This is a genomic window from Sphingopyxis sp. (assembly GCF_035998965.1).
Classification (GTDB): Bacteria; Pseudomonadota; Alphaproteobacteria; order Sphingomonadales; family Sphingomonadaceae; genus Sphingopyxis.
Genome location: NZ_DASYHE010000075.1, coordinates 1 through 48,426 on the forward strand (window position 1 = coordinate 1; position 48,426 = coordinate 48,426).

Sequence of the window (48,426 nt, forward strand, 5' to 3'; positions counted from 1 at the left end):
GTCGAGCGAAGTCGAGACACGCTTGGGAAGCGTTAGCCTTCGCCTGTCTCGACTTCGCTCGACACGAACGGGATTATATGTTTTGCTTCAGCGCTATCTTCCGCGGTTCGTCGTCAGCCGCCATTTCCCCTAACGCCCCACCTGCACCGCTTTCTCGCGCAAATCCGCCGCTGCCTGCCCATCGCCGCGCTTTGCTAGCAGGTCGGCGTAAATCCGCATAATCTCCGCATTCAGCGGTTGCAGCCGGTACGCCCGGTCGATCAGCGCCAGCGCGCGCACCTCGTCACCATTCGCCGCCCACGCGCGTGCCAATTCGCGCAGCACCACGACGTCGCGATTGCCGATCCGCGCGCGCACGCGCTCGAAATGCGCAATCGCCTCGTCCCAATGCGCCAGGTCCATCGCCAGATGTCCGGCCAGCCGGTCTGCCGCAATACTCGACGGCTGGCTGTCGCGAAGCGCCAGGATCGCCGCGCTAGACCCGGCGGTATCGCCCGCGCGGAACAGCGCATTGGCGAGCCGGAGCGTTGTGCGTTCACCCGCGTCCAGATCACGCGCGGTACGATACGCCTGCACGGCGACATCAAACCGCCCCGCCGCCAGCGCGGCATCACCCAGCAGGATATGCGCGTCGCCCACGCCGCGGTTCGCATCGCGCAGCCGGGTCGCCCGCGCCACCGCTTGCGCGCCATTGCCATTCGCAACATCCGCCGCAATCGCGGGGATCGCCACCGCCGGATTCAGCGGCTCGCTATCGGCGGCCCGACCCAGCAAACCATAGTCGTAATTGACCGCAAACGGCGCCGCCTCGCCGCGCGACAGCGACGCTGCGCGCGCCTGATAATCGGCGGCCTTGCCTTGCCGCCCCAATTCGCTCGCCGCCCGCGCCGCCAGCAACAACGACCAACTGTCGGCGTCGTCGCGGTCGACGATCGGCAGCAATGCCTCAATCGCGCCGTCGGGGTCGCCATCGGCCCAGTTCGCCGCCGCCAAAATGCGCCGCGCGGTAAAATTATAAGGCTGCTCGACCAGCAGCCGGTCGGCCCAGGTCGCCGCCACCGCCTCGCCGCCCAGCTCCAGCTCGACGATCGCGCTCAGCAGCATGAAGCCGGGCAAATCGTCGATCTCGCCGCGGGTGCGCTGGAGCAGGCTGCGCGCCAGCCGAAAATTGTCCGCGCGCGCCGCGAGCACCGCTTGCAGATAATAGATTCTGGGGTCGTCCGGCACGATCGTCGCTGCGTGGCGCAGCGCGGCCAGCATATCGCGGTAGCGCCCGAGGTCACCCAGCGTCGCGGCTTGGTCGATCAGCGCCTTGGCATTGTCGGGATCGGCGGCCAGCGCCTGATCATACCATGGGAGCGACGCCTTCAGCCCCGCTGCGGTGCGGATCAGGTTCGCCTTATATGCCAGCGCCGCACTGTTCGCCTTGTCGAGCTCGATCGCATAATCGACTGCATCGCGCGCACCCGCGGTATCGGCATTGGCATCGCGAAAGCGCGCGACATCGACCCACAGCGCGGAATTGCGCGGCAATTCGCGCACCGCGCGGTCATAGGCATCGCGCGCCGCGTCAAGGTCACCGTTCGACAGATGAACATCGCCCGCGACCCATGCCGCCTCACCGATCATCTCGGGAATAATCGGCCCGCCATCGATCGTTTCCAGTGCGCGCTGCCCCTCGCCCTGCATCGCAAAGGCGCGCGCCAGCAGCGGCCGCAGTGCCGCGTCATTGCCGCCCGCCGCGAGCGCGCCGTTCACCGCGGCTTCGGCGCCCACCCCGTCGCCCAGACTGATCGCGACGCGCGCCAGTTCGACGCGCTCGGCAATCGCCTGTGGGTTATCGGCAATCGCCTCCTGCAATGCGGCGCGGCGTTCCTCGAACGCTGCCCGCGGCGCATCGGAGCCAGCGTCGCCACACCCCGCTAGCGGCGCCGCCAGCAGCAGCGCGCCGATCCAGACCCGGCCAAAGCCCATTCAGGCCTGCATCCGATATTGCTTGAGCAGGTCGTACAGCGTCGGGCGGCTGATCCCGAGCAGCTTGGCGGCGGCCGAGATATTGCCCTCGCTCTGCGTCATCGCTCGCCGGATCGCGACGCGGTCGGCCGCCTCGCGCGCGCTGCGCAGGTTCAGCCATGCTTCCTCGCCATCCGCGGTGCCGTTCGCCAGATCAAGGTCGTCCTTCGTCACCAGCTTGCCATCGGCCATGATCACAGCGCGCTTGATCCGGTTTTCCAACTCGCGGACATTGCCCGGCCAGCGCCCTTCGTCGATCGCCTGCAACGCATCGGGCGCAAAGCCGCGCACCGCGGGGTTCATCTGCGGCGCATATTGATGCAGGAAATGGCGCGCCAGCAGCACGGCGTCGCCGGGACGCTCGGCGAGCGACGGAATTTTCACCACCATCTCGGCCAGCCGGTAATAAAGGTCGTCGCGAAAGCTCTGCTCGGCAATCATCGAGTCGAGATCGCGGTGCGTCGCGCACACGATGCGGGTATCGACCGCGATCGGCTTGCGCCCGCCGATCCGCTCGATCGTCCGTTCCTGCAAAAAGCGCAGCAATTTGACTTGCAGCGGCAGCGGAATGTCACCGACTTCGTCGAGGAAGAGCGTGCCGCCATGGGCCAGTTCGATCTTGCCTTCGGTCGTCTTGACCGCGCCGGTGAACGCCCCCTTTTCATGCCCGAACAATTCGCTTTCGAGCAGATTTTCGGGGATTGCGGCACAGTTGATCGCGACAAACGCCCCGTCGCGTCGCCCGCTCGCCTGGTGCAGTCCGCGCGCCAGCAATTCCTTGCCCGTGCCGCTCGCGCCCAGTAGCATCACGCTGACATCCAGGTTCGCGACGCGCTCGATCGTCCGCGCGACCTTTTGCATTTCGGGCGCGCCGGTGATCATCCCGCCGAGGACGCGGTTGTCGCTGCTCCCCTGCTGCGCCAGCCGCGCATTTTCGACCTCCAACTCGCGAACGTGAAAGGCGCGCCGGACGATCAGTCCAAGCTCGTCGATGTCGATCGGCTTCTGGTAAAAATCCCACGCACCGCTGGCGATCGCCGCCAGCGCGCTCGCGCGTTCGCCATGCCCCGACACCACGATCACCTTGGTATCGGGTTTTGCCTCCAGGATTGCCGACAGGGTACGAAACCCCTCGCGCGTCCCGTCGGGATCGGGTGGCAGTCCCAGATCGAGCGTCACCACCTCGGGCTCCTCGGCGCGCAGCAATTCGATCGCCGCATCATGGTCGCCTGCGATCAGAACCCGATAATCTTCATACGCCCATTTGAGCTGCGTCTGCAGCCCCGGGTCATCCTCGACCACCAGCAATTTGCGGATCTTGGCGCCGCTCTCATTCATTGCGATGCTACTTTCTTCATCGGGGTCTCGGCGTCGATCCCGGCGTCGGCCAGCGGCAACCAAAGGGTAAAGCTGCTGCCCTGACCGGGTTCGCTCTCGACGTCGATCGCGCCGCCCAGTGCCTGCGCGATGTTGAGCGCCTCGAATGCGCCCAGGCCAAAACCGCCGTCCTTGGTCGATACAAAGGGCTTGAACAGCTCGTCGCGAATGAAGGCGCGCGTCATGCCGCTGCCCTGATCGATCACATCGATCCGCGCGCGGCCATGTTCGGACACCGCCACCACCTGCACCGGCGAACCGGGTGCCGACGCATCGATCGCATTGGCGACCAGATGCTGGACGATCTGCCGCACGGACGCCGCATCGGCCCACGCCGCCAGACCCGCCTGACAGCCGACGAACAGCGCGCGGCGCGGCCGCGCTTCGGCGGCGATGTCGTTCAGGATCGGTTCGATCAGTACCCGCCCCGCCTCGGCCGCGGCGCCGCGGGCACGCGGCGCCAGCCGTACCAGCAGGTCGCTCAACCGCCCGGCCGAAATTTTCAGCGTTTCGACCATGTCGGCGCGAAACTCCGGCTTGTCGGCGTGGCGTTCGGCATTGCGGGCGAGCAGCCCGATCTGGCTCGCCAGATTTTTGATGTCATGCATGATGAAGGCAAAGCGGCGATTGAATTCGTCGAACCGCCGCGCCTCCGACAGGGCTTCCTGGCTCTGGGATTCGGCCAGATAGCTGGCCGCCTGCTGCCCCGCGATGCGCAGCACATCCAGGTCTTCCCAATCGAGCGCGCGCGACACCGGCGGGCGGTGCAGCACAACCACCGCGATCATCCGCTGGAAATGCAGGATGGGTACCACCACCCACGCACGGGCGTCGGCGATCAGCCAGTCGGGGATCGCCAGATCGTCGCCAGCCGCATGGCCGCCGCCCCCTGCGCCGCGGCGCTGCGTATCCAGATCGACGATGTGCCGCGTCTCCTGCAACATGAACGCCGACCGCAGCGACAGCGTCCGGTCATCGCCACCGACATCGACATCGACCGGCCAGTGCCATTGCTCGGCAACCGCAAATCGCCCCCCCGCCGTCGGCAGCATCAACAACGCGCCGGGGCTGCCGGTCAGTTCGGCCAGCGCCTTGGCGACGCGGCGATAAAGGTTGCGGTCCTCTTCGCCCTCATCCTCGTTGGCCCCCTGCCCCAGCGTGGCGGTGAAGCGCATCCATTCGGTGCGATAATCATAGCGATGCTCGAAAAAATGTTTCGTGATCATCACCGACAGCCACGCACGCACCCGCGCCGACACGATCAACAGCCCCCCGGCGCCCAGTGCGACGACCAGCGAGGCGGCCTGCGCCAGTTCGGCATAATCGCCGCCGATCACGCGCGCGATCGCGCCGGTCAGCCCGATGACGATCAAATAGGCGGCGCCGCCGATCAGGATCAGCGTCCGCGTCGCCGCGGTGCGCGACAGACGCATCCGCTCGCGCCCGATATCCATCGCGGCGACGACATAAGTCGGCAGAGTCAACAGCGCGACCGCGGGCAACAGCTGGATCAGCGTGGCCGCCCGTTTCCCGGTCAGCGCGCCGATCAACTGCACGTTCAGTTCATACGCCCACAGCATCGCAAATCCGCCCGCGACCGCCATCACCGGCATCCGCAGACCGGCGCCCGCGTGGCGCACCCCGCTATCGACGATCAGCAATCCGCCGACCGCAACGATCATCGCCGCAAGGATGAGCGTTGGCGCCATCCACGGCTCCGCTTCCGCCCCGGCATACCAGTGCGCGACGGCGCCCAGCACCAGTGCCAGCGCAGCGATGGTGATCAGCATCCGCAGGATCAGGCGCAGCGGCCGCGACATCGGCGCGGCGGGGGACCAGAAGGTGGCGCTCAGCCACCCCAGCATCGCCAGATCGCGAAGTGTTTGCACGACAAAGGCTTGCGAAGATCCCGGCCCGAATTGCGCAAGCGCCGCGCACCATAATGCCGTGGCCGCAGCCGCCAGCGTCAACAGCCGCGGCGCGGGCATCAGGACGGCCATCCGCGCTTTGGGCCGCGCCAGCAACCACAGCGCAACGACCGAAAAGCCGACCAGCGCTAGCACCGCAAAGGTTTCGGAAAGTCCGGTCAGCATGGTCAGCGCGCGCCGTCGGGCCACAGCACGACGCGCACCGTCTGCAACAGGATCAACAAGTCGAGGAAGGGCGAATAATTTTTCGCATAATAGAGGTCATATTCCAGCTTGACCCGCGCATCCTCGACCGACGCGCCATAGGGGTAATTGATCTGCGCCCAGCCGGTCAGTCCCGGCTTCACCATATGCCGCTCGGCATAAAAGGGCATCTTCTGCTCAAGTTCTTCGACAAAGCTTGGCCGTTCGGGGCGCGGGCCGACAAAGCTCATCTCGCCTTTCAGCACGCACCACAGCTGCGGCAACTCGTCGATCCGCAGCTTGCGGATGATCCGCCCGACCCGCGTGATCCGCGGATCGTTCTCGCTCGCCCACACCGCCTTGCCCGCGGCCTCGGCATCGGTCCGCATCGACCGGATCTTGTAGATGTCATAAGGCTCGCCAAACAGGCCGACGCGCGGCTGGCGATAAAAGACCGGCCCGCGGCTGTCGAGCACCACCGCAATCCCCGCAATCAGGATCAGCGGCAGCCCGACGATCAGCACGATCAGGCTGGCGACGATATCGAACAACCGTTTGCCCACCTTCGAAATCCGCTGTCCCGCCGAAAAGCCGTCCGAAAAAATCAACCCGCTGGGGTTCGTCGTCGCCAGGTCGACGCGCCCCGTCTCGCGCTCGATAAAGCTGGCGATATCATTGACATGCACCCCCGTCGTCTTGACCCGCAGCAAATCGTTCAGCGGCAGCGCATTGCGCCGCTCCTCCAGCGCCAGCACCACCTCGCCCGCGCGCAGCGCCACCACATGCTCGGACAGATTGGGAATGTCCTCGCGTGGCACCGCGCCGACGATCTTTTTCTCGGCACCGCTCATCGCGACAAAGCCGACGATCTCCAGCCCGCTGCCCGGCTCATCCGCCAGCGCCGCCAGCCGCGCCGCACGCGCGCCCGCGCCCAGCACCAGGATCCGGCGCCGAAACGCTTCCGCGCCCGCCGATTGCGTCAGCGCCAGGCGGATCAGGAACAGCGCCGAAATCGCCATCGCCATCGCATACAGACTGTTGGCGCGCCACAAGGTCGCGGTGGGCAACAGGAACCCGACCACCGACAGGAAAATCACTCCCAGCGAAATCGCCGCGAGCAACCGCGCGGTGGCGAACCGCATCGAGCGCAGCCCCTCATTGCCGTACATGCCGGTTGCCATCATCGCGAGCGAATTGGCCACGGCAAAAGTCGCCAGCGGGAGCCAGCGCTCACCCAGCGGCCCGGCGTCAAACTCCGCCTGATTGGCATAAAGATGCCATGCCGCCTCGGCCGAACCGAGCAGCGCCAGAAATTCGATGAGCGCCAGCCAAACGACGGCGTGCGGCACATAATGTTTGAACAGCCGGAACATGGTAAGACGGGCAACCCTTTCGCGTCAGCCGATACTACAAGCGAGGCGTGTACTGTCGGTTAATTTTACACTCACGATGCGCCGGGCAGTCCAAGGGGGGATGACCTGCCGCACCCAAGGCGATAGACCCGCGCGATGACCGATCTAATTCAACCCGTCATCCTGTGCGGTGGCGCCGGAACGCGCCTGTGGCCGGAATCGCGCGGGACAAGCGCCAAACAGTTCCTGCCGCTGACCGGCGCGCAAAGCCTGTTTCAACAGACCCTCGCGCGCACCCCCGCCGATGCCGGATTTGCGCCCCCCATCATCCTGTGCGGCGCCCCCCATGTCGCCGCGGTGGGGGACCAGATCGGCGCTTACCAGGCATCGCTGCTGGTTGAACCGATGGCGCGGAATACCGCCGCGGCGATCGCCCTCGCGGTCGCGCGCGCCGACGCCGACACGCTGCTGCTCGTGATGCCCAGCGACCATGTCATCGCCGATGGCGCCGCCTTCCACGCCGCGATCGCCAAAGGCGCACGGCTGGCGCAGCAGGACTGGATCGTTACCTTCGGCATCACTCCCGACGCGCCCGAAACCGGGTTCGGCTATATCGCCAGCGGCGCGGCGCTGGGTCAGGATGGTTTCGCGGTCGATCGTTTCATCGAAAAGCCGCCGCTCGCCGATGCACAGGCAATGCTCGCCGCGGGCGGCTACAGCTGGAACGGCGGCATTTTCCTGTTCCGCGCCGGGCGGATGCGCGATGCGATGCTCACCCACTGCCGCGCTATTTTCGAAGCCGCCGACCGCGCCGTCGCAGCCGCCATCATCGACGGCGACGCGCTCTATGCCGATGCCGTCCATTTCGCCGAGGCGCCATCGGATTCGATCGATTATGCGGTGATGGAAAAGGACGACCGCGTCGCCGTCGTCCCCGCCGCAATGGGCTGGTCGGACCTCGGCAGCTGGCAAGCGGTTCACACCCTCGCGGCCAAGGACGCCGCGGGCAACGCCGTCACCGGCGACGCCTTTCTCCACGATAGCCACGGCAATCTGATCCGCACCGGCGGCAAGCGCGTCTCGCTGATCGGCTTGAACGATGTTGCGGTGATCGTCGACGGCGACGACATCCTGATCATGCCGCTGAACCGCTCGCAGGACGTCCGCGTCGCCGCCAAAGCGCGCGAGTAGCGCTCCCGATTTTAGCGGGTCGCGTCCCCGGTATCCGCTGCCAGTACCCGCGCCACCGTCGCCGGCCAATCGTCGAAGCGCCAGAATTTCTGGCTCGCGCGGCCCAGGATCCGCAGCTCGCGCGTCATTGGCCCGATTTCGCAGTCGAACGGCGGACATTCGGCCAGCAGGTCGCAATCGAAAAACACCCGCACCGCGATTGCCTCGCCGCTTTCGCCCGCGCTCCCGATGACGATGCCCAGCATCCCGTTCGACAGCGTGACCAAGGTGCCGACCGGAAAAATGCCCAGGCTGTCGGCAAAGCGATCGAGCAACTGCTCATCGAAATGTCCTGTCCAGCCCTGCATCGCGGTCAACGCCTCGCACGGCGTCCACGCCGCCTTGTACGGCCGGTCGGACGTCACCGCGTCATAGACGTCGCAAATCGCCCCCATCCGCGCATAGAGCGACAGCTCGCCATCGCCCAGCCCATCGGGATAGCCCGACCCGTCCATCTTTTCATGGTGGCGCAGGCACACCTCGAGCGCCGCCGCCGGAATGTCCGATGATTGCGCCAGCAACGCATGCCCCGCCAGCGGATGGCCTTCGACCGATGTCCGCTCGCGCAGCGTCAGCTTGCCGGGCTTCAGAAGGACATCGTCGGCAATCGCGACCTTGCCGACATCGTGGAGCAACCCCGCGACCCCCAGCGCCTGCATCTCGGCCTCGTCCAGCTTCAGGTGACGGGCAAAATTGATCATCAGCGCACACACCGCGACCGAATGGAGATAGGTATATTCGTCCTTCTGCTTCAGCCGGACCAGATTGATCAGCGCCCGCGAATGGCGCGCGATCGAATCCCCGATCGCTTCGGCCAGCGGCGCGATTTTGCTGCCATCGACGGCGCGGCCCATGCGCGCCGATCCGAACAGGTCGATCACCGCGCGCCGCGACTTGTCGATCACCCGCGCCGCCCGGCGGCGTTCCTGCGCATAGGTGGCGGGACGCACCGGACGCGCGCGCGGAGGCGGTGCAAAAATCTTCGTGCGGCGCCGTTCGACCCCGCGATACGGCGGCGCCATGCCATCCGCCGCTTTGCGGCGATCATTGGCAAAGGCGGCGTCACCAACCCCTGCCGCCATCCGGCTGCGGCGGCGATCGACGATCACCGCCGTCACCTCGGACTGTCGGATGCGCGCCAGTTGCTCTGCCGTTTCCACCAGGAACCGGCTGCGCCAGAACGGATGATCGATCCAGCGCCCGTCGAACCCGTCGACGAACATGCCGATTTCGACCTGTTCGGGTTTGAGATGAAGCAACATGGGTCCGGTCCTGTTCGGGTGGCCGCGACAGCCCCGACATTGAATTAACGTCCGAAACGGATGAAGTTTTAGGTGAAGCACCCCGACGCCCCGCAAGCCATGCGAACTTTACCTGTCTTGGATGCAACTGCGCTGGGCGCAGCGGGTTGATAGCGTGTCGCCTTCCGCGGCGGAAGGAACGACCATGCCCAAAAAACCAGCCCCCTCGCCCGCCACCGACCACCAGCTGCACGACCATCAGCCCGGCGCCGGACAGCCCGCGTTCGCCACTGAACAAGGCAATGGCGGCGAGCTGCACCAAACCGCTTCGGACGGTGCCGACTCCGCCGCCTATCTCACCGACAACTTCGGCCATCGCATCGCCGACAACCAGAATTCGCTGCGCGCCGGCGAACGCGGCCCGACTCTGCTCGAGGATTTTGTCCTCCGCGAAAAAATCTTTCATTTCGACCATGAGCGGATCCCCGAGCGCATCGTCCACGCACGCGGCTCGGGCGCGCACGGCGTGTTCGAATGCACCAAGGCGATCCCCGGCCTGACCAAGGCGTCGATCTTTCAGACCGAAGGCGCAAGCTGCCCGGTATTCGTCCGCTTCTCGACCGTCGCGGGCGGCGCCGGATCGGTTGATACCCCGCGCGATGTCCGCGGCTTTGCGGTCAAGCTTTACACCGACAGCGGCAATTGGGATCTCGTCGGCAACAACATCCCGGTCTTCTTTATTCAGGATGCGATGAAATTCCCCGACCTCGTCCACAGCGTGAAGATGGAGGCCGACCGCGGCTATCCGCAGGCCGCCAGCGCCCACGACACCTTCTGGGACTTCATCGGCCTGATGCCAGAGGCGATGCATATGATCATGTGGGCGATGTCCGACCGCACGATCCCCCGCAGCCTGCGCATGATCGAGGGTTTCGGCGTCCACACCTTTCGCTTCGTCAATGAAAAGGGCGACGGAAAATTCGTCAAATTTCATTGGAAACCCGTACTCGGCATCCAGTCGACGACGTGGGACGAGGCGGTCAAGATCGCCGGGGCCGATCCCGATTTCCACCGCCGCGACCTGTTCGAGGCGATCGACGCCGGCGACTTCCCGGCGTGGGATCTCGGCGTCCAGGTCTTCGACGAAGCCTTTGCCGCCAAGCAGCCTTATGACGTGCTCGACGCCACCAAGCTGATCCCCGAAGACGATGTGCCGGTCGAGATCGTCGGCCGCATGACGCTCAACCGCAACGTCGACAATTTCTTCGCCGAAACCGAACAGGTCGCCTTCTTGCCGTCGAACATCATCCCCGGCATCGACTTCAGCAACGATCCGCTGTTGCAGGGACGGCTGTTCTCCTATCTCGACACGCAAAAGTCGCGGCTGGGGACGACCAATTTCCATCAGATCCCGGTCAACGCGCCCAAATGCCCGTTCCACAATTTCCAGCGCGACGGGATGATGCAGACACTCGTCCCGACCGGGCGCGCCAATTACGAGCCCAACAGCCTGGCCGAAGCGGGCGAGAACGGCGGGCCGCGGCCCAGCCCCGCAACGGGCTTCAGCACCTTCACCACCAATGACGAACGCAATGATCCGGCCCAGAAACTGCGCATCCGCGCCGAACTCTTCGCCGATCACTTCAGCCAGGCGCGGATGTTCTACCTGTCGCAGACCGAAAATGAGCAGGCGCATATCGCCTCGGCGCTGGTCTTCGAACTGTCGAAGGTCATGCTCGATCACGTCCGCGTCCGCGTCGTCGGTCAGCTGCGCAACATCGACGAAGACCTTGCCAAGCGCGTTGCCGACGGCCTCGCGATCGACCTGCCGGCCAAGGAAAAGGCGGCGCGCGCGCCGGTCGATCTCAAACCCTCCGACGCGCTGTCGATCCAGAAGAACGCCGATGACACGATGGAGGGCCGCAAGGTCGCGATCCTGTTTGCCGAAGGATCCGACAAGGCGGCGATCGACGCGCTGAGAGCCACGATCGAAAAGGCGGGCGGCACCGCTTTTCTCGTCGCGCCCAAGGTTGGCGGCATCAAGGTCAAGGGCGGCACGCTCAAGGCCGACGGCCAGCTTGCCGGATCCCCGTCGGTATTGTTCGACGCCGTCGCGTCGATCCTGACCGAGGAACAGGCAGTGCTGCTGTCGAAACAGGGTGCCGCGGTGCAATGGTTCATGGACGCCTTTGGCCATTGCAAGACGATCGCCCACGATGACGCCACCCAGATCCTGCTCGACAAGGCGGGCGTGGAAAAGGACAGCGGCGTCGTCGCGCTCGACGGTTTCGCCAAGGTCGGTACGCGCCGTCATTGGGCGCGAGAGGCCAAGGTGCGCGACCTGGCCTGACAGTAAATCGGGCGCGCAGGACGATTGGGAATATCGCACGCCCCGCGCGTGCGATATTCCCCGCGACCACGGGCATCGCGCCCGATCGAGTCTGGAGCCCAACATGACGTCGCAAACGCAGCGCGCCCCGCATTATTCGCCCTTCACGCGCGGCGCTGGCCTGATCTTCACATCGGGCCAGCTGCCGCTGCGACCGGGCCGCGACACGTCGCTGGCCAGCGCTTCGTTCAAGGAACAGGCGCAGCAGGCCCTCGCCAATTTGCAGTCGGTCCTGAGCGATGCCGGTGCCGATTTGGCGCAGGTGGTCAAGACGACGGTCTATCTCAGCGACATGGCCGACTGGCCCGAACTCGACGAAGTCTACGGCCAATTTTTCGGCGCCGCGCGTCCGGCACGGAGCGTGGTGCCGACGGGGCCGCTCCATTTTGGTTTCCGGATCGAAATCGAAGCGATTGCGCTGGCTTGATTTGGGAAGCGGCCTATCTGTCGCCACTCAAGGTTCGCTTCTATTTCGTCATCCCGGCGAAGGCCGGGATCTCACCCTATCGTAAGTGCGCACCGGCGAGATCCCGGCCTTCGCCGGGATGACGCGGAAAATCCTAACTTGAACCCTAAGCGGCGGCGCCGCCCTCAATCGCCCGCAAAATCAAACGCCGACACCCCGCGCTCGCCATCCCGGAACCGCAAAGGACGACCCAGCGGCGGCATCGACCGTTGCACACATCCGGTGCGCGTACAGCGGCGGCAGCCCAGCCCGATCGGAGTTGCGGGGCTGCGCATCAGGTCGATCCCCCGCGCCGCGATCAAGGGCGCCGCGACCTTGGCATCGACCCCGACGCACACCGCAAAGCGCGCCGGCGTGCCGCTGCCAGTCGCCCCCGGCGCGGCAACCGAACGCGATTGCGTGAACCAGCGCGAACCATCTTCCAGCTCGACCAGATCGGCGATCACTTCGCCGGGGCGCGCAAAGGCTTCGTGGACGCCCCACAGCGGACAGCGCGTGTCACCATCGACCAGCGGCGACTGGCTCGCCCCGGCATAGCGTTTGCTCCCCTGCCCCGCGCGGTCGATGCGCAGCATGAAGAAGGGCAACCCGCGCGCGCCGACGCGCTGCAGCGTCGTCAGCCGGTGCGCGACCTGCTCATAGCCCGCGCCGAAGCGCCGCTGGAGCAACAGCAGGTCGTATCCCGTCGCGTCGCACGCGCGCAGGAAGCGGCTGTACGGCATCATCAAGGCCGCGGCGAAATAATGCACCAGATGCCGCTCGAACAGCCGCGCCGCCGCGCTCTCGGCAAATTCCGCGCCCGCGACCAGCGCGTCGATCTCGCCCTTCGCCTCGATCTGCGCCAGCGTCGCCGCGGCCTGAAAGGTACGCGACGCGGGGCGCAACAATTCGCTCAGCATAAGTTGCCGCGCGTGCCAGTCGAGCCAGCGCAGCCGATCGGGCATCACATCACTCGGCAAGATCCGGATTCCCAGCTGGTGCCGGGTGCGCAAACGCTCGGAAATCGTACCATACAGGTCGCCGCCCGCCAGCCGCAGTTCGTCGGCCAGTTCCTCCGCCTTCGCATCCAGATCGGCGAAATGGTTGCGCCATTTCTCGATCGCGCGGCGCACCGCGGCAACTTCGGGCGCTTCTTCCTGTAAAGTTGCCGAGCCCTCGGGCGCGACGTCGAACAGCCGGGCAAAGGCCGCGGCGGTCGTCGGCGCGGTCGCGAGCCACTCCTCGACCTCCTGCGCGCCGATCCCCAGATCGGCAAAGCGTGCATCGGATAATCGGCGCCGCAATCCCGCTGCGCCGCCCGGCACCGCGTCAACGCCCAGCGTCGCCGCATCGAAGCCGAACCGCTCGGCCAACTTGACGATCACCGTGGCGCTCAGCGGCCGCTGGCCATGCTCGATCAGATTGAGGTAGCTTGGCGAAATATCCAGCGCCTCGGCCATCGCCGCCTGCGTCATCCCCGCCTCGCGCCGCACCTTGCGCACCGCCGGCCCAGCAAACACCCGTCGCTCCGCCATCGTTTGTAACTTTCTTTACTGATTTACATGCCGATTTACACCGATAGGCCATAATTCACAATTATTATTGACAAAGCTTTTCACTTTCCGCGGCACCTTCGCCAACATTCACCCATCACTCCGCACAAGGACAAAGACGATGGGTTATCAGGAAGACATGGCACAGGCAGGCCGCCTCATCCGCGACTACGACGGCACATGGGACGGCATCAGCGGCGAAAGCGTCGCCCGCATGCGCGCCCAGAACAAGTTTCGCACCGGCCTCGACGTCGCCCGCTACACCGCGCGCATCATGCGCGCCGACATGGCCGCCTATGACGCCGACCCCGCCAACTACACCCAGTCGCTCGGCTGCTGGCACGGCTTTATCGCGCAGCAGAAGATGATCTCGATCAAGAAGCATTTCGGCACCGTCAAGGGCCGCTACATCTATCTCTCGGGCTGGATGATCGCCGCGCTTCGCAGCGAATTCGGTCCGCTGCCCGACCAGTCGATGCACGAAAAGACCAGCGTCCCGGCGCTGATCGAGGAAATCTACACCTTCCTCCGCCAAGCTGACGCTCGCGAACTGGGGATGCTCTTCCGTGACCTCGACGCCGCACGCGCCGAGGGCGACGAGCTCAAGGCGAAGCAGATCCAGTCGGCGATCGACAATCATGAAACGCACGTCGTGCCGATCATCGCCGACATCGACGCGGGTTTCGGCAATGCCGAGGCGACCTATCTGCTCGCCAAGAAGATGATCGAGGCTGGCGCCTGCGCGCTCCAGATCGAAAATCAGGTCTCGGACGAAAAGCAGTGCGGCCACCAGGACGGCAAGGTCACCGTGCCGCACGAGGATTTCATCGCGAAGATCCGCGCCTGCCGCTACGCCTTCATGGAACTCGGCGTCGAGGACGGCATCATCGTCACCCGCACCGACAGCCTCGGCGCGGGCCTGACCAAGCAGATCGCATTCTCCAAGGAGCCGGGCGACCTTGGCGACCAGTATAACAGCTTCCTCGACTGCGAAGAGGTCGACGGCGCGGGCAACCCCGGCGACGTCCTGATCAACCGCGACGGCAAGCTGATGCGCCCCAAGCGCCTGCCCTCGAACCTCTATCAGTTCCGCCCCGGCACCGGCGAGGACCGCTGCGTCATGGACTGCATCGCTTCGCTCCAGAACGGCGCCGACCTGCTGTGGATCGAGACCGAAAAGCCGCACATCGAACAGATCGCCGGCATGGTCGACCGCATCCGCGAAGTCGTCCCGAATGCGAAGCTCGCCTATAACAATTCGCCGAGCTTCAACTGGACGCTGAACTTCCGCCAGCAGGTCTATGATGCGTGGGAGAAGGACGGGCAGGATGTCAGCGCCTATGACCGCGCCAAACTGATGAGCGTCGATTATGACGGCACCCCGCTGGGCGACGAAGCCGACAACCGCATCCGCACGTTCCAGCGTGATTCGGCGAAGCGGGCGGGCATCTTCCACCATCTGATCACCCTGCCGACCTATCACACGGCTGCACTGTCGACCGACAATCTCGCCAAGGAGTATTTCGGTGACGAAGCGATGCTGGGATACGTCAAGGGCGTCCAGCGCGCCGAAATCCGCCAAGGCATCGCCTGCGTCAAGCACCAGAATATGTCGGGCAGCGACATCGGTGACGACCATAAGGAGTATTTCGCCGGTGAAGCAGCGCTCAAGGCCGCTGGCAAAGACAATACGATGAACCAGTTTGCGGCATAAAGTCCGCGGCTAATCCAGCTTGGCGCGGGGTCAGCGACCCTGCCCCGCGCCTCCCGAGCTTTCCTGGGGAGGAAAGCCTGTCCGTCGGAAGCCGCAAGGCCTCCGGCGGACATTTTCCTTTGCACCGCTGCCGATCAGCCGCGATCGAAGAAATCGACCGCGCCGGTATCCAGATCATAATAAGCGCCGACAATCATCAATTGTCCCTGCTCGAGCGGATTGCCGATCAGCGGTTCTTTCGTCTCGCGCAACTGGCGCACCACATGGCGAACATTGATGTGGACCGCATGATCGACAAGATCATCGCCCTTAACACTGCTGCGCGCCTCGACCACCGCGGGCAGCATCGGCTGCACCATCCGGCTGAGCGCGGGAGGCAGTTGCTTGTTATCGGTCACCAGTTCGGTGGCGGCGGCGACTGCGCCGCAGCGCGAATGGCCCAGAACGACGATCAAGGGTACGCCGAGCGCCGCCACGGCATAAGCCAAGCTGCCATAGCCTGCATCGTCGACGTAATTGCCCGCCGTTCGCACGATGAACAATTCGCCCAACCCGGCGCCGAAAAGATGTTCGGGGCCGACGCGCGAATCGGCGCAACCGACGAGCGCCGCGAACGGCGCCTGCCCTTTCGCCAGCCGCAACCGCTCAGCGGTACCGATCGCGGCCGGATTACGGCGGTCGGTAACGAACCGGCGGTTGGCCTCCATCAGCCGCGCCAACGCCTGCGACGGGGTCAGATTGGTCTTGGTCGGGGCATCGGCGGCGGCGACCGCCGGGGTCGATGCTACCGCCGCGGTGGCCGCCGCCACCCCGGCGGCAACCATCAGCGAACGGCGGTCGGTTTCAATCCTGTCGATACGCATGAATTGTCTCCCTTGGAAAAATGATCGCAACGTAAATCAATGCGCGCTTGGCGCCGCGTCGATCGCATCGTCACCGCGCGTCTTGACCAGCGACCAGATAATGCCACCCGCGATCAACGCGACCGTCACGCCCAGGCTGATCAGCGGCGGGAATTTGTCGCCGCCCAGAATGAAGTCGGCGACGAAGATCTTTGACCCGATGAACACCAGAACGAGCGCGAGCGCATATTTGAGGTAATGGAAGCGGTGCACCATCGCCGACAGCGCGAAATACAGCGCGCGGAGGCCCAGGATCGCCATGATGTTCGACGTATAGACGATGAATGTGTCGGTGGTGATCGCAAAGATCGCGGGGACGCTGTCGACCGCGAACACCAGGTCGGCGAGGTTGATCACGACCAGCGCGAGGAACAGCGGTGTCGCCGCCAGCACCAGCTTGCCGGTCTTGCTGTCGGGCACGCGCACAAAGAATTTCTCGCCGTGCAACTCGTTCGTGATCGGGATGTGGCGCGACAGCCATTTGACCACCGGGTTGCCCGCGACGTCCATCGGCTTGTCGCCCGCGAACAGCATCTTGATGCCCGTGAACACCAGGAAGGCGGCGAACACATAGAGCAGCCATTCATATTCGGTGACCAGCGCCGCGCCGCCCGCGATCATGATGCCGCGCAGCACGATTACCGCGACAATGCCCCACAACAGCGCGCGATATTGGTAGCGCGGCGGGATCGCGAAGGTGGCGAAGATCAGCGAGATGACAAAGATATTGTCGATCGATAGCGCCTTCTCGATAAAGAAGCCAGTGTAATATTGCAGCCCCGCCTCGCCGCCCTTCGCGGCCCAGACCCAGGCGCCGAACGCCATCGCGATACCGATGTAGAGCGCCGAGAGCTTCAGGCTCTCACCGATCCCCATCTCCTTGTTTTCCTTGTTCAGAATGCCAAGGTCAAAGGCGGTGAGCGCCACGACCAGCGCGATAAACGCCAGCCAGAACCAGGCCGGGGTGCCCAGCCAGTCGGCAGACAGAAATTCCATGGTGATGATCCCTGGTGTACGCCAGAAGGCGCCGTCCCGGCGGGACGACGCTTCCGGTCTCGATTAAAAGGATTTAGCGTGCGAGCGCCGGACGCAGCGACAGCGCCGCCAGCCGCCGCTTGACCGCGAGCTTCAGCGTTTTCAGCCGCAGTAGCCGGAATGGATCGGCACCGCGCCGCCGCGCCTCGCGCCGCGCCGCCTCGTCCAGCTGGCGGTGCAGCAGGGTCAGCCGATAAAGATTGGGATTGAGCGTCATGAACTTGGGCCTCCTGATTGATAATCAAGCAGGTGACGCCGATGCCGGACCCGGGTTTAAGGGGGGAGGTAGGCCCAGAGCATCGGTGTCACCCGATGCGGTCCGACATCACGTGGCGGGAAACATCCCGCCGACGCCAGAGGGGCCCGGCCCGCACGATCTCGATTTAGGTGGAGCATGTGACGGTTTCAAGACCCGCCCATGGGCTCTAGAAAATTTTCCGAACGCTGCCGCAGACGGTCAATGCGGCGCCAATCCAATCTCTACACCCGTCTTGTCGTGAAGTGCGAATTTGTCGATGATGTCGGCGCTGGCACGATTGTATCCGACAACCTCCACCCCCCGCCCATCGCGCCGCAGCTTGGCGACGATTTTGTCGAGTGCTCCGACTCCCGAAATATCCCAGAAATGCGCTGCCGAAACGTCGATCAGAACATTGTTGGTCCGGTCCTCGGTTTGAAACGCGCGGGTGAAGCGATCTACTGAAGCGAAAAATATCTGGCCGGTGACGCGATAGGTCGCGGTCATTCCATCGGCCGACACCTCACGCTCAACGGCGAACATCCGCCGCACCTTGCCGGCAAAGAAAACCCCCGACAACAATACTCCGGCGAGGACGCCGAGCGACAGGTCATGCGTAGCCACCACCACGATCACCGTCGTCAACATGACGATCGACGATGTTGGCGGATGGCGGCGCAAATTGGGAATCGAATTCCAGCTGAATGTGCCGATCGACACCATGATCATCACCGCGACCAGCGCTGGCATCGGCACCTGCCCGACGAACGGACCAAGCGCCGCCAGCAGGAACAGCAGGAATGCCCCCGCGGTAAAGGTCGACAACCGACCGCGCCCACCCGAGGTTACGTTGATCACCGACTGCCCGATCATCGCGCAGCCGCCCATGCCGCCAAAGAAAGCCGCGACGATGTTCGCCCCGCCCTGCCCGGCACATTCGCGCTGCTTGTCGCTGTCGGTGTCGGTCATGTCATCGACGATCTGCGCGGTGAGCAGGCTTTCGAGCAGCCCGACCGCCGCCATGGTGAGCGAATATGGCAGGATGATCTGAAGCGTTTCCCACGTCAGCGGCACATTCGGCAACGCAAAGGTCGGCAGACCTTCGGGCAATTTGCCCATGTCGCCCACCATATTGACCGGCAGGTCGAAACCGATGCTGATCGCCGACAGGATCAGGATTGCAATCAGCGGCGAAGGCACCGCCTTGGTCAGGCGCGGCAACAGATAAATGATCGCCAGCCCGCCCGCGACCATCGTATAGGTTTGCCACCCGACGTTGGTCAGTTGCGGCAACTGCGCCATGAAGATCAGGATCGCCAGCGCGTTGACGAAGCCAGTGATGACCGACCGCGACACGAACTGCATCAAAAGGTCGAGCCGCAGCAGCCCCGCGACGATCTGGATCAGTCCCATCAGGATCGTCGCCGCGAACAGATATTCGACGCCATAATCGCGCACCAGCGGGATCACTAGCACGGCGACCGCGGCGGTCGCGGCAGAGATCATGCCGGTGCGCCCGCCGGTAAAGGCAACGACCATCGCAATTGCTACCGAGGCATACAGCCCGACGCGCGGGTCGACCCCGGCAATGATCGAAAAACCGATCGCTTCGGGAATGAGCGCCAGCGCGACGACGATCCCGGCCAGAATTTCGCGGCGCAGCGACGCGCCGTCGGTGAACCACTGCTGGCGATAGGAAGACAAAGAAACAGACATTGAAAATCCACAACAAGGCACATGGCGCCAGCTTGGACGCGAACAGGATTTCATGTGTGATGTCGTCCGGCGGATCGGCGGCCGGAATAGCCACCCGGATTTGCACCGGGTCCATGCGAGTGGCGCGGCGCCTAGCTTGATGTCCGATCTAAAGCAAGCCTTGCGAAAGCGCCGCCCAAAGCGGCACCCGCGAGGGGCGTCTCAATTGCCCCAGTTTCTGAGGTCGAAGCCCCCTTACTTCCCCATCAACTTCATCGTCATCGCCGTCAGCGCCTCGGTCGCCGTCGCGATCACTGCGGGGGCGTCGGGCGCCCAGAAGGGAGAGTGCAGGCTCGGTAGGGTCCGGCCTTCCTTTTTCGCTGCGTCATATTCGGCCTGCGGCACGCCGCCGACCCAGATGATCAGGCTCTTGATATCCTTGTCGTCGCGGGCAAAGCGGCCGAAATCTTCGCCGCCCATCACCGGCGGCACCTGCACGACGCGTTTCTCGCCGAAACTGGTTTTCAGAAACGCCGCCATCTCCTCGGTGAAATCAGGGGTGTTGAAGGTGGAGGGGGTGAACTCGTCCTTCTGCACGCTCACCACCGGCATCTTGTCCTCGGGCATCCCCGCCGCAATCGCCTCGCCCTTCGCGACGCGCGCGATGCCGTCGAGCAGGTGACCCCGCACTTCGTCGGTGTAGCTGCGCACCGTCAGTTGCAGCTTCGCCTCGTCCGAAATGATATTATGCTTCGCCCCCGCGTGGAAACTGCCGACGGTCACCACCGCACTGTCGAGCGGGCTGATCTCGCGCGAGACCAAGGTCTGCAACGTCGACACGATGCGGCTGGCCAGCACGATCGGATCCTTGGTCGTCTGCGGATAGGCGCCATGACCGCCGACGCCCTTGACCAAGATGTCGACGCTATCGACATTGGCCAGCGCATAGCCCGGCGTATAGCCGATGACCCCGGCGGGAAACTGCGCCGCGTCGTGGAACGCCAGCGCATATTGGGGTTTAGGAAAGCGGGTATAAAGCCCGTCCTCCAGCATCATCCGCGCGCCCGCGCCGCGTTCCTCGGCGGGCTGGCCAATCATGACCAGCGTCCCCGACCAGTTCGCCTTGTTCGCCGCCATCAACCGCGCGACGCCGACCCAGGCGGTCATATGCGTGTCGTGGCCGCACGCGTGCATGACGCCGGTCTCGACCCCCTCTGCGGTGGTCACGCGCACCTTCGACGCGCCGGGCAGCCCGGTCTGTTCGGTCACCGGCAGCCCGTCCATATCGGCGCGCACCAGCACGACTGGCCCGGGGCCGTTCTTCATCACCGCGACGATGCCGGTGCCGCCGACCTTTTCGGTCACCTCAAACCCCAGCTTGCGGGCCTCCGCCGCCAGGATGCCCGCCGAGCGGACTTCCATGAAGCTGAGTTCGGGGTTGGCGTGCAGATCGTCGTAGATTTTCATCAGCGAGGGCATCTGCTTCTGCACCTCGCCGCCCAGCTGCTGTGCCGCCGCGGGGGCTGCCCCCGAAACGATCAGCGCCAGCGCCGCGGCGCCTGTCCACAAATTCCGCATTGTCATTCCCCTGTACCAAGCACTCATGAGCCGAACCTAATCCGTTCGTGTCGAGCGGGACGTAAGCATTTTTTCAATCGAACGTCAGCCCGCCGGGACCAGTTCTATCACGTCGACCAAGGATTCATACGCCGGCGCTGGCAGCACCAGCCGCCAGCGATTGTCGCCGATCCGTTCGACCAGCCCCGCCATGTCGCGCATCCGGTCGCTGCCATAATTGACCGCCATCTTCTCGTCGCCCAGTTCCAGCGTGCCAAGGAAAATCTGGCGTTTCAGATTGTCCGGAAAGATCAATCCGACGGGTCGCTGCGACCCGGTCAGCTTGGTCAGGCTCGACAATCCCTGTTCGGTCGCCACGCGGCAGCGGAACCAGTCATAGGCGATATAGCTCAGCCCGCTGCGCCCCTTCGCGCCGATCTTGATCGTGCGGCAACGGTAATCGCCCGCGGGCATATAGGCGTTGGGCAGCGCCGCCATCGGTTGCAGCAGCACGCCTTCGCGGTCGATGGCGGCGCCATGACCCTTGGCGCGCGCGTCGGCCAGCGCCGCTTCCCAGCTGGCGTACCAGCCGCGAAGCCGTCCCTTGTCCTGCTCGGTCGCCGTCGCGCGCCAGCTGCCCGTCGCGGGCGGCTCGTCGGCCGCCGACGGCGGCAGTGCCGGCACCACCGGTACTGACTGGCACGCGCCAGCGGTCAGCCCCAGCAAAAGGGCGAAAATTACCTTGGCGCGACCCATCATTCTCCGTCTCTCCCCTGATCCGGTTGCGTTAACCTTAGGAGGGCAAAGGAGAATGCTCAAGGCTCGCGGCGCATTAGGCCGCAGTCCACCCGCCATCGACGCTCAGGTTGGCGCCGGTGATGTTCGCCGCCTCGTCGCGGGTCAGGAACGACGCCAGCGCCGCGACCTGTTCGACCGTCACGAACTGCTTGGTCGGCTGCCCCGCCAGCAGCACGTCGTTGATCACCTGCTCGCGCGTCATCCCGCGCGCCTTCATCGTGTCGGGAATCTGCCCCTCGACCAGCGGCGTCCACACGTAACCGGGGCTGATGCAATTGGCGGTGATCCCCGCGTCGGCCACTTCCAGTGCGACGGTCTTGGTCAGCCCGACCAGCCCGTGCTTAGCCGCGACATAGGCCGATTTGAACGGCGAGGCGACCAGCGAGTGCGCCGACGCGGTGCCGATGATCCGCCCCCACCCCTTTTTGCGCATTCCAGGTACCGCGTGGCGGATGGTGTGGAACGCCGACGTCAGGTTCAACGCCAGGATCAGATCCCATTTCTCGACCGGGAAATCCTCGATCGGCGACACGAACTGCGTCCCGGCATTGTTCACCAGGATGTCGACCCCGCCCATATCGGCATCGGCGCGCGCGAACATCGCGGCGATCGCATCGACGTTGGTCAGGTCGGCGCCGTCGTATAGCGCCTTGCCGCCGCTGAGTCCTTCGAGCGCGACGCGCTCGGCCTCGATCGCCGCGGCATCGCCGAAGCCGTTGATGATGACATTCGCGCCCTCGCTCGCCAGCGCCTTGGCGATGCCCAGCCCGATGCCCGACGTCGATCCGGTGACGAGCGCGGTTTTTCCTTGCAGACGCATGTTCAAAGTTCCTTTTGGTGGGAAAGTGTCAGGTGATATCGGGTTCGATTTTCGGCTTCAACATATTGGCTTGCAACGCAAAACTGCCCGAACGGCCCTCGGCGATACTTTCCGCGAGCAAATGCCCGTCCTTCATCGCCGCCTCGACCGCTTCGTGACCCAGCGCCCAATTGACCTCCATCGTCGAGCGCGAAAACTCGAAATCGCGTGCGCCCGTCTGCCATTTCGGCGGCTGATGGATCAGCTGCACGACATTGAGCGCCTTGCAATCAACCATCTTCTTGACCGCCTTGACCTCCGGCAAGTCGGCCGCGCTGGGCGGCAACTTTGCCAACATCCGGTCGATCAGCTGATGCTCCTTGCGCCGCCGCACCAGCCCGTCCGAAATCCGCCGTGTCCGGCTCGAATAGCGAATGTCCTTCTCGCGCGACCAGGCTTCCTCCATGTCGTGCGGCCGCTCGCCGCGTGCGGGGAACAGATCGACCTGGAATACCAGCATATCTTCTTTCGCGGCATCGACGACATGCTCAAGCGGGGTATTCGACACCAGCCCGCCATCCCAATACCATGTCCCGTCGATCTCGACCGGCGGCAGCCCCGGCGGCAACGCCCCCGATGCCAATATGTGCCGCGCGTCGAGCGTTTCCGATTTCGTGTCGAAATAGCGGAAATTCCCGGTCTCGACTGCCACCGCGCCAACCGACAGCCGCACATTGCCGTTGTTCACCCGGTCCCAGTCGACCAGCCGGTTTAGCGTCTCGACCAGCGGCTTAGTGTCGTAAAAGCTGACCGCCTCGGGCGTCTGCCGTTCGGCAAAGCTCGGCGGCGGGAAGCGCGGGGTAAAGAACCCGGGAACGCCGAACGCCATCACCTGCCCCGCCGCCACCATATGCGCCCATTCGCGCGCCCAGTCGTTGTCGGCGACCGGCAGCGACGGCATCGCCGACGACACCCCGTTCCAGAATTCGCGCAGCTTGCCCACGGCGGCGTCGCGCGGATTGCCCGCGATGATAGCGGCGTTGACCGCGCCGATCGAAATCCCGGCAACCCAGTCGAGTTCGATGCCCAGATCGATCATCGCTTCATAAACGCCCGCCTGAAACGCGCCGAGGGCGCCGCCGCCCTGCAGGACGAGCACGACGAGGTCGGGAAGCGGAAGCGCTGCGGGAGCGGCACGGCGTGGCATAAGGATGGTAGCCTTTGGTTCGCGAAAGCGCGATTGGTGCGTCGCAGCATAAACCATTGCAAGGGCGTCGTCCAACGCGAAGCCTCTTTCAATTGGCCGTCGCTGCTGTAACTATCGAAATGAAACGGACACTTTAGCGGCGGAGAACCCCCATGCGCCTCGACGATTATGATCCCGGCGACGATATTCGCGACCTCGGCCGCGGCGGTGGCGGCGGCTTTGGCGGCGGTGGCGGCGGCCTCGGTGGCCTGCTCATCGGCTTTCTGCCGATGCTGCTCGGGCGCAAGATGGGCTGCGGTACGATCCTGCTGATCGGTGCGGCGGCGTTTTTCCTTCTCGGTCCAGGCGCCAATATGCTGAGCAGCGGGGGCAGTAGCGCCGATCCGATGGCGGATAGCCGCGGCGGCGCAAACGTCGCCTGCGACACCGCTTCGGAACGCTTCGCCTGTAACGTGTTCGGATCGACGCACACGGTGTGGGAGGGGCTGGTCAGCGGGTACCAAAAGCCGACGCTCAACTTCTTCACCGAACGCAACAGTTCGGCGTGCGGCGCAGCGCAAGCTGCCATGGGCCCATTTTATTGCCCCGCCGATCAGGGCGTCTATCTCGACACCAGCTTTTTCCGCGAGCTTGAGCAGAAATTCGGCGCCGCGGGCGATGCGGCGCAGGCCTATGTGATTGCGCATGAAGTCGGCCATCACATCCAGACGATCAGCGGCATTTCGAACCAGGTCCGCCAGGCGCAGCAACGCGCCTCGCAGGCTGAAGGTAATGCGCTGCAGGTCCGCATGGAATTGCAGGCCGACTGCTACGCCGGCGTCTGGGCCGCGCGCGCCAAAACCGCTGCGGGTCAGACAGTGATGGAGGCGGGCGATATGGAAGAAGCGATGCGCGCCGCCAACGCGATCGGCGATGATACGCTGATGCGCTCGGCGGGCCAGCGTCCGGTTCCCGAAAGCTTTACCCACGGCACCAGCGAGCAACGCATGAGCTGGCTGCGCCGCGGCCTGCAATCGGGGGACCCGCGCCAGTGCAACGCGTTCGACACCGCTATCTGATCGCGGCGCTCGCGGCGACTCTCGCCGCGATGCCTGCGGCGGCGCAGACGCTCTATGTCGAGGCCGGACGGCTGATCGACGGCGTCAGTGACACGGTGCGGACCGGCCAGTGCATCACCATCGAGGCAGAACGGATCAAGGCGGTTACTCCTTGCGGCGCAACACCCAAGGGCGCAACGCGGCTCGACTGGTCGGCCTTCACCGTCCTGCCGGGCCTGATCGACCTCCACACCCATCTCGCCGATCTCGGCCAGAGCGCTGACCTCGCGGCACCGATCAAGGCGTCGCCGGCCGAAACTGTCCTTGTCGGCGCGCGCAACGCGCGCGTGACGCTCGACGCCGGTTTCACCAGCGTGCGCGACGTCGGCACCTATCGCGGGCTCACCGACGTGACGCTGCGCAACGCGATCGAGCGCGGCGATGTGCCGGGACCACGGATGTGGGTGGCGGGCGCGTACCTCACCATTCCCAAGGGTGGCGGCGAATTGAACGGTGTGGTGCCCAACGAGGAACTACCGCCCGACCTGCGCCTCGGTGTCGCCGCGACACCCGAAGAAGCTGCGGCGAAGACGACATATTTGCTCGACCATGGCGCTGATTTCATCAAGACGATCGCCACCGGCGCGGTACTCGCGATGGGCACCGAGCCCGGCGCGCCCGAACTGACCGTCGATCAGCTCCGCGCGATCGTCCGGGTCGCGCACGCCCGCGGCAAGAAAGTCACCGCGCACGCCCATGGTGCGATCGGTATCCAGAACGCGATCAACGCCGGGGTCGACAGCATCGAGCACGCCAGCCTGGCCGACGAAGCGACGCTTCGGCTCGCGAAAAAGCGCGGCACCTGGCTGGCGATGGACATCTATAACGGCGATTATATTGAGGATGTAGGCGCCAAGGAGGGCTGGCCTGCCGAATATCTGCGCAAAAACCGTGAAACCACCGTCGCGCAGCGCGCCGCCTTCCGCCGCGCCGTCGCACTGGGGGTTAATATCGGCTTTGCGACCGACGCCGGGGTCTATCCGCATGGGCTCAACGCGCGGCAATTCCGCTATATGGTCAAATATGGGATGACCCCGATGCAAACGATCCAGTCCGCCACGGGCCGCGCCGCAGTCGAGATGGGCCGCGAAGATGTTGGCGCCATCGTGCCGGGCCGCTATGCCGACATGATCGCGGTCAAGGCCGATCCGCTTGCCGACATTGCCGCGCTTGAGAAGATCGATCATGTCATGAAGGGCGGCACGATCGTCCGCTAGCCAGCCTAATACTCGACGATGATCCGGATTCTGTCGACGCTTAGGCCCGCGGCGCGTGCGATCTGTTCGCGACTGCGCCTGATAAGGTCTTGGATGTCCTCCGGCGGCGCTTCGTCCGACAGGTCAGACGCCGGTGCAATCGCGCTTTTCAGTTCCACTGCGCTCAGTGTCGCGGGCGACACCGGCCCTTCGAACTGGCACCCGAACAGGCGCCCGCTGGCCCAGATAACCACCGCAGTAATGTCGCCGGCGTGTGGCAATTCGATCTCGATCCGGTCGCAGGCCGCCAGCTTGATATCGCTTTCAAACAGCAACCCGGTGCCAGAGATATTGTGAATCTGCACCTCTACGCCGGTACCATCGGGTTTTACCCCGCGAGCGAGCAGGCTGAGTTTTCGGCGCACGTCCTGACGCTGGTCGTCGCTGGACGTCATGGGAAGAAATTGTCCGAAAATGGCCATGGGCTATTGGTGGAGTTGGCTGGTTAAAAGAAGGTTAGCGGGACCGGCAAAAGACACCGTCCGACGCAAATTACCTGACCCCGGCCTCGATTTGTCGGCAGCTGCTCCCGGGCGGCAGCGCCCGCAATGGCAAATGACGAACAGGCTTGAACCCCCTCGCTACCCCGCTAAACCGCTATCATGCGAAACCATATCCTGACCAGCGCGCTCGCGCTCGCCGCCGCCCTGTCCACCCCCGCTTTTGCCCGGCCAATGACCGAAGTCGATCTGGCTACGCTCAAGCGCGTCGCCGCGCCGACCGCGTCGCCCGATGGCCGCTGGGTGGTGTTCCAGATGACCGAGACCGACGCCGCGACGTACAAGCGCGCAACCGGCCTGTGGCTGGTCGATCGCAATGCGAAGGACGCTGTGCCGGTGCGCGTTGCCGATACTGCCGAGAAGAATGAGAGCGCTCCCGCGTTTCACCCCGACGGCAGCCTCTATTTCCTCTCTAACGCCTCGGGTAAAAGCCAGGTGTGGCGGGTCGATCCAAAGGTCGGCGGCGCCGCGGCGCAGGTCACCGACACTGCGGCCGATGTCTCGGGTTTCAAGATTTCGCCCGATGGCAAGCGCCTGCTCGCTTGGGGCGACGTACCGCGCGAATGCACCGACTTCGGCTGCGATGCGAAGAATAAGGGTGCGCTGCCCGGCCCCGGCACCGGCCGCCTGTACAAGCATGGCGCGGGTTTCGTGCGCCACTGGGACAGCTGGGAAACCCCGGGGACTTACAGCCGCCCCTTCGTCTTCAACCTCGACGGCGGCAAGGCCAGCGTCGCGCGCGCCGTTGACGGCGGGCTGATCGGCGACAGCCCCTCGAAACCCTTTGGCGGTGGCGAAGAACTCGCATGGGGCGCCGACAGCCGCACCGTCTTTTTCACGCTGCGCAAAGCCGACAAGGACGAGCCGACCTCGACCAACCTCGATATCTACAGCTGGCTGGTCGACAGCCGCATGATGCCGCAGAACCTGACCGCGGACAACAAGGCCACCGACACCCTGCCCACCCCCTCGCCCGACGGCAAGTGGCTGGCCTATGCCGCCATGGCGCGCCCGGGCTATGAGGCCGACCGGCAAGTGCTGATGCTGCGCGACTTGTCGACCGGCGAAACGCGGAAGCTGACCGACGCATGGGATCGTTCGGTCGGCTCGATCGCTTGGGCCGCCGACGGCAAATCGCTCTATGTCACCGCGCAGGACGTGCTCGACCACCCTGTTTTCCGCGTCGATGTGAAGACCGGCAAAGTAAGCAAGCTCAAGGCCACGACCGAGGCCTATGAGGGCAATATCGGCGACGTCACTCCGCTGCCCGGCGGCGCTCTGCTCTTTTCGCGCAACAGCATCGCGGTGCCGACCGACCTGTTCGTCCGCGATGCCAAGGGCAAGGTCACCCGCCTGACCGATGTCAATCGTGCGCAGATGGCCGAGATCGACCCCGTCGATGCCAAACGCTTCAGCTTCAGGGGCGCCAACGGCGACACCGTGTGGGGCCAGATCGTCAAGCCCGCAGATACGAACGGCAAAATCCCGGTCGCCTTCCTCGTCCACGGCGGGCCGCAGGGCAGCTTTGGCAACAGCTGGTCGACGCGCTGGAACCCCCGCCTGTTCTCGGCGCCGGGCTACGCCGCGGTCAGCGTCGATTTTCACGGCTCGACGGGTTACGGGCAGGCGTTCACCGACAGCATCAATCAGGATTGGGGCGGCAAGCCGCTCGAAGACCTCAAGCTCGGCCTCGCCGCCGCTGGGGTGCAGGACGCCTATGTCGATACCGCCAACGCCTGCGCGCTCGGCGGCTCCTATGGCGGTTACATGATGAACTGGATCGCCGGCAATTGGCCCGACGGCTTCAAATGCCTGGTCAACCATGCCGGGGTGTTCGACCTGCGCGCGATGGCGTTCGAGACCGAGGAAACTTGGTTCGACGAATATGATCATGGCGGTCCTTGGTGGGAGCGCCGCGACGCCGAGAAGTGGAACCCGGTCAATCATGTCACCAAATGGAAGACGCCGATGCTGTTGATCCACGGCGAAAAGGACTTCCGCATCCCGTACAGCCAGAGCCTCGCGGCGTTTCATGCTTTACAACGGCGGGGCGTAGAGGGCGAGTTGCTGGTCTTCCCCGACGAAAACCACTGGATCCTGAAGGGCCAGAACAGCGTGCAATGGTATCAGACGGTGTTTGGGTGGATGGGTAGGCATTTGAAGAAGTAAGAACCTCTCAATTCCGTTCGTGTCGAGCGAAGTCGAGACACCCCGAAGGCGCGCGCCTACGATGCGCATCTCGACTTCGCTCGATGCGAACGGAAACTCGTGGGTTCCCCCTTGCCGCGCCGCACCATGGCTGGCAAAGCGCGGCGCATTATGCCGATGGAAAAAACATTCGATCCCGCCGCGATTGAGGCGAAATGGGCCACTGAGTGGGAAAGCCGCGGGCTGTTTCGCCCGCACCGCCCCGACGCCACCCCCTTCACGATCGTCAACCCGCCGCCGAACGTCACCGGCGCGCTGCACATCGGCCATGCGCTCGACAACACGTTGCAGGACGTGCTCGTCCGCTACGAGCGCTTGCGCGGTAAGGATGCCTTGTGGGTCGTCGGCATGGATCATGCCGGCATCGCGACGCAGATGGTCGTCGAGCGACAGCTGGAGGCGCAGCAGGACAAGCGCACCAATTACAGCCGCGAAGATTTCATCGACAAGGTGTGGCAGTGGAAGGCGGAAAGCGGCGGGCAGATCACCGGCCAGCTCCGCCGCCTCGGCTGCTCGATGGACTGGTCACGCGAACAGTTCACGATGGATCCCCATTTCACCGCCGCGGTGGTCAAGGTGTTCGTCGACCTCCACAAAAAGGGACTGATCTACCGCGACAAGCGCCTCGTGAACTGGGATCCCAAGCTCAAGACGGCGATCTCGGACCTCGAGGTCGAGACGCACGAGGTACAGGGCGGCTTCTGGCACTTCAAATATCCGCTCGCCGACGGTGTGACGCTCGATGACGGCCGCGACTATATCGAAGTCGCGACGACGCGCCCCGAAACGATGCTCGCCGACATGGCGGTCGCGGTTCATCCCGACGATGCGCGTTACCAGAGCGTGATCGGCAAGTTTGTGACGCTGCCGATCACCGGTCGCCGCGTTCCGATCGTTGCCGACGAGCACGCCGATCCCGAGCTGGGCAGCGGAGCGGTGAAGATCACCCCGGGGCATGATTTCAACGACTTCGACGTCGGCAAGCGTGCAGGCTTCAAGCCCGGCGAGATGCTCAACATGCTCGATGGCGACGCGAACGTCATCCAGACGAGCGACGGGCTGATCCCAGCCGAATATCTCGGCCTCCACCGCTTCAAGCGCGACGGCATCGACGGCGCGCGCGAACTGGTCGTGCAGCGGATGAAGGAAGCGGGCTTCCTCATCCCCCATATCGTGACTTCAAAAGAGGGGGACGTCGTCGAACACGACGCCGAGCCGCGCACGATCCAGACCCCGTTCGGCGACCGCGGCGGCGTGGTGATCGAACCATGGCTGACCGACCAATGGTATGTCGACGCCGAAACCCTCGCGCAGCCACCGATGGCGGCAGTGCGCGACGGGCGCATTAATATCGTCCCCAAGACGTGGGAAAAGACGTTCTTCAACTGGATGGAGAATATCCAGCCGTGGTGCGTCTCGCGCCAGCTGTGGTGGGGACACCGGATTCCGGCTTGGTACGCCGATGACGGCCGCATCTTCGTCGCCGAAACCGAGGAGGAAGCGCAGGCCGAAGCGGGCGCCGGCGCTGCCTTGACCCGCGACGAGGACGTTCTGGACACCTGGTTCTCCTCCGCCCTTTGGCCGTTCGCGACCCTCGGCTGGCCCGAAGACACTGACCTCGTCAAACGTCACTACCCCAACGACGTCCTTATCTCGGGTTTCGACATCCTGTTCTTCTGGGATGCGCGCATGGCGATGCAGGGGATGGAGTTCATGGGTGATGTCCCATGGAAAACGCTCTACCTCCACGGCCTCGTCCGCGCACCCGACGGCGCGAAGATGTCAAAGTCGAAGGGCAATGTCGTCGACCCGCTCGGGCTGATCGACCAATATGGCGCCGACGCGCTGCGCTTCTTCATGGCGGCGATGGAAAGCCAGGGTCGCGACATCAAGATGGATGACGCGCGCCTCGCCGGATACCGCAACTTCGCGACCAAGCTGTGGAACGCGGCGCGATTCTGCGAGGCCAATGGCATTTCGGCCTCGACCACCCTCGCAGCCCCCGCGGCCACCCTGCCCGTCAACCGCTGGATCATCGGCGAGGTGGCGGCGACCGTCACCGCGATGGAAACCGCCTTCGCCGCCTATCGTTTCGACGAGGCCGCTAACGCGATCTACAGCTTTGCGTGGGACCGCTTCTGCGACTGGTATCTCGAGCTGATCAAAGGTGCGATCGACGACGAGACCAAGGCCGTCGCTGGCTGGGTGCTCGACCAGATCCTCGTCATGCTCCACCCCTTCATGCCCTTCATCACCGAAGAGCTGTGGACCGGCCTCGGCGACCGCGCGGACTACCCGCTAATCACCGCCAAATGGCCGGAGCCGAACGCCGAGCGCGACGCGGAAGCCAGCGCCGATATCGACTGGCTGATCAAGTTGGTCAGCGAACTGCGGGGTGCGAAGGCCGAACTCGGCCTGCCCCCTGGCGCCCGCCTGACGGCGCATTTCCCGGCGTCGCTCAAGGGTCGCACCGACAAGCTTGCCGCGCAGCTGGACCGCCTCGCTCGCCTTGAAACCGTCAGTTTCGACCGCGCACCCCCGGGCGCTTCGGCGCAGCTCGTCGTTGAGGGTGAGACGATCACCGTCCCGCTCGAAGGCGTCATCGACATTGCCGCCGAACGCGACCGCCTCACAAAGGCGCTCGCGGCCGCGGCAAAGGAACGCGACGGCCTGGCGGGCCGCCTGAACAACCCGTCGTTCGTCGAGCGCGCCAAGCCCGAAGCCGTCGAAAAGGCGCGCGCCGATCATGCTGCGAAGGCGGACGAAGCCGACCGCTTGACCGCCGCACTGGCAAGGCTGGGGTGAGCGAACACGCCCATTCCTCCTCCCTTGCGGGGAGGTGGCAGCCCGAACGGCTGACCCCTTCGATCCTCCCCGGAACGGGGAGGTGGCGCGCCGAAGGCGTTACGGAGGGGTCGCAGCGTCTCGCCAGTATGCCGCTATTTGAGACCGAAACCTTGCTGCCCCTCCGCCCCTCCGGGGCACCTCCCCGTTCCGCGGAGGAATGAAGAAGTGACCGGCGAACCTGTCACCCCCACCCCCGTCGCCGTCGCCAGCGATCCGGCGTCGGCGCCCCTCCCCCCGCGCCAGACCGCGCGCGGCGGCATGGACCTGACCAGCGGACCGATCGCCAAAACGCTGATCATCTTCGCCCTCCCAACGCTCGCGTCGAACGTCCTTCAAACCCTCTCCGGTTCGGTCAATTCGATCTGGGTCGGGCAGTTTCTGGGCAACAGCGCGCTCGCCGCGACCGCCAACGCCAACATCATCATGTTCCTGATGTTCGCGACCTTTTTCGGGTTCGGAATGGCTGCAACAGTGCTGATCGGGCAAGCGATCGGGCGCGGCGACATCGATGCCGCGCGCCGCGCCGCGGGGGGCGCGATCGGGCTCGCGGCGCTGTTTGCGGTGGTCATCGCGATCGTCGGCTGGTTCACCTCCGACGCGATATTGCGCCTGCTCGAAACCCCGCCCGAAGCCTTTGCGCTGGCGCATGATTACCTCCGCGTCACCTTTGTCGCGATCCCCGCCAGCATGATTTCGGTGACGCTAATGATGGCGTCGCGCGGCGCAGGCGATGCGGTGACGCCGCTGCGCTTCATGGTGCTGACCGTCGTCATCGACATCATCCTCAACCCGGTGCTGATCCTCGGACTCGGCCCCGTCCCGCGCCTCGGCATCGCGGGCAGCGCGCTGGCGACCGCGATTGCCGGGACGATCAGCCTGATCGGTATGATCATCTGGTTCTATGCCAAGGATCATCCGCTCCGCCTGCGCGGCCGCGAACTCGCCTATCTGGCGCCCAGCTGGCGCGAGCTGCGCTTCATCATCGCGCGCGGCCTGCCGATGGGGGCGCAGATGCTCGTGATCTCAGGCGCAGGGCTCGTCATGGTCGGGCTCGTCAATCGCGAGGGCCTCGTGACCGCCGCCGCCTATGGCGCGACGCTGCAATTGTGGAACTATATCCAGATGCCCGCGCGCGCGGTCGGCGCCGCGGTCAGCGCGATGGCGGCGCAGAATATCGGTGCCAAGCGCTGGGATCGCGTTTCGACGATCACTAACAGCGGCATCACCATCAACCTCGCGATGACCGGCGTCCTGATCGCGCTCCTGCTGCTGTTCGACCGCGCCGCGCTCGCGCTGTTCCTCGGCAGCGGCAGCGAGGCGATCGAGGTGTCACGTCATATCCAGTATATTGCGACTTGGACCTTCTTGCCGTTTGGCACCACCATCGTCATTATCGGCACCCTGCGCGCCAATGGCTCGGTCGTGCCGCCGCTGATCATCCTGGCGCTGTCGATGTTCCCGATCCGCTTCGGCATCTATTATTTCGCCTATCCATTACTCGGCGCCGACGCGATCTGGTGGAGCTTTCCATTGTCCTCGCTCGCCTCGCTGGCGATGGCCTGGGCCGTGTATCGGCGCGGCAACTGGCGCCGCGCGCTGCCGCAACCGGGCGCGCGTTGACGGCGCGGCTTTCGACCAAAGCGCTCCGGCCTTCGACTGGCGGCACGGTGTCTGCTATCCTTGGCGCCGGTTTTGACGCTAAAGCAGGCGCAATGAACATGACCCTTCGCAAAGACGCGCTGCGCGACCAGCGTGCGAAAATGCTGGCGGCGGCGCCCGACTGGCGCGCCTCCGACGCCCGCGTCAACCCGCGCGTTGCGATCGGATCGATCATCGCAATGTGGCTGCTCTATTTCCTGATCACCACCGGGCTCGGCCTGCTCACCGGCGTACCCGACCAATGGCCGTCGGCAGCGCGCCGCGGCCTCGTGGTCATCGCAGGCATATTGTGCACCTTCGTCCTCTATCAACTGCTCCAGCGCGCCCAACCGCAAAGCTTTGGCGCCCGCCTGGCCGCGGCGCTTGGTGCTGCCGTGCCGCTGGTTATCGTCTATGCCTCGGTTAACCTGCTGGTGTTCTATTACTGGTTCCCGGTCCCCGAAGCCGCCAAGATCATCGAAGAAATGCAGGCAAAATTCCCTGGCGCTTGGGAAACCGTGCTGATCCTCGACAGTTCGATCCGCTGGTATTTTTTCTTTGCGGTGTGGGCGGCGCTCTATGTCGCGTTCGGCTATGCCAATGAAATGCGTGCGGTAGAACGGCGTGCCAACCATTTCCGGCTTGAGGCGAAGAATGCGCAGCTGCGCGCGCTGCATTATCAGGTCAATCCGCATTTCCTGTTCAACACGCTCAATTCGCTCTCCACCCTCGTCATGCGCGGGTCGAAAAACGAAGCCGAGACGATGATCATGAATCTGTCGTCCTTCCTTCGCTCCAGCCTCGCGATCGATCCCGAACAGCTGGTCAGCCTGGACGAAGAGATCGCGCTGCAACGCCTCTACCTGGACATCGAACAGACGCGCTTTCCCGACCGCTTGCAGGTCGAAGTGACGATGCCCGACGAGTTGAAAAATGCCTGCGTCCCGGTGCTGATCCTGCAGCCGATCATCGAAAATGCGATCAAATATGGCGTTGCGCCGACCAAGGGCAAAATCGCGATCCGCCTGCACGCCAGCGCCGAATATGGGCTGCTGGTGCTGCGCATTGACAACGACATCGATCCCAAGGCGCCAACGCCACCCTCGGGTACCGGCCTCGGCCTTGGCAATGTTCGTGAACGGCTCCTCACCCGTTATGGCCCGACCGCGGGATGCGAATGGGGACCGTCGGACGATGGCGGTTTTGCGGTGTCGCTGTGGCTGCCGCTGTCACGGGAGGCTCGCTAAACCATGATCCAGACGTTGCGCACCCTGATTGTCGATGACGAACCACTGGCGATCGAGCGGTTGCAGATATTGACCGGTCAGCAGGACGGCGTGTCGCTGGTCGGCACCGCCAGTGACGGCGCCTCGGCACTCCGAATGGTCGATGCGCTCGCGCCCGATCTTGTGCTCTGCGACATCGCGATGCCCGACCTCAACGGGCTGGAGGTCGCCGCCGCGATCGATCGGCTCGACAATCCGCCCGCGGTAATTTTTGTCACCGCCTTCGATCAATATGCGGTCGCGGCGTTCGACGTCGCCGCGGTTGACTATCTGCTCAAACCGGTTTCGCCCGATCGTCTCGCCCGTGCGCTGAACCGGGTGCGCGAATGGCGGGCGACCGAGCGCGCGCCAAGCCAGAAGAGCAAATGGATCAATGAATTCTGGGTCCAGAACCGCGGCGAAATGCTACGCGTCGATGCAGCTCAGGTCGATTTGATCGAGGCCGAGCGCGATTATATGCGTCTCCACGTCGGCGCACGCAGCTGGCTGATCCACCAGACAATCAAGTCGCTGGAGGCGCGGATGAACCCCGATCAGTTCCTGCGGATCCACCGGTCGAAAATGGTGCGTCGCGACGGCATCGTCGGGCTGAAGCATCACGGCGACGGCGCATGGAGCGTCGATCTGGGTGACGGCGGGGTCCATCGCATCGGCCGCACTTATCTTCACGACGTGAAGGCGATCATGAACGCTTGAATCGAAAAAGGCGGCCATGCCCGGGCATGACCGCCTTTTTTTCGGTGGCAGCGCGGTCAGGGCGCCGAAACCCGGATCGTCGGGTTGCGATCCGCCAGACGGGTACCGTCACCATTGAGCAGGCCTGCCAGCTTGATGTCGGCGTCGGCCATCGTCACCTTTTCGCAATGGTCCGACTTGGCACGCTCGTTCAGCGACACACGGTGATTGGGGCGGCTGTTACATACGGTGCGCACTGCGTCCTTCACGCGGAAATTGAGCCGTTCGCGTCCCTCGACGCTAGCCAGGTTCAGATCGTTGTAGCGGACAACGACGGTGCGTCGGTCGCTATTGTCCTCGGCCGCGGCCGGGACGCTCAGGCCGATACACGCGATTGGCGCGCTCAGCAGGATCAATGATAATTTCGCCATGGGGGAGTCCTCTTCTGGGATGATGCGGGACACGCAGGCTTTGGACCGGGGAGACCAGAACCTCCGCATCCCGCAAGTTGGTGATACCCCCTAGACGTCATCAGAATCGCGTTTGGATCGATCGGCGCAAACTGCGCCTCGATGACCGGACGAAAGCCGTTCATCTATCGACGAACGGGCGACCGGCAGGTAATTTCATGGCGCCGTGCTTGCATCGGACACCCGCGCATGGCCAAATCGCGCGATGCCAAAGAAATTATCTTTCCCGCCGAGTCGGCATAACGGAGCACGACTGTTTCGCTGGTCCGCCCTGACACTCGCGGGCGTTGTCGGGGGCGTGCTGCTCGGCGAGATGGCGGCGGGAGAGCGATTGGGCAGCAGCGCGGCCGAAGGCACATCCTATTCGCACCTCAGCGCCAACCCCGACGCCGGCGCGCCCGTCATAAGCGGCGCGGCACCGTGCCTCGTCTGCCCGGACAGCTACGGCGTCGCCGCACGCTTGCGCGCCGAGCGCGAAAACCGGATGAGCAATGAATTTCGGGATCTGGGCGCGGTCGATCTTGATCCGCGGCTGCTCGGCGACTCTGACGATGACGGCTATCGCTATGGCGGGCGCTTCCCCAACCCGCCCCCAAGCGAGGAAAGCAGCCAAATTCCGGACTCGCAGCTCGCGTCCGCCAACGCGGCGGACGATGCGTCGTTCGCTGTCGAACCGTCGGCGCTACCGGCCGATTATTGACCGTTTAGCGCGGCTTGGGTGCTGGCGCGGCGCAGCGAGTCGTGTCGCCCGCCTTGCACGCAGCGGCGTCGGCCTCCCACTTCATCCGCTCCTCCGCCGACATGGCAGCGACGCGCGCTTTCTCTGCTTCATAGGCCGCGGTTTCCTCGGCAAACTCGGCCTGGTCGTGCGCGACCTGCTGCGCCACTGCCGATACTTCCTGCTGATAGGTGGTGGTTTCAGCCTTTGCACGTGCGGCCTGTTCCGCGTTCAGACGCGCGGTATTGGACCGTTCTCCCGGCGTGGTGCCGTCGGGCAGCTTTTTCGCAGTCGCGTCCACCGGCGCTTCAGTGGACGTTTGCAGCGCCAACGCGCTCCCCGAACCGAGCAGCGCCAACGCGGTTGCCGCCGTCAAAATCATCCTGGTCATAAAAGTCGCTCCTGCAATCAAATTGTCCGCGGGTCCAACGCCTGGTCCGAACGGGCGTTCCCGGCCCGGATTGACCCGGGCACGGGCAGGCTTCATGCTGGCCGACCGTACCATGTTCGATCGGCCCTTGAATTGCCAGCATCGCCGAAACTTTCGCTCAATCGCCCGGTGTTCTTTTTGCCGCTCGCGGTTCTGCTCGCCGCTGTCGTGCTCAGCCTATGGCACGGTGCCGCCGTGCTGGCCGCCGAAACCGCCATCAACGATTGGATCCTGCGCTATTTCTCTCCGCTGTTCGCATGGGCGGGGGTGGCCTTTCTGGCACTGCTCGTCGGCATTGCGCTCGCTCCGTTCGGCGGCCGGATCATCGGAGGGCCCAACGCAAAGCCTATCCTGACCCGCTGGCGCTGGTTTGCCGTCACCCTTTGCACGACCATCGCCACCGGAATCTTGTTCTGGGGCGCCGCCGAACCCTTGTTTCATCTCAACGCTCCGCCCGCGATGCTCGGCCTTCAGCCCGGCAGTGACGCTGCCGCGGCCTTTGCCATGTCGACGATGTTCCTGCATTGGACGCTGACACCCTACGCGATCTACACCGTTGCGGGGCTGGCCTTCGCACTTATCTATTACAACCACCGCGAACCGTTCAGCCTGTCATCGCTGTTCGTCCCGCTCCTTGGTCAGCGCGCGCACAGGCGGGTCGGCACGCTGGTGGATATTGTCTGTCTGTTTGCGCTGGTCGCGGGAATGGCGGCATCGCTGGGCGCGGGCGTTTTGGCGCTGGCGGGGGGAATCGAAGGGATAGGCGATTTCAGTGGCGGCGTCCTGCTACGCGGGGCGATTGCGGGATTGATTGTCACAACCTTCGTCGTGTCTGCGGCGCTGGGACTGCGCCGCGGCATCGCGCGCCTCTCGCTGCTGAACATCTGGTTGTTCGCCGCGATCCTCCTTTTTGTCGTTGTCGCGGGGGCGACAGAGAGATTGCCGACGCTCGCCATATCGGGAGCCGCCGACTATGGCTCAACCTTCCTGTCGCGCAGCACCGGCAGCGATGTCGATCTTGACTGGCACCTACAATGGACGATTTTCAACTGGGCAAACTGGTTCGCATGGGCGCCGGTTACCGCTCTATTTCTCGGCCGTCTGGCGGTCGGCTATACGGTGCGCGGCTTCATTCTGTTTAATCTGCTGCTGCCTGCCCTTTTCGGTGCGGTATGGATGATCATCATTGCGGGCACAACGATCACCCTGGATCAACAGTCGGGCGGCGAGTTCTACGCGCTATTGACCAGCGTTGGCCCCGATCCTCTGCTCTATCGGCTGTTCAGCGATCTGGGCGGCGGCTTGCCAGTCCTGTTTCTGCTGATCGCGGCAATTTTTCTCTCCTATGTCACCGCCGCCGACAGCAATATCTCTGCGATGAGCGCGCTGTCCACGCACGGGATTTCGCCCGAAACGCCCGAAGCGCCGCTGTCCGTCAAGATCATATGGGGCCTTGCGGTCGGTCTGGTAGCCACCACCCTGGTCACTTCGTCAGGCATCGACGGCATCCGGATGATGTCGGTGCTAGGCGGCTTTCCCGCGCTGTTCGTGATCATCGGGGCGGCGCTGTCGCTGACCGCCATGGCAGTACGGGGACGGCACGACGCCGCCCCCGCCCGGCCCTGAGAAAGGGGTCTCAGGACGTACCTATCTATTGGGCATCTTGCGAAACGGACGAAGCCTTGGGCACGATGGTGGGACGGCGCCGCATTGCGAGCAACGCCTGCGCGTCCTATCTAGCAGGTAATGCCGGGCCGAAACGCCTCCTTGCGTCACAAGAACAAATCTGGAACATACTTCTCCCATGAGTCTCACCCACATTTCCGTGCGCGGCGCGCGCGAGCACAATCTTAAGGGCGTCAATGTCGATTTGCCGCGCGACGCGCTGGTCGTCATTACCGGCCTGTCGGGCAGCGGCAAATCGTCGCTGGCATTTGATACCATCTATGCCGAGGGGCAGCGGCGCTATGTCGAGAGTCTGTCGGCCTATGCCCGCCAGTTTCTGGAGATGATGCAAAAGCCCGATGTCGAACATATCGACGGGCTGTCGCCGGCGATCAGCATCGAGCAGAAGACGACATCGCGCAACCCGCGCTCGACCGTCGCGACGGTGACTGAAATCTACGACTATATGCGCCTGCTATGGGCGCGCGTCGGAGTGCCTTATTCGCCGACCACCGGCGAACCGATCGCGGCGCAGACGGTCAGCCAGATGGTCGATCGCGTGATAGAATTGCCCGAAGGCACCCGCGCCTATCTGCTCGCCCCCGTCGTGCGCGGGCGTAAGGGTGAGTATAAGAAGGAACTCGCGCAGTGGCAGAAGGACGGCTTTACCCGTGTCCGCATCGACGGCGAATTTTATGAGATCGGCGAGGCGCCGGCGCTCGACAAGAAGTACAAGCATGACATCGAAGTCGTCGTCGATCGCATTGCGGTGCGCGAGGGCCTTGGCACCCGGCTCGCCGACAGTTTCGAGACCGCGCTGAAGCTGGCCGATGGGTTGGCCTATGTCGATCTGGCCGATGGGCCGGTGCCGGGGCGTGAGGAGGAAGACACCGGCGGCGCGATGAAGGGCGCGGGCATCCCCGCAAACCGCCTGATCTTTAGCGAGAAATTCTCTTGCCCGGTCAGCGGCTTTACGATTGCCGAGATCGAGCCGCGGCTGTTCAGCTTCAACGCGCCGCAGGGCGCGTGCCCCGCGTGCGACGGGCTGGGGGAACGGCAGGAGTTCGACCCCGACCTCGTTGTCCCCAACCATGCGCTCAGCCTGAAAAAGGGCGCGGTCGTGCCGTGGGCGAAATCGAACCCACCCTCGCCTTATTATATGCAGGTGCTCGAAAGCCTGGGCAAAGCCTATGGCTTCGAGCTGACGACCCCGTGGCAGGATCTGCCCGGCGAGGTGCAGCTCGTGATCCTCTATGGCAGCGGCGGCAAGCCGGTCGAGCTGACCTTCAAGGATGGGCGCCGCAGCTATACGACGCACAAGGCATTCGAAGGCGTCATCGGCAACCTCAACCGCCGCCTGCTCCAGACCGAAAGCGCGTGGATGCGCGAGGAGCTGTCGAAATATCAGACCCCGCAGCCGTGCGAGACGTGCCACGGCGCCCGCCTGCGCCCCGAACCGCTCGCGGTGAAGATCGCGGGCGAGGACATCAGCATGTCGGCGCAGCGCTCGGTTGCCGACGCGCTCGCATGGTTCGGGACGCTGGAGGAAAAGCTGAACGACACGCAGCGCCAGATCGCCAAGGCGATCCTGAAAGAGATCAACGAACGGCTCGGCTTCCTCAACAATGTCGGGCTCGATTATCTCAACCTCAACCGCACCAGCGGCACGCTCAGCGGCGGCGAGAGCCAGCGGATCCGCCTTGCCTCGCAGATCGGCTCGGGTCTCTCGGGCGTGCTCTACGTCCTCGACGAACCCAGTATCGGGCTCCACCAGCGCGACAACGACCGGCTGCTCGCAACGCTCAAACGCCTCCGCGATCTGGGCAACACCGTCATCGTCGTCGAGCATGACGAGGATGCGATCCGCCACGCCGATTATGTCGTCGACATGGGGCCGGGCGCCGGGCTCCACGGCGGCGAGATAGTTGCCGAAGGCACGCTGGAAGAGGTGCTGAAAAGCGACAAGAGCCTGACAGCGGCCTATCTCAATGGCACCAAGCGCATCGAAATCCCGAAGCACCGCCGCAAGGGCAATGGGTTCGACCTGGTGCTCAAGGGCGCCCGCGCGAACAACCTCAACAATGTAACCGCGAAGATCCCGCTCGGCACCTTCACCTGCGTCACCGGCCTGTCGGGCAGCGGCAAGTCGAGCCTGATCATCGACACGCTTTATGCCAGCGCGGCGCGGGTGCTCAATGGCGCGCGGATGATCGCGGGGCCGCACGACAGCCTGAAAGGGCTGGAGCATTGCGACAAGGTGATCGACATCGACCAGTCGCCGATCGGCCGCACCCCGCGCAGCAACCCCGCGACCTACACCGGCGCCTTCACGATCATCCGCGACTGGTTCGCCGGACTGCCCGAAAGCCAGGCGCGCGGCTATAAACCCGGACGGTTCAGCTTCAACGTCAAGGGCGGGCGCTGCGAAACCTGCACCGGCGACGGACTGATCAAGATCGAGATGCACTTCCTGCCCGACGTCTATGTGACGTGCGAGACGTGCCATGGCAAACGCTACAACCGCGAAACGCTGGAGGTGAAGTTCAAGGGCCACAGCATCGCCGACGTGCTCGACATGACGGTCGAGGATGCGACCGAGTTCTTCAAGGCAGTGCCGTCGATCCGCGAGAAGATGGCGATGCTGGTGCGCGTCGGGCTGGGTTACATCAAGGTCGGGCAGCAGGCGACGACCCTGTCGGGCGGCGAGGCGCAGCGGGTGAAGCTGGCCAAGGAATTGTCGCGGCGGTCGACCGGGCAGACGCTGTATATCCTGGACGAGCCGACCACCGGGCTGCATTTCGAGGATGTCCGCAAGCTGCTCGAAGTGCTCCAGCAACTGGTCGAACAGGGCAACAGTGTGATCGTGATCGAGCATAACCTGGATGTCATCAAGACCGCCGATTATATCCTCGACTTGGGCCCCGAGGGCGGGGTGAAGGGCGGCGAGATCGTCGCGAGCGGCACGCCGGAGCAGGTCGCGAAGAATCCGCGGAGCTTTACGGGGCAGTATCTGGCGCCGATGTTGAAATAGGGGCGTCGGCCTCCTTTTCGTCCTAACGCCGCCCCCTCTTTTCCGTTCGTGTCGAGCGACATCGAGACACGCCTGCGTGGCACCTGCCTTCCCGGTGTCTCGACTTCGCTCGACACGAACGGAACTTGGGCCGTTGTGGCACTGAGGTTGCAACAGGTCTCACCGCTCTTTCCCCTGTATCGTCACCCCGGGCTTGACCCGGGGTCCAGGCGACCGAGGTGGTCATGGACCCTGGGTCAAGCCCGGGGTGACGTTCGTGGGGCAGCACCAGCGATCATGACCCGGTGCGCTGCCTACCGTTCCGGCCCTCACCGCGCGGCGCTATGCTAGCCATCTTTGCGCAAAGGAGCGGAGCCGATGGCGGCTGGCAAATCGATATTCGGCAAGGCGGTCGGTTTTGCGGCGGGGCTGCTGGGCGCGGGTGGGGCTCAGGCGGCGGTGCTACCGGCCAAAGCCCCCGACGTAACGTCGCCGACCGCACCCACCGATGCCGAGGTCGAGGCCGAGCTGCGCAGCCTGCGGCTGGTCGTCCGCGACGCCGGTTACGCCGCGCATCGCAACCGGATCCTCGCCGAACGCGGCGCGCAACCCGACGATGTCATCTTTACCACCCCTTTTGCCAAGGGGCTGGAGCTGATCTTGGTCGCCGACGAGCCGACCACCAGCGAGCCGTGGATGCTGCGCGAACTTGACCTGTACAAGGTCACGCAGGACGAGATCATGGCGCTCGGCCGCCGTCAGGTGCTGGCAATCCTGCCCTCGCTGCCGCCCGCGGAAGCGGTAGTGGGCGGTGTCGTCATGGTCCCCAAGATGGACTATCTGGCCAGCTTGATGCTCGCCGACGGGTGGGACGAGCTGGACGCGGCGCTCGGCGGCAACCTGTTGGTCGCGGTGCCGTCGGACGATGTGCTGATCGTCGCCGACGCGCGCGCGGCGGACATCGGGGCCAAGCTGCCTGCCTTTGTCAAAGCGCAGTATGACGACGCCAATCGGTCGGTGTCGCCGCTGGTCTATCGGCGGCAGGGCGGCGCGTGGATGGCGATCGAGTAAACTCCTTCCTCTGGGAGGAGCGACGCCGCCCTAAACCGCCGCTTCCTCCGCCGGGTCGTTTGCCGCGACTTCGCGCGCGATTGCTTTGGTGTGGACCAGCGACACGCGGGTGCCCGGCGCGGTATCCTTCACGGTGATCTCGGCGCCGAGCTGTTTGGCGAGCGCCTGGACGATGCGGGTGCCGAGGCCGGCTTGCGAATCCGCGCCGCCTTCACCCATCCCGACCCCGTCGTCGCTGACGGTCAGCGTCCAGTCGTCGCCCTGTGCCGCATAGCCGACGATGACATGGCCGTGGCGCCCGTCGGGGAACGCGTGTTTCAGCGCATTGATCACCAGTTCGGTGACGACCAGCCCGATGCTGACCGATATGTCGCCGCCGACCGATACCGGGTCGACCGCGGTGGTCAGCGTCAGCTGTTCGCGGTCATAGATCATCGACGCGCCGATGCTGGCGCACAGCTGCGCGAGATAGGGTTCGAGCTCGACCGCCCCCGCGTCCGAATGCGCGAGGTGGCGCTGCAGCGTCGCGATCGACATCACGCGCTGGTGCGCGTCGGTCAGATGGCCGCGCGCCTCTTTCGATTGCACCTTGCGCGCGCTCTGCATCAGGATGCTGGCAATGATTTGCAGGCTGTTGGCGACGCGGTGCTGCATTTCGTGGAGTAGTTCGGCGTTGCTGTGGATCAGTTCCTTGTGCCGCTTGGCATTCTGGCGTTCGGCGGTCACGTCGATGACGGTGACCAGCATCCGCGTCTGGTCGCGGTCGCCATAGTCGAGCCGCTGCGCCTTGATGACGACGCAGCGCGACGCCCCGGTGCTGGTTTCGACCTCCATCTCATACGCCTCGACCTCGGCCGCGCCCGCCAGCGTCGCATCGATCAGCGAGCGGAGCCGCGGCAAATCCCAATGATGATGGTCCAGGTCATAGATCGACTGGCCGGTGACGGTGGCGGGGTCGATGCCGAACGCGGCGCAGAAACTGTCGCTCGCCGCGACGATCATCAGCCGCTCGTCGAGCAGCAACAGCGGCGCATCGGACGCCAGCACGACCGCCAGCCCCAGCGTGCGGCCCAGATTGATTTGCGGCATATCGGCGGCCTGCGGCCACGCCTTCCTGGTCGGCCCGGACCGCGGAACGCGGCCTTGTCGGCAACCTGTCGCGGGGCATCGAGTCGGCCTTATCGCCGACGATCACCCCTGAGCGGGCAGGATAGCATGGCGGCGGGGCGCCGCGCGTATGAAATCGGCGGGCCGCAGCCCGCGGTGCGGCAGGACAAGCCAAAGTTCAGTAAAGTTCAGCCTCACGCGCCGATGTGCCGCCGACCGTCCCCCGAGCACGGGAGCGCAGCGCGCCAGCGCCGTGGCCGCAGGTCAGCGGCAACGGCTGTTGTCCGTGATTTGAAAGAGCCGGGATGAAGGCTGGCACAGCGGAATAATGTAGGAAAGCAGTTATTTTCCTACATCGTCATCCTCGGCCAATGGCGACGAAAATCTCCAATCCCGTTCGCATCGAGCGAAGTCGAGATGCCGCTCGGCCGGGCGGATGATCGATGGGTGTCTCGACTTCGCTCGACACGAACGGAGAGAGGGAGGCCGCTACTCCACCACCCGCGCCGTCACATCTTCGCCCGAGAACACCCGCATCACCGGAGGCTGCGGCGAGAGGGCGCGCATTTCGGCGACGAAGGCGCCCGATGCGGGGACTGCGAAGCGGGCGCGCACCGCGGCCATATCCGCCCACTCTTCGACAAAGACGAGGCGGTCGGGCTGTTCGACGTCGACATGGCAGTTGTGCGCCAGACACCCCGCCTCGCCGCGCGACCGCGCGCTATGCGCGGCGCCGAGCGCGATCATGCGCTCGTGATGCTCGGGGGTCAGGATGACTTAGCCGACTATGAGAATCTTACATTAGAGGCAATCCCGCCGGTCGACAGTCAGATGGATCAGGCCTCGCTTTGGTGCATGGTGCAATGATACATAAGCCTATGGCCAGCGGACACCCTAAAACGGAGAAGGAACCGACTTGACCACAGGGATTCGGCGCGCAAAAAGAAAGGCTCACCACAAGGATTTCCAACTTTGACAGAGCAAGAAATTAGAAAATTCCTGTTTCGGATATTGGTGGCAAATGATTCGTTTGACGGACTAGATTCCGAACTTTTCGATCTTTTCGCTGGTTGTGAATCCGAATCCGAGTACGCATTGATTTCTCATGTCATTGAGAAAATGGTCATTGTAAAAGAGAACAAGCTTTCCAATCTTCTTGAAAGTATGGCACAGTTCATTAAAGATAAAAAAAACGAATTGAATAATTACTGTGTTGTTGCTGCGGCATGGGATGAGGACGCGGACAGCTCTCAAGCTGTTATACATCAGTTAAAATCTCACTTGGTTGGATTTGGCGACATAAAGTTCTTCAACTCTGTTCCGCAATATCTAAAGAAAGACAGAATTTCTCTTTATCCAAACTTTACCTTGATTGATGAATTTTCAGGAACTGGTAATACAATTATCAACAGAGTAAAACACATAAAAAAACACGCTGATTCGTTAGGAATACAGGTAAATCCAAGCGTTTTTATGTTAGCAGGAATGCAAAACGCTCTATCTTTCGTAAAAACTCATATCTCAGATTGTGAGTTTGCGTTTGAAATCAAACCTGGAATAAGCGGATATTTTTCTGGCGATGAATTAGATCTCCAAATATTGAATATGAAAAAATTGGAAGGCTACTTGAGTCCGAATGTCGATGGCAATCCATTGCCATCGTTGGGGCATGGCGAAGCAGAAGCGATGTTTTGTATAAAAAGGTGGAACGCCCCAAATTCAAATTTTCCGATACTATGGTGGCCAAAAGATAAACTCCAAAATGACAGATCAACGGTAATGAAAAGACTTCGACCATGACAGCTTTCGAGCCTGATCGAGTTGAAAAATTTCTGCTATTTCTAGCTCACAAGAAGCCCGATGGCTTTGCGCCTTGGTCAATTGCTAGCGGAACGGGAATTGCGCTGAGGGAGATCATTTCAGCCCTCAATAGCTTAGCCGAGCATGGATTTCTTAAGGTTTCGGAAGAAAGTGCGACGCTCACGCCGAGAGGTCGCGCTTGGCTAATGGCCAATCAAGCTGCTTTTTTGCATTCCGGTGCGCTAACGTGGCGGGAGGTCCCCAAAGAATTCAAGGGAAATAAAATCGCCGCTTTTCAGCTATACGTTCCGAGCATTAAGCGTCTCGACCGAAAGTTTTTCGCTATTGGAAAAGCGAAGGATGCCAGTTAGGGTGTGCAAAGAATGGTCGGCGCTAGCACTAAGAAGTGTAGTCGCTTCTGTGATTGAGGCTATCGATAGCCTTGCGACCAATCGTTTCTCTGAGTCCCTCAGAGAGCCCGATTGGTCGACGGCTCCGCTTAGCAGCGGGCCGAGCATCAGCCTGCCGGAAATCCAGACTTTGATTCAAAGTCTGGATTCCGTCAGCCTGATGCTCAAGCGATGCAAGCATCGTATATTCCAAGTAGCGTCGGCCATTCCCTTATGACGGCCACATTGGATTGGCAGGAATTCCTGCTCGACTGTGGCCTCGAAGCGGATCTAATTTCCAGATATGTTCCGTATGTCGAAAAGTGCATAGAAATCGGGGTCCCGCCGATTTTTGAAGATCGCCACTTGGCCCTTTTACTTGGTCGAGAAATCGGTGACATGTATAATATGATACACGGCACCGGAAAATTTTACCGGTCTTTCCGAATTCGAAAGCGCTCAGGCGGAACGAGGGAGATCATGGCTCCCTACCCATCTCTTCTAGAGTGCCAAAGATGGATTAATGATAAAATACTTAGCACCGTAAATTTAAGTAAATCCGCAACGGGCTATCGAAAAGGTTACTCAATTCTAACCAATGCTAACAGACATTGTGGGCGTGAAACATTAATAAAGATTGATATCAGGAACTTCTTCCCCAGCATAGAATTTCGGCGTGTAATGAGTGTTTTTTCCAAACTTGGGTACCCAAAAAACGTAAGTTACGCACTTGCCCGATTGTGCACTCTAAATGATCATCTCCCTCAAGGCGCTGCAACGAGTCCTGCAATAAGTAATATTATTTGCAAAAAGATGGATGACCAGTTTTTTCGGCTGTGTAAAAAGAAATCACTAAGGTACACTAGATATTCTGACGATATAGCCATATCCGGTAGAGAAATACCTAAAGGAACGATAAGGCACTTCTTCGAAATAATTGAGTCTTATGGCTTCGAAGTTAATGAAGAAAAGTTTAGAATTATTGATGGACAATCAAAGAAAATTTTGACAGGAATTGATATTTCTAGTGGAATTCCGCGTGTACCTCGCAGCTTTCGCCGAGCGGTAATGCGCGACTCATACTTTGTTTGGTCATCTGGATTAGCTTCTCATGTTGCTCGTAGGCGTCTTTTTGAACCGAATTACCTCGAACAATTGCTAGGTCGGCTGAATTTTTGGCGGTCAATAGAGCCGGATAACGAGCAAATGAAGAAGGCACTTTGCAGGGTTCAATCAGTTGTAAGTGCATTGGGATAAGTCGCTAATCTCGCTGCCCCCGCTAATGACATATATATGACACTCGCTGTCACAAACACGTCACACAAAACCCCCAAATGGCGCTCAGCGAGTCGCCGCGGGGGTGGTGGCTTGGTTCGGTAACGACCCCCATCAACAGGATTTTCCATGGCTCAGAAATTCGCGCCCCGCACCCTTGGCGTCGTTGGCGCCGCCGTGTGCGCGCTGGCGCTTTCCGCCTGTCAGGATCAGGCTTCGTCGGGTGGCAATGCGCGCGATTATATCAGCGCCGCCGGTTCCTCGACCGTCTATCCCTTTGCCACCACCGTTGGCGAACGCTTTGCCGAAGCGACGGGCAACAAGACGCCCAAGATCGACAGCACCGGCACCGGCGGCGGGTTCGAACGCTTTTGCCAGGGCATCGGCGCCGGCACCCCCGACATTTCGAACGCTTCGCGCCGGATGAAAAAGTCGGAATATGACAAGTGCCAGGCGAATGGCGTCAAGGACATCATCGAAATCCAGATCGGTTACGACGGGCTGGCGTTCGGCGAAGCGCAGCGCGGCCCTGGTCTGGCGCTGACGCTGGAAGATATTTACAAGGCGCTGGCCGCGAACCCCTATGGCAAGCCCAACACCGCCAAGACGTGGAAAGACGTCAACCCGGCGCTGCCCGCGGTGGCGATTTCGGTGTTCGGGCCGCCGTCGACCAGCGGCACATATGACAGCTTCAAAGAGCTGTTGCTGATGGCCGGGTGCGACAAGAACCCCGAGATGAAGGCGTTGAAGGCCAGCGACGAGGACAAGCACAAGGAAGTGTGCGGCACGTTCCGCGGATCGCCTTTCTATGTCGAGCAGGGCGAGAATGATAACCTCATCATCTCGAAACTGGCGACCAACCCGACCAGCGTCGGCGCGTTCGGGTTCAGCTACCTGAATTCGAACCGCGACAAGGTGAAGGGGATTGCGATCGACGGCATCCAGCCGACGATGGAAACGATCACCGACGAGAGCTATCCGGGCTCGCGCGCCATGTATATCTATATCAAAAAGGCGCATGTCGGGACGATCCCCGGCCTGATGGAATATGCCGCCGAATTCGCGAAGGGCGCCGCCGCGGGCGGGTACCTGAACGAAAAGGGGCTGATCCCGCCGCACAAGGAAATGGAAGCCAAAATCGCCGCGACGATCGCGTCGCAGACTGTGATGACCGGCGCCGAGCTGAAGTAAGTTTCCCCCCGCTGGTGACCGGGGCGGGTTTCGGCCTGCGCCGGTCACCGGTTTTTTCTGAACGTCCCAAATCCCGTTCGTGTCGAGCGAAGTCGAGACACCCATCGGAACAGCGCATGGTCGAGGGGTGTCTCGAC

Annotated in this window: 38 protein-coding genes and 1 other annotated feature; of the genes, 19 read left to right on the top strand and 19 right to left on the bottom strand. The window is 63.3% G+C overall.

The genetic code is table 11. The features are described 5' to 3' along the window. Positions 1–129: 129 nt before the first annotated feature. From VGN68_RS12830 to VGN68_RS12845, 4 genes are read right to left on the bottom strand one after another with little or no spacing between them, the layout of a single operon-like run. On the bottom strand, positions 130–1,974 hold the full coding sequence (locus VGN68_RS12830) for a tetratricopeptide repeat protein (protein ID WP_327477268.1): 1,845 nt from the start codon (positions 1,972–1,974) through the stop codon (positions 130–132). Continuing rightward, positions 1,975–3,351, bottom strand: a complete 1,377-nt coding sequence (gene prsR, locus VGN68_RS12835; RefSeq protein WP_327477270.1) for a PEP-CTERM-box response regulator transcription factor — start codon at positions 3,349–3,351, stop codon at positions 1,975–1,977. It abuts the gene before it with no gap. After that, on the bottom strand, positions 3,348–5,507 hold the full coding sequence (prsK, locus tag VGN68_RS12840) for an XrtA/PEP-CTERM system histidine kinase PrsK (protein WP_327477272.1): 2,160 nt from the start codon (positions 5,505–5,507) through the stop codon (positions 3,348–3,350). Before prsK ends, prsR begins: the two co-directional genes overlap by 4 nt. After that, on the bottom strand, positions 5,486–6,874 hold the full coding sequence (locus VGN68_RS12845; RefSeq protein WP_327477274.1) for a TIGR03013 family XrtA/PEP-CTERM system glycosyltransferase: 1,389 nt from the start codon (positions 6,872–6,874) through the stop codon (positions 5,486–5,488). Before VGN68_RS12845 ends, prsK begins: the two co-directional genes overlap by 22 nt. Before the next feature lie 135 nt (positions 6,875–7,009). On the opposite strand from VGN68_RS12845, the gene VGN68_RS12850 reads away from it, so the two are divergent. Further along, the gene (locus VGN68_RS12850; protein WP_327477276.1) at positions 7,010–8,044 is read left to right on the top strand and encodes a mannose-1-phosphate guanylyltransferase; all 1,035 of its coding nucleotides are present in this window, start codon (positions 7,010–7,012) and stop codon (positions 8,042–8,044) included. An 11-nt stretch (positions 8,045–8,055) separates the two neighbouring features. Here VGN68_RS12850 and VGN68_RS12855 read toward each other — a convergent pair whose 3' ends face one another. Further along, on the bottom strand, positions 8,056–9,345 hold the full coding sequence (locus VGN68_RS12855; RefSeq protein ID WP_327477278.1) for an HD-GYP domain-containing protein: 1,290 nt from the start codon (positions 9,343–9,345) through the stop codon (positions 8,056–8,058). Between the two features lie 184 nt (positions 9,346–9,529). Between VGN68_RS12855 and VGN68_RS12860 the strand changes: the two genes are divergently transcribed. Together VGN68_RS12860 and VGN68_RS12865 are read left to right on the top strand one after the other, a co-directional pair. Continuing rightward, positions 9,530–11,674: a catalase gene (locus tag VGN68_RS12860; RefSeq protein WP_327477279.1), complete on the top strand. Its 2,145-nt coding sequence runs from the start codon at positions 9,530–9,532 to the stop codon at positions 11,672–11,674. A 103-nt stretch (positions 11,675–11,777) separates the two neighbouring features. Continuing rightward, complete coding sequence (locus VGN68_RS12865; protein ID WP_327477280.1) at positions 11,778–12,140, top strand: RidA family protein; 363 nt, start codon at positions 11,778–11,780, stop codon at positions 12,138–12,140. A 164-nt stretch (positions 12,141–12,304) separates the two neighbouring features. Here VGN68_RS12865 and VGN68_RS12870 read toward each other — a convergent pair whose 3' ends face one another. Continuing rightward, positions 12,305–13,693: a helix-turn-helix domain-containing protein gene (locus tag VGN68_RS12870; protein WP_327477281.1), complete on the bottom strand. Its 1,389-nt coding sequence runs from the start codon at positions 13,691–13,693 to the stop codon at positions 12,305–12,307. A gap of 139 nt (positions 13,694–13,832) precedes the next feature. Between VGN68_RS12870 and VGN68_RS12875 the strand changes: the two genes are divergently transcribed. After that, the gene (locus VGN68_RS12875) at positions 13,833–15,425 is read left to right on the top strand and encodes an isocitrate lyase (protein ID WP_327477282.1); all 1,593 of its coding nucleotides are present in this window, start codon (positions 13,833–13,835) and stop codon (positions 15,423–15,425) included. 134 nt (positions 15,426–15,559) lie between these two features. Here VGN68_RS12875 and VGN68_RS12880 read toward each other — a convergent pair whose 3' ends face one another. The 8 genes from VGN68_RS12880 to VGN68_RS12915 all read right to left on the bottom strand — a co-directional run bounded on the left by VGN68_RS12880 (position 15,560) and on the right by VGN68_RS12915 (position 23,656). Next, positions 15,560–16,288: a carbonic anhydrase gene (locus VGN68_RS12880; RefSeq protein ID WP_327477283.1), complete on the bottom strand. Its 729-nt coding sequence runs from the start codon at positions 16,286–16,288 to the stop codon at positions 15,560–15,562. Positions 16,289–16,324: 36 nt separating this feature from the next. Continuing rightward, positions 16,325–17,323, bottom strand: coding sequence for a TerC family protein (locus tag VGN68_RS12885; RefSeq protein WP_327477284.1), 999 nt, complete (start codon positions 17,321–17,323; stop codon positions 16,325–16,327). A 73-nt stretch (positions 17,324–17,396) separates the two neighbouring features. Continuing rightward, complete coding sequence (locus VGN68_RS12890; protein WP_120216033.1) at positions 17,397–17,579, bottom strand: hypothetical protein; 183 nt, start codon at positions 17,577–17,579, stop codon at positions 17,397–17,399. Positions 17,580–17,819: 240 nt separating this feature from the next. Further along, entirely contained in the window at positions 17,820–19,316 is a 1,497-nt protein-coding gene (locus tag VGN68_RS12895; protein ID WP_327477285.1) for a SulP family inorganic anion transporter, read from the bottom strand. Positions 19,317–19,376: 60 nt separating this feature from the next. Further along, positions 19,377–19,432, bottom strand: a sequence feature (sul1 is cis-regulatory element that is thought to sense ions involved in sulfur or methionine metabolism; They are found in Alphaproteobacteria). A 118-nt stretch (positions 19,433–19,550) separates the two neighbouring features. Next, a complete protein-coding gene (locus VGN68_RS12900; RefSeq protein WP_327477286.1) occupies positions 19,551–20,873 on the bottom strand; it encodes an amidohydrolase in 1,323 nt (440 codons plus the stop codon). A gap of 84 nt (positions 20,874–20,957) precedes the next feature. Further along, complete coding sequence (locus tag VGN68_RS12905) at positions 20,958–21,611, bottom strand: DUF4893 domain-containing protein (protein WP_327477287.1); 654 nt, start codon at positions 21,609–21,611, stop codon at positions 20,958–20,960. A 73-nt stretch (positions 21,612–21,684) separates the two neighbouring features. Continuing rightward, complete coding sequence (locus VGN68_RS12910) at positions 21,685–22,470, bottom strand: 3-hydroxybutyrate dehydrogenase (protein ID WP_327477288.1); 786 nt, start codon at positions 22,468–22,470, stop codon at positions 21,685–21,687. 28 nt (positions 22,471–22,498) lie between these two features. Beyond that, positions 22,499–23,656 (bottom strand): patatin-like phospholipase family protein, encoded by a 1,158-nt coding sequence (locus tag VGN68_RS12915; RefSeq protein WP_327477289.1) that lies wholly within the window; start codon positions 23,654–23,656, stop codon positions 22,499–22,501. Between the two features lie 152 nt (positions 23,657–23,808). On the opposite strand from VGN68_RS12915, the gene ypfJ reads away from it, so the two are divergent. After that, entirely contained in the window at positions 23,809–24,714 is a 906-nt protein-coding gene (gene ypfJ / locus VGN68_RS12920) for a KPN_02809 family neutral zinc metallopeptidase (RefSeq protein WP_327477290.1), read from the top strand. Then, on the top strand, positions 24,687–25,970 hold the full coding sequence (locus VGN68_RS12925) for an amidohydrolase family protein (RefSeq protein WP_327477291.1): 1,284 nt from the start codon (positions 24,687–24,689) through the stop codon (positions 25,968–25,970). The genes ypfJ and VGN68_RS12925 overlap by 28 nt, the downstream gene beginning before the upstream one ends. A 5-nt stretch (positions 25,971–25,975) precedes the next feature. On the opposite strand, the gene VGN68_RS12930 is transcribed toward VGN68_RS12925, so the two are convergent. Further along, a complete protein-coding gene (locus VGN68_RS12930) occupies positions 25,976–26,404 on the bottom strand; it encodes a PilZ domain-containing protein (protein ID WP_327477292.1) in 429 nt (142 codons plus the stop codon). Positions 26,405–26,611: 207 nt separating this feature from the next. Here VGN68_RS12930 and VGN68_RS12935 point away from each other — a divergent pair, with 207 nt between their 5' ends. The 5 genes from VGN68_RS12935 to VGN68_RS12955 all read left to right on the top strand — a co-directional run bounded on the left by VGN68_RS12935 (position 26,612) and on the right by VGN68_RS12955 (position 35,184). Then, a complete protein-coding gene (locus VGN68_RS12935) occupies positions 26,612–28,678 on the top strand; it encodes a S9 family peptidase (RefSeq protein WP_327477293.1) in 2,067 nt (688 codons plus the stop codon). Positions 28,679–28,828: 150 nt separating this feature from the next. Next, positions 28,829–31,522 (top strand): valine--tRNA ligase, encoded by a 2,694-nt coding sequence (locus VGN68_RS12940; RefSeq protein WP_327477294.1) that lies wholly within the window; start codon positions 28,829–28,831, stop codon positions 31,520–31,522. Positions 31,523–31,822: 300 nt separating this feature from the next. After that, positions 31,823–33,184, top strand: coding sequence for an MATE family efflux transporter (locus VGN68_RS12945; protein ID WP_327477308.1), 1,362 nt, complete (start codon positions 31,823–31,825; stop codon positions 33,182–33,184). Between the two features lie 98 nt (positions 33,185–33,282). Continuing rightward, on the top strand, positions 33,283–34,449 hold the full coding sequence (locus VGN68_RS12950; protein ID WP_327477295.1) for a sensor histidine kinase: 1,167 nt from the start codon (positions 33,283–33,285) through the stop codon (positions 34,447–34,449). Between the two features lie 3 nt (positions 34,450–34,452). After that, positions 34,453–35,184 carry a response regulator transcription factor gene (locus VGN68_RS12955; protein ID WP_327477296.1) on the top strand — a complete coding sequence of 244 codons (732 nt, stop codon included), beginning with the start codon at positions 34,453–34,455 and terminating at the stop codon, positions 35,182–35,184. A gap of 56 nt (positions 35,185–35,240) precedes the next feature. On the opposite strand, the gene VGN68_RS12960 is transcribed toward VGN68_RS12955, so the two are convergent. After that, positions 35,241–35,594 (bottom strand): UrcA family protein, encoded by a 354-nt coding sequence (locus VGN68_RS12960; protein ID WP_327477297.1) that lies wholly within the window; start codon positions 35,592–35,594, stop codon positions 35,241–35,243. A 337-nt stretch (positions 35,595–35,931) separates the two neighbouring features. Between VGN68_RS12960 and VGN68_RS12965 the strand changes: the two genes are divergently transcribed. Continuing rightward, positions 35,932–36,333 carry a hypothetical protein gene (locus VGN68_RS12965; protein ID WP_327477298.1) on the top strand — a complete coding sequence of 134 codons (402 nt, stop codon included), beginning with the start codon at positions 35,932–35,934 and terminating at the stop codon, positions 36,331–36,333. A 4-nt stretch (positions 36,334–36,337) separates the two neighbouring features. Here the strand turns inward: VGN68_RS12965 and VGN68_RS12970 are convergent, their stop codons facing one another. Further along, positions 36,338–36,520, bottom strand: a complete 183-nt coding sequence (locus VGN68_RS12970) for a hypothetical protein (protein WP_327477299.1) — start codon at positions 36,518–36,520, stop codon at positions 36,338–36,340. On the opposite strand from VGN68_RS12970, the gene VGN68_RS12975 reads away from it, so the two are divergent. From VGN68_RS12975 to VGN68_RS12985, 3 genes are all read left to right on the top strand, one after another. After that, positions 36,500–38,407 (top strand): BCCT family transporter, encoded by a 1,908-nt coding sequence (locus VGN68_RS12975; protein ID WP_327477300.1) that lies wholly within the window; start codon positions 36,500–36,502, stop codon positions 38,405–38,407. The two genes, VGN68_RS12970 and VGN68_RS12975, sit on opposite strands and share 21 nt — an antisense overlap. Before the next feature lie 178 nt (positions 38,408–38,585). After that, a complete protein-coding gene (gene uvrA / locus VGN68_RS12980) occupies positions 38,586–41,477 on the top strand; it encodes an excinuclease ABC subunit UvrA (RefSeq protein WP_327477301.1) in 2,892 nt (963 codons plus the stop codon). 357 nt (positions 41,478–41,834) lie between these two features. Then, complete coding sequence (locus VGN68_RS12985) at positions 41,835–42,527, top strand: hypothetical protein (protein ID WP_327477302.1); 693 nt, start codon at positions 41,835–41,837, stop codon at positions 42,525–42,527. A gap of 30 nt (positions 42,528–42,557) precedes the next feature. On the opposite strand, the gene VGN68_RS12990 is transcribed toward VGN68_RS12985, so the two are convergent. Beyond that, positions 42,558–43,616 carry a sensor histidine kinase gene (locus VGN68_RS12990; protein ID WP_327477303.1) on the bottom strand — a complete coding sequence of 353 codons (1,059 nt, stop codon included), beginning with the start codon at positions 43,614–43,616 and terminating at the stop codon, positions 42,558–42,560. Between the two features lie 507 nt (positions 43,617–44,123). Beyond that, positions 44,124–44,408, bottom strand: a complete 285-nt coding sequence (locus tag VGN68_RS12995) for a putative quinol monooxygenase (protein ID WP_327477309.1) — start codon at positions 44,406–44,408, stop codon at positions 44,124–44,126. Between the two features lie 198 nt (positions 44,409–44,606). Here VGN68_RS12995 and VGN68_RS13000 point away from each other — a divergent pair, with 198 nt between their 5' ends. From VGN68_RS13000 to VGN68_RS13015, 4 genes are all read left to right on the top strand, one after another. Beyond that, positions 44,607–45,434 carry a phosphoribosyltransferase-like protein gene (locus tag VGN68_RS13000; protein ID WP_327477304.1) on the top strand — a complete coding sequence of 276 codons (828 nt, stop codon included), beginning with the start codon at positions 44,607–44,609 and terminating at the stop codon, positions 45,432–45,434. Beyond that, positions 45,431–45,805, top strand: coding sequence for a hypothetical protein (locus VGN68_RS13005; RefSeq protein WP_327477305.1), 375 nt, complete (start codon positions 45,431–45,433; stop codon positions 45,803–45,805). Before VGN68_RS13000 ends, VGN68_RS13005 begins: the two co-directional genes overlap by 4 nt. Before the next feature lie 210 nt (positions 45,806–46,015). After that, positions 46,016–47,080, top strand: coding sequence for a reverse transcriptase family protein (locus VGN68_RS13010; RefSeq protein WP_327477306.1), 1,065 nt, complete (start codon positions 46,016–46,018; stop codon positions 47,078–47,080). Positions 47,081–47,227: 147 nt separating this feature from the next. Beyond that, entirely contained in the window at positions 47,228–48,289 is a 1,062-nt protein-coding gene (locus VGN68_RS13015) for a substrate-binding domain-containing protein (RefSeq protein WP_327477307.1), read from the top strand. Positions 48,290–48,426 lie beyond the last annotated feature (137 nt).

Excerpts from the sequence above, each read along its gene's own strand:
- VGN68_RS12985 (WP_327477302.1), top strand. The coding sequence starts at position 41,835 with ATGGCGGCTGGCAAATCGATATTCGGCAAGGCGGTCGGTTTTGCGGCG.
- VGN68_RS12940 (WP_327477294.1), top strand. The coding sequence starts at position 28,829 with ATGCCGATGGAAAAAACATTCGATCCCGCCGCGATTGAGGCGAAATGG.
- VGN68_RS13010 (WP_327477306.1), top strand. The coding sequence starts at position 46,016 with ATGCAAGCATCGTATATTCCAAGTAGCGTCGGCCATTCCCTTATGACG.
- VGN68_RS12930 (WP_327477292.1), bottom strand. The coding sequence starts at position 26,404 with ATGACGTCCAGCGACGACCAGCGTCAGGACGTGCGCCGAAAACTCAGC.
- VGN68_RS12880 (WP_327477283.1), bottom strand. The coding sequence starts at position 16,288 with ATGCGTATCGACAGGATTGAAACCGACCGCCGTTCGCTGATGGTTGCC.
- VGN68_RS12855 (WP_327477278.1), bottom strand. The coding sequence starts at position 9,345 with ATGTTGCTTCATCTCAAACCCGAACAGGTCGAAATCGGCATGTTCGTC.
- VGN68_RS12915 (WP_327477289.1), bottom strand. The coding sequence starts at position 23,656 with ATGCCACGCCGTGCCGCTCCCGCAGCGCTTCCGCTTCCCGACCTCGTC.
- VGN68_RS12850 (WP_327477276.1), top strand. The coding sequence starts at position 7,010 with ATGACCGATCTAATTCAACCCGTCATCCTGTGCGGTGGCGCCGGAACG.
- VGN68_RS12935 (WP_327477293.1), top strand. The coding sequence starts at position 26,612 with ATGCGAAACCATATCCTGACCAGCGCGCTCGCGCTCGCCGCCGCCCTG.
- ypfJ (WP_327477290.1), top strand. The coding sequence starts at position 23,809 with ATGCGCCTCGACGATTATGATCCCGGCGACGATATTCGCGACCTCGGC.
- VGN68_RS13005 (WP_327477305.1), top strand. The coding sequence starts at position 45,431 with ATGACAGCTTTCGAGCCTGATCGAGTTGAAAAATTTCTGCTATTTCTA.
- VGN68_RS12865 (WP_327477280.1), top strand. The coding sequence starts at position 11,778 with ATGACGTCGCAAACGCAGCGCGCCCCGCATTATTCGCCCTTCACGCGC.
- VGN68_RS12885 (WP_327477284.1), bottom strand. The coding sequence starts at position 17,323 with ATGGAATTTCTGTCTGCCGACTGGCTGGGCACCCCGGCCTGGTTCTGG.
- uvrA (WP_327477301.1), top strand. The coding sequence starts at position 38,586 with ATGAGTCTCACCCACATTTCCGTGCGCGGCGCGCGCGAGCACAATCTT.
- VGN68_RS12895 (WP_327477285.1), bottom strand. The coding sequence starts at position 19,316 with ATGTCTGTTTCTTTGTCTTCCTATCGCCAGCAGTGGTTCACCGACGGC.
- VGN68_RS12860 (WP_327477279.1), top strand. The coding sequence starts at position 9,530 with ATGCCCAAAAAACCAGCCCCCTCGCCCGCCACCGACCACCAGCTGCAC.
- VGN68_RS12900 (WP_327477286.1), bottom strand. The coding sequence starts at position 20,873 with ATGCGGAATTTGTGGACAGGCGCCGCGGCGCTGGCGCTGATCGTTTCG.
- VGN68_RS12990 (WP_327477303.1), bottom strand. The coding sequence starts at position 43,616 with ATGCCGCAAATCAATCTGGGCCGCACGCTGGGGCTGGCGGTCGTGCTG.
- VGN68_RS12905 (WP_327477287.1), bottom strand. The coding sequence starts at position 21,611 with ATGATGGGTCGCGCCAAGGTAATTTTCGCCCTTTTGCTGGGGCTGACC.
- VGN68_RS12950 (WP_327477295.1), top strand. The coding sequence starts at position 33,283 with ATGACCCTTCGCAAAGACGCGCTGCGCGACCAGCGTGCGAAAATGCTG.
- VGN68_RS12870 (WP_327477281.1), bottom strand. The coding sequence starts at position 13,693 with ATGGCGGAGCGACGGGTGTTTGCTGGGCCGGCGGTGCGCAAGGTGCGG.
- VGN68_RS12945 (WP_327477308.1), top strand. The coding sequence starts at position 31,823 with ATGGACCTGACCAGCGGACCGATCGCCAAAACGCTGATCATCTTCGCC.
- VGN68_RS12960 (WP_327477297.1), bottom strand. The coding sequence starts at position 35,594 with ATGGCGAAATTATCATTGATCCTGCTGAGCGCGCCAATCGCGTGTATC.
- prsR (WP_327477270.1), bottom strand. The coding sequence starts at position 3,351 with ATGAATGAGAGCGGCGCCAAGATCCGCAAATTGCTGGTGGTCGAGGAT.
- VGN68_RS13015 (WP_327477307.1), top strand. The coding sequence starts at position 47,228 with ATGGCTCAGAAATTCGCGCCCCGCACCCTTGGCGTCGTTGGCGCCGCC.
- VGN68_RS12830 (WP_327477268.1), bottom strand. The coding sequence starts at position 1,974 with ATGGGCTTTGGCCGGGTCTGGATCGGCGCGCTGCTGCTGGCGGCGCCG.
- VGN68_RS12875 (WP_327477282.1), top strand. The coding sequence starts at position 13,833 with ATGGGTTATCAGGAAGACATGGCACAGGCAGGCCGCCTCATCCGCGAC.
- VGN68_RS12845 (WP_327477274.1), bottom strand. The coding sequence starts at position 6,874 with ATGTTCCGGCTGTTCAAACATTATGTGCCGCACGCCGTCGTTTGGCTG.
- VGN68_RS12910 (WP_327477288.1), bottom strand. The coding sequence starts at position 22,470 with ATGCGTCTGCAAGGAAAAACCGCGCTCGTCACCGGATCGACGTCGGGC.
- VGN68_RS12890 (WP_120216033.1), bottom strand. The coding sequence starts at position 17,579 with ATGACGCTCAATCCCAATCTTTATCGGCTGACCCTGCTGCACCGCCAG.
- VGN68_RS12955 (WP_327477296.1), top strand. The coding sequence starts at position 34,453 with ATGATCCAGACGTTGCGCACCCTGATTGTCGATGACGAACCACTGGCG.